Source organism: Acidovorax sp. FG60, from assembly GCF_057808995.1.
On record NZ_JBMDJC010000008.1, the window covers coordinates 55,611 to 110,565 of the forward strand.

The 54,955-nt window shown below is 64.7% G+C and carries 58 protein-coding genes and 1 tRNA gene (2 of these 59 only partly in view); 19 read left to right on the plus strand and 40 right to left on the minus strand.

Annotation, left to right across the window (positions count from 1 at the left end):
• The 3 genes from ACODS0_RS13420 to ACODS0_RS13430 all read right to left on the minus strand — a co-directional run.
• Positions 1-554, minus strand: the 5' portion of a protein-coding gene (locus ACODS0_RS13420; protein ID WP_488835494.1) for a hypothetical protein. Its footprint begins 1,330 nt before the window's first position; the window shows 554 of its 1,884 coding nt (coding positions 1-554); the start codon lies at positions 552-554; the stop codon falls past the left edge of the window.
• Between the two features lie 111 nt (positions 555-665).
• On the minus strand, positions 666-1,061 hold the full coding sequence (locus ACODS0_RS13425) for a GtrA family protein (RefSeq protein ID WP_055402691.1): 396 nt from the start codon (positions 1,059-1,061) through the stop codon (positions 666-668).
• Positions 1,062-1,167: 106 nt separating this feature from the next.
• On the minus strand, positions 1,168-2,121 hold the full coding sequence (locus ACODS0_RS13430) for a glycosyltransferase family 2 protein (RefSeq protein WP_082437676.1): 954 nt from the start codon (positions 2,119-2,121) through the stop codon (positions 1,168-1,170).
• Between the two features lie 565 nt (positions 2,122-2,686).
• On the opposite strand from ACODS0_RS13430, the gene thrS reads away from it, so the two are divergent.
• From thrS to ACODS0_RS13475, 9 genes are all read left to right on the plus strand, one after another.
• Positions 2,687-4,606 (plus strand): threonine--tRNA ligase, encoded by a 1,920-nt coding sequence (gene thrS, locus ACODS0_RS13435; protein ID WP_121506057.1) that lies wholly within the window; start codon positions 2,687-2,689, stop codon positions 4,604-4,606.
• A gap of 80 nt (positions 4,607-4,686) precedes the next feature.
• Positions 4,687-5,295 (plus strand): translation initiation factor IF-3, encoded by a 609-nt coding sequence (gene infC / locus ACODS0_RS13440; RefSeq protein ID WP_082437675.1) that lies wholly within the window; start codon positions 4,687-4,689, stop codon positions 5,293-5,295.
• A 182-nt stretch (positions 5,296-5,477) separates the two neighbouring features.
• On the plus strand, positions 5,478-5,681 hold the full coding sequence (gene rpmI, locus ACODS0_RS13445) for a 50S ribosomal protein L35 (protein ID WP_055402683.1): 204 nt from the start codon (positions 5,478-5,480) through the stop codon (positions 5,679-5,681).
• A 24-nt stretch (positions 5,682-5,705) separates the two neighbouring features.
• Complete coding sequence (gene rplT / locus ACODS0_RS13450) at positions 5,706-6,065, plus strand: 50S ribosomal protein L20 (RefSeq protein ID WP_121420463.1); 360 nt, start codon at positions 5,706-5,708, stop codon at positions 6,063-6,065.
• Between the two features lie 111 nt (positions 6,066-6,176).
• A complete protein-coding gene (pheS, locus tag ACODS0_RS13455) occupies positions 6,177-7,229 on the plus strand; it encodes a phenylalanine--tRNA ligase subunit alpha (RefSeq protein ID WP_228897934.1) in 1,053 nt (350 codons plus the stop codon).
• A 125-nt stretch (positions 7,230-7,354) separates the two neighbouring features.
• On the plus strand, positions 7,355-9,802 hold the full coding sequence (pheT, locus tag ACODS0_RS13460; protein WP_488835498.1) for a phenylalanine--tRNA ligase subunit beta: 2,448 nt from the start codon (positions 7,355-7,357) through the stop codon (positions 9,800-9,802).
• A 25-nt stretch (positions 9,803-9,827) separates the two neighbouring features.
• Complete coding sequence (locus ACODS0_RS13465) at positions 9,828-10,154, plus strand: integration host factor subunit alpha (RefSeq protein WP_035198379.1); 327 nt, start codon at positions 9,828-9,830, stop codon at positions 10,152-10,154.
• Positions 10,155-10,251: 97 nt separating this feature from the next.
• Positions 10,252-10,692, plus strand: coding sequence for a MerR family transcriptional regulator (locus tag ACODS0_RS13470; RefSeq protein ID WP_055402676.1), 441 nt, complete (start codon positions 10,252-10,254; stop codon positions 10,690-10,692).
• A gap of 30 nt (positions 10,693-10,722) precedes the next feature.
• Positions 10,723-10,799 (plus strand) — tRNA-Pro (locus ACODS0_RS13475).
• Positions 10,800-11,071: 272 nt separating this feature from the next.
• Here the strand turns inward: ACODS0_RS13475 and ACODS0_RS13480 are convergent.
• On the minus strand, positions 11,072-11,929 hold the full coding sequence (locus ACODS0_RS13480) for a serine protease (protein ID WP_060987586.1): 858 nt from the start codon (positions 11,927-11,929) through the stop codon (positions 11,072-11,074).
• On the minus strand, positions 11,898-13,007 hold the full coding sequence (locus ACODS0_RS13485; RefSeq protein WP_488835501.1) for a hypothetical protein: 1,110 nt from the start codon (positions 13,005-13,007) through the stop codon (positions 11,898-11,900). The genes ACODS0_RS13480 and ACODS0_RS13485 overlap by 32 nt, the downstream gene beginning before the upstream one ends.
• Before the next feature lie 485 nt (positions 13,008-13,492).
• Here ACODS0_RS13485 and ACODS0_RS13490 point away from each other — a divergent pair, with 485 nt between their 5' ends.
• A complete protein-coding gene (locus ACODS0_RS13490) occupies positions 13,493-13,828 on the plus strand; it encodes a hypothetical protein (protein ID WP_060987587.1) in 336 nt (111 codons plus the stop codon).
• 5 nt (positions 13,829-13,833) lie between these two features.
• On the opposite strand, the gene ACODS0_RS13495 is transcribed toward ACODS0_RS13490, so the two are convergent.
• The 23 genes from ACODS0_RS13495 to ACODS0_RS13605 all read right to left on the minus strand — a co-directional run bounded on the left by ACODS0_RS13495 (position 13,834) and on the right by ACODS0_RS13605 (position 35,776).
• On the minus strand, positions 13,834-16,608 hold the full coding sequence (locus ACODS0_RS13495) for a conjugal transfer protein TraG N-terminal domain-containing protein (protein ID WP_060987588.1): 2,775 nt from the start codon (positions 16,606-16,608) through the stop codon (positions 13,834-13,836).
• Between the two features lie 21 nt (positions 16,609-16,629).
• The gene (locus tag ACODS0_RS13500) at positions 16,630-18,078 is read right to left on the minus strand and encodes a conjugal transfer protein TraH (RefSeq protein WP_060987589.1); all 1,449 of its coding nucleotides are present in this window, start codon (positions 18,076-18,078) and stop codon (positions 16,630-16,632) included.
• A gap of 9 nt (positions 18,079-18,087) precedes the next feature.
• Positions 18,088-18,960 carry a conjugal transfer protein TraF gene (traF, locus tag ACODS0_RS13505; RefSeq protein WP_488835504.1) on the minus strand — a complete coding sequence of 291 codons (873 nt, stop codon included), beginning with the start codon at positions 18,958-18,960 and terminating at the stop codon, positions 18,088-18,090.
• A 7-nt stretch (positions 18,961-18,967) separates the two neighbouring features.
• On the minus strand, positions 18,968-19,360 hold the full coding sequence (locus ACODS0_RS13510; RefSeq protein WP_060987591.1) for a hypothetical protein: 393 nt from the start codon (positions 19,358-19,360) through the stop codon (positions 18,968-18,970).
• Positions 19,357-21,774: a type-F conjugative transfer system mating-pair stabilization protein TraN gene (gene traN / locus ACODS0_RS13515; RefSeq protein WP_060987592.1), complete on the minus strand. Its 2,418-nt coding sequence runs from the start codon at positions 21,772-21,774 to the stop codon at positions 19,357-19,359. The genes ACODS0_RS13510 and traN overlap by 4 nt, the downstream gene beginning before the upstream one ends.
• Before the next feature lie 9 nt (positions 21,775-21,783).
• On the minus strand, positions 21,784-22,500 hold the full coding sequence (gene trbC / locus ACODS0_RS13520) for a type-F conjugative transfer system pilin assembly protein TrbC (protein ID WP_273624849.1): 717 nt from the start codon (positions 22,498-22,500) through the stop codon (positions 21,784-21,786).
• A 31-nt stretch (positions 22,501-22,531) separates the two neighbouring features.
• Positions 22,532-23,551, minus strand: coding sequence for a TraU family protein (locus tag ACODS0_RS13525; protein ID WP_060987594.1), 1,020 nt, complete (start codon positions 23,549-23,551; stop codon positions 22,532-22,534).
• Complete coding sequence (gene traW, locus ACODS0_RS13530; RefSeq protein ID WP_488835507.1) at positions 23,548-24,177, minus strand: type-F conjugative transfer system protein TraW; 630 nt, start codon at positions 24,175-24,177, stop codon at positions 23,548-23,550. Before traW ends, ACODS0_RS13525 begins: the two co-directional genes overlap by 4 nt.
• The gene (locus tag ACODS0_RS13535) at positions 24,174-24,581 is read right to left on the minus strand and encodes a hypothetical protein (RefSeq protein ID WP_273624850.1); all 408 of its coding nucleotides are present in this window, start codon (positions 24,579-24,581) and stop codon (positions 24,174-24,176) included. Before ACODS0_RS13535 ends, traW begins: the two co-directional genes overlap by 4 nt.
• An 11-nt stretch (positions 24,582-24,592) precedes the next feature.
• The gene (gene traF / locus ACODS0_RS13540; RefSeq protein WP_273624851.1) at positions 24,593-25,180 is read right to left on the minus strand and encodes a conjugative transfer signal peptidase TraF; all 588 of its coding nucleotides are present in this window, start codon (positions 25,178-25,180) and stop codon (positions 24,593-24,595) included.
• Positions 25,177-25,530, minus strand: coding sequence for a hypothetical protein (locus ACODS0_RS13545; RefSeq protein WP_060987598.1), 354 nt, complete (start codon positions 25,528-25,530; stop codon positions 25,177-25,179). The genes traF (ACODS0_RS13540) and ACODS0_RS13545 overlap by 4 nt, the downstream gene beginning before the upstream one ends.
• A complete protein-coding gene (traC, locus tag ACODS0_RS13550) occupies positions 25,527-28,109 on the minus strand; it encodes a type IV secretion system protein TraC (protein WP_273624852.1) in 2,583 nt (860 codons plus the stop codon). Before traC ends, ACODS0_RS13545 begins: the two co-directional genes overlap by 4 nt.
• Positions 28,110-28,116: 7 nt before the next feature.
• A complete protein-coding gene (locus ACODS0_RS13555; RefSeq protein WP_488835510.1) occupies positions 28,117-28,767 on the minus strand; it encodes a TraV family lipoprotein in 651 nt (216 codons plus the stop codon).
• Positions 28,764-29,609 (minus strand): DsbC family protein, encoded by an 846-nt coding sequence (locus ACODS0_RS13560; protein WP_060984853.1) that lies wholly within the window; start codon positions 29,607-29,609, stop codon positions 28,764-28,766. The genes ACODS0_RS13555 and ACODS0_RS13560 overlap by 4 nt, the downstream gene beginning before the upstream one ends.
• Positions 29,593-30,999, minus strand: coding sequence for a TraB/VirB10 family protein (locus ACODS0_RS13565; RefSeq protein WP_016448299.1), 1,407 nt, complete (start codon positions 30,997-30,999; stop codon positions 29,593-29,595). Before ACODS0_RS13565 ends, ACODS0_RS13560 begins: the two co-directional genes overlap by 17 nt.
• On the minus strand, positions 30,996-31,889 hold the full coding sequence (locus ACODS0_RS13570; protein WP_227468466.1) for a type-F conjugative transfer system secretin TraK: 894 nt from the start codon (positions 31,887-31,889) through the stop codon (positions 30,996-30,998). The genes ACODS0_RS13565 and ACODS0_RS13570 overlap by 4 nt, the downstream gene beginning before the upstream one ends.
• An 85-nt stretch (positions 31,890-31,974) precedes the next feature.
• Positions 31,975-32,541 (minus strand): type IV conjugative transfer system protein TraE, encoded by a 567-nt coding sequence (traE, locus tag ACODS0_RS13575; RefSeq protein WP_013722349.1) that lies wholly within the window; start codon positions 32,539-32,541, stop codon positions 31,975-31,977.
• Between the two features lie 14 nt (positions 32,542-32,555).
• Positions 32,556-32,855 (minus strand): type IV conjugative transfer system protein TraL, encoded by a 300-nt coding sequence (traL, locus tag ACODS0_RS13580; RefSeq protein ID WP_013722348.1) that lies wholly within the window; start codon positions 32,853-32,855, stop codon positions 32,556-32,558.
• A gap of 31 nt (positions 32,856-32,886) precedes the next feature.
• Complete coding sequence (locus ACODS0_RS13585; protein ID WP_016448297.1) at positions 32,887-33,249, minus strand: hypothetical protein; 363 nt, start codon at positions 33,247-33,249, stop codon at positions 32,887-32,889.
• 114 nt (positions 33,250-33,363) lie between these two features.
• Positions 33,364-34,068: an OmpA family protein gene (locus tag ACODS0_RS13590; protein WP_016448296.1), complete on the minus strand. Its 705-nt coding sequence runs from the start codon at positions 34,066-34,068 to the stop codon at positions 33,364-33,366.
• Entirely contained in the window at positions 34,065-34,601 is a 537-nt protein-coding gene (locus ACODS0_RS13595; protein WP_488835516.1) for a lytic transglycosylase domain-containing protein, read from the minus strand. Before ACODS0_RS13595 ends, ACODS0_RS13590 begins: the two co-directional genes overlap by 4 nt.
• 174 nt (positions 34,602-34,775) lie before the next feature.
• Positions 34,776-35,273 carry a hypothetical protein gene (locus ACODS0_RS13600; protein WP_016448294.1) on the minus strand — a complete coding sequence of 166 codons (498 nt, stop codon included), beginning with the start codon at positions 35,271-35,273 and terminating at the stop codon, positions 34,776-34,778.
• A 194-nt stretch (positions 35,274-35,467) separates the two neighbouring features.
• Positions 35,468-35,776, minus strand: coding sequence for a DUF5983 family protein (locus ACODS0_RS13605; RefSeq protein ID WP_016448293.1), 309 nt, complete (start codon positions 35,774-35,776; stop codon positions 35,468-35,470).
• 122 nt (positions 35,777-35,898) lie between these two features.
• On the opposite strand from ACODS0_RS13605, the gene ACODS0_RS13610 reads away from it, so the two are divergent.
• Positions 35,899-36,144 (plus strand): helix-turn-helix domain-containing protein, encoded by a 246-nt coding sequence (locus tag ACODS0_RS13610; RefSeq protein WP_013722342.1) that lies wholly within the window; start codon positions 35,899-35,901, stop codon positions 36,142-36,144.
• A gap of 14 nt (positions 36,145-36,158) precedes the next feature.
• Here ACODS0_RS13610 and ACODS0_RS13615 read toward each other — a convergent pair whose 3' ends face one another.
• The 5 genes from ACODS0_RS13615 to ACODS0_RS13635 are packed head-to-tail and all read right to left on the minus strand — an operon-like array spanning position 36,159 to position 41,472.
• Positions 36,159-36,782 (minus strand): IncC plasmid conjugative DNA transfer DtrJ family protein, encoded by a 624-nt coding sequence (locus tag ACODS0_RS13615; RefSeq protein ID WP_060984927.1) that lies wholly within the window; start codon positions 36,780-36,782, stop codon positions 36,159-36,161.
• Entirely contained in the window at positions 36,779-38,686 is a 1,908-nt protein-coding gene (gene traD / locus ACODS0_RS13620; RefSeq protein WP_013722340.1) for a conjugative transfer system coupling protein TraD, read from the minus strand. The genes ACODS0_RS13615 and traD overlap by 4 nt, the downstream gene beginning before the upstream one ends.
• Before the next feature lies 1 nt (position 38,687).
• Positions 38,688-40,451 (minus strand): MobH family relaxase, encoded by a 1,764-nt coding sequence (gene mobH / locus ACODS0_RS13625; protein WP_060984929.1) that lies wholly within the window; start codon positions 40,449-40,451, stop codon positions 38,688-38,690.
• Between the two features lie 55 nt (positions 40,452-40,506).
• The gene (locus tag ACODS0_RS13630) at positions 40,507-41,157 is read right to left on the minus strand and encodes a FlhC family transcriptional regulator (RefSeq protein WP_060984930.1); all 651 of its coding nucleotides are present in this window, start codon (positions 41,155-41,157) and stop codon (positions 40,507-40,509) included.
• Complete coding sequence (locus ACODS0_RS13635; RefSeq protein WP_016448288.1) at positions 41,158-41,472, minus strand: hypothetical protein; 315 nt, start codon at positions 41,470-41,472, stop codon at positions 41,158-41,160. It abuts the gene before it with no gap.
• Positions 41,473-41,783: 311 nt separating this feature from the next.
• On the opposite strand from ACODS0_RS13635, the gene ACODS0_RS13640 reads away from it, so the two are divergent.
• Complete coding sequence (locus ACODS0_RS13640) at positions 41,784-42,470, plus strand: S24 family peptidase (RefSeq protein ID WP_227468464.1); 687 nt, start codon at positions 41,784-41,786, stop codon at positions 42,468-42,470.
• A 68-nt stretch (positions 42,471-42,538) separates the two neighbouring features.
• Here the strand turns inward: ACODS0_RS13640 and ACODS0_RS13645 are convergent, their stop codons facing one another.
• The 5 genes from ACODS0_RS13645 to ACODS0_RS13665 form a co-directional block, all read right to left on the minus strand.
• Positions 42,539-43,603: a DUF932 domain-containing protein gene (locus tag ACODS0_RS13645; protein ID WP_013722335.1), complete on the minus strand. Its 1,065-nt coding sequence runs from the start codon at positions 43,601-43,603 to the stop codon at positions 42,539-42,541.
• A 261-nt stretch (positions 43,604-43,864) separates the two neighbouring features.
• On the minus strand, positions 43,865-44,869 hold the full coding sequence (locus ACODS0_RS13650; protein WP_013722334.1) for a DUF7146 domain-containing protein: 1,005 nt from the start codon (positions 44,867-44,869) through the stop codon (positions 43,865-43,867).
• Positions 44,856-45,434, minus strand: coding sequence for a hypothetical protein (locus ACODS0_RS13655; protein WP_013722333.1), 579 nt, complete (start codon positions 45,432-45,434; stop codon positions 44,856-44,858). Before ACODS0_RS13655 ends, ACODS0_RS13650 begins: the two co-directional genes overlap by 14 nt.
• Before the next feature lie 11 nt (positions 45,435-45,445).
• Positions 45,446-45,694: a hypothetical protein gene (locus ACODS0_RS13660; RefSeq protein ID WP_013722332.1), complete on the minus strand. Its 249-nt coding sequence runs from the start codon at positions 45,692-45,694 to the stop codon at positions 45,446-45,448.
• Between the two features lie 70 nt (positions 45,695-45,764).
• Complete coding sequence (locus ACODS0_RS13665; protein ID WP_013722331.1) at positions 45,765-46,367, minus strand: hypothetical protein; 603 nt, start codon at positions 46,365-46,367, stop codon at positions 45,765-45,767.
• Between the two features lie 494 nt (positions 46,368-46,861).
• Here ACODS0_RS13665 and ACODS0_RS13670 point away from each other — a divergent pair, with 494 nt between their 5' ends.
• The 4 genes from ACODS0_RS13670 to ACODS0_RS13685 all read left to right on the plus strand — a co-directional run bounded on the left by ACODS0_RS13670 (position 46,862) and on the right by ACODS0_RS13685 (position 50,258).
• Positions 46,862-47,641, plus strand: a complete 780-nt coding sequence (locus ACODS0_RS13670; protein ID WP_488835524.1) for a DUF1845 domain-containing protein — start codon at positions 46,862-46,864, stop codon at positions 47,639-47,641.
• Between the two features lie 389 nt (positions 47,642-48,030).
• Positions 48,031-48,267: a helix-turn-helix transcriptional regulator gene (locus ACODS0_RS13675; RefSeq protein ID WP_142085767.1), complete on the plus strand. Its 237-nt coding sequence runs from the start codon at positions 48,031-48,033 to the stop codon at positions 48,265-48,267.
• A gap of 498 nt (positions 48,268-48,765) precedes the next feature.
• Positions 48,766-49,608, plus strand: a complete 843-nt coding sequence (gene panC / locus ACODS0_RS13680) for a pantoate--beta-alanine ligase (protein WP_063460686.1) — start codon at positions 48,766-48,768, stop codon at positions 49,606-49,608.
• Between the two features lie 128 nt (positions 49,609-49,736).
• The gene (locus ACODS0_RS13685) at positions 49,737-50,258 is read left to right on the plus strand and encodes a GNAT family N-acetyltransferase (RefSeq protein WP_488835527.1); all 522 of its coding nucleotides are present in this window, start codon (positions 49,737-49,739) and stop codon (positions 50,256-50,258) included.
• Between the two features lie 427 nt (positions 50,259-50,685).
• Here ACODS0_RS13685 and ACODS0_RS13690 read toward each other — a convergent pair whose 3' ends face one another.
• On the minus strand, positions 50,686-51,594 hold the full coding sequence (locus ACODS0_RS13690; protein ID WP_063460932.1) for a LysR substrate-binding domain-containing protein: 909 nt from the start codon (positions 51,592-51,594) through the stop codon (positions 50,686-50,688).
• A 119-nt stretch (positions 51,595-51,713) separates the two neighbouring features.
• On the opposite strand from ACODS0_RS13690, the gene ACODS0_RS13695 reads away from it, so the two are divergent.
• The 3 genes from ACODS0_RS13695 to ACODS0_RS13705 are packed head-to-tail and all read left to right on the plus strand — an operon-like array spanning position 51,714 to position 54,673.
• Complete coding sequence (locus ACODS0_RS13695; protein ID WP_063460685.1) at positions 51,714-52,523, plus strand: citryl-CoA lyase; 810 nt, start codon at positions 51,714-51,716, stop codon at positions 52,521-52,523.
• The gene (locus tag ACODS0_RS13700; RefSeq protein WP_488835530.1) at positions 52,520-53,656 is read left to right on the plus strand and encodes a CaiB/BaiF CoA transferase family protein; all 1,137 of its coding nucleotides are present in this window, start codon (positions 52,520-52,522) and stop codon (positions 53,654-53,656) included. The genes ACODS0_RS13695 and ACODS0_RS13700 overlap by 4 nt, the downstream gene beginning before the upstream one ends.
• A 21-nt stretch (positions 53,657-53,677) precedes the next feature.
• Positions 53,678-54,673: a Bug family tripartite tricarboxylate transporter substrate binding protein gene (locus tag ACODS0_RS13705; protein ID WP_121506338.1), complete on the plus strand. Its 996-nt coding sequence runs from the start codon at positions 53,678-53,680 to the stop codon at positions 54,671-54,673.
• 237 nt (positions 54,674-54,910) lie between these two features.
• Here the strand turns inward: ACODS0_RS13705 and ACODS0_RS13710 are convergent, their stop codons facing one another.
• A protein-coding gene (locus ACODS0_RS13710; RefSeq protein WP_199726992.1) for a TetR/AcrR family transcriptional regulator crosses the window boundary here: on the minus strand, positions 54,911-54,955 show its 3' end. It continues 495 nt past the right edge of the window; 45 of the gene's 540 nt are visible here — the last part of the coding sequence; its start codon lies off the right edge, out of view; it ends in the stop codon at positions 54,911-54,913.

Consider the following 54,955-nt stretch of genomic DNA (forward strand, 5'->3'; position numbering starts at 1 on the left):
GCAGAGGGGTGGATTTGTACAAGCAGGAATGCCGCCAGCGGAAGCAACAGCCCATCGTGGCGGTGCTGTTGCGCAAGGCTGATGAACAACCCCAGGACCACATTGCTCAATGTCATCACCAGAGCAGGATTCCAGGCGCTGTGGGTGTAGAAAGACGCAAAGACGGGGAATGCCAGCACTGCATAGGCAAGTGCACATCTGGAACCCAACTGTGCGTGGATGACGCGGAGCAGATACCAGACCGACAGCGCAAACAGAGCGCCGAATGTGATGAAGATCGCAGCCTCGGTGTCCCTGATCAGAAGGGGCAGGGCGAGCAGGTAGTAAAAACCTGGCGGCAGGTTGAAACGTTCCCCGAACAGCGGAGGACCGTTGAGCGGCCATTCCTGGTGATGGATCAGTCTGCGTGCAATTTCCACGTCACGGATCTGGTCAGGGCCGTGGAATGTAATGTCAAAGAAGTAGACCTGTATGGCCCCCAGGATGGCGACAAAGATCAGCGCTATCCAGTAGCTTGATGTTCGCTGGCGGGTCATCAAAGCGGCTGTCTGCATGTGTACCTTTTTGATCGTCTTGTTGCTGGGCGCTGCGCCCTGTTCCTCGAAGGGCAGGAGAGCCCAAGACCCCTGTTGCGCGGGGTGTGATGGGCCGTTGCCAGAGCTTGTTTAGGGCATGTCCGAGGTCTTGTGCGTGAAGGTCCAGGCGTTGTTGAGAAGGAAATTGTTCAGTGCCACGGCGCCCACAGCTACAAACGCCCCCCAGCCGTACCACAGGCCCAGAAAATCCGTGAACAGCTTGATGATGAGGATGTTCAGCCCCAGGCCGATCAGCGACACGATGCAGTACCTGATCAGCGAAGCCCAGTAGCTGCCAACGTATCCAAAGGTCCAGATCCTGTTCATTCCGTAGGAGATCAGCAGTGCAAATACAAACCCTGTGGTGGTGGCAACGACCGGCCCTGTTAAGCCAAGCTCCACCAGCAGGAACAGGGTGGACATGTGCACTACGGCACCGATAACACCCACAACGCCATAGCGAAGCAGTTTGGAAAAGGAGGGCATGAGGGCAATGGTGAATGTGAAATAGCGGTGCCGTGACCCCCGCGTGGTGGAGAAAGAAGGGTCAGTGCGACATGGAGCGCTCAGGCGTGCGGCCTGCGTTGCCGGATCAAGGGCTGGCGGGGTTGTCGGGTTGGTTCAGAGGCAGCTTCTGGGAGACGATGTAGCGGGGTCGTTGTTTGACCTCGTCATAGATGCGCGCGAGATACTCCCCGATGATTCCGAGGCCAATCATCAGTGAGCTGCCGATGATCAGTAGCAGCAAGATGACGGTGGTAAAGCCGTTGATCGCCGCTCCCGACAACTTCATGTACACCGTGTGCATCCCCAGCATGACGGAAAATGCGAAGAAGAGCACACCAAAGATTGTGATCAGGTGCAGTGGAAAAGTGCTGAAACTTGTGACGGCAACGGCCGCAAGGCGAATCAGGCCAAAGACAGACCATCCCGAATCTCCAGCGATGCGGGGCTCCACCTCGAAGGGGATCTGCGTAGACCGGAACCCCATCCAGCTGATCATGCCGCGAAAGAAGACGTTGCGTTCTTTCATCGTGCGATACGCCTCGATGACCCGTTGATCAAGCAGTTTGTAGTCGGACGCGCCGTTCAAGTCGTGGCCGGAGAACGCCCGCAAAATTAGATAAAACAGTTTTGCCCGTGCTGCAGAGAGGCTGGATTCGTCGCCCCGGCTGGATTTGACCGCTTCCACGATGTCGAACTCGCCAGTGCGCCAGGTTTCGATCATGGTCGGGAGCAGGGAAGGAGGGTGCTGCATGTCGCCGTCCATGATGATCACCGCCTTGCCTCGTGCCGCCTCCAGGCCTGCCGACACCGCCGCTTCCTTGCCAAAATTGCGACTCAGGCGCAGACCCCGCAACCGGGCCATGGTTTGAGAGATGGCGGTAATTTCATTCCATGTGTTGTCTTTGGACCCATCATCCACCACCACGATTTCCCAGGTGGAGGCTGACACAGCCAGAAATTTCTCGACCTCCCGCAAGGTGAAGCGGATGCCGGCTTCTTCACAATAGACAGGGATGACAACGGAAATCTCAGGGTGCATAAACATTCTCATAAAGCCGATCCTGGCCGAAGATCAGCTACGAGCCAGTGTGGGGGGGTGTACCGAAGTGCTGCCTTGGGGTGTGGCTGCGCAATCGGTGCTAGCGGGGTGCTGTTGCTTGACGCCCGTGTTACCGGGACGCCTGGCTTGGTGACGCCCTAGTGCAGGACTTTCTCACATTTCGACGCACCGACTGTAGTTGCCAGATTGACTACCGCCAAAAATCATCGCACAGTTTTGCTCATGGGGCGGGCGTGTTCATGGGTGCTCCAGTTGTGTAAGCGAAACGTCTTTGATGATGTGCGCAAGCGCGTTGTCTGGGCAATCGATCCCGGGGCGGGGGTAAAATGCCAAAAATTCCACTTACAAGAGCGAGAAAGGCAATCTGGTTATGACACCGCGAACTACATCGGAGATGTTGACTGGCCGTTAAGGCTGGCTGTTCGCGCCTGCACGAGATTGCACTCCTCATCCAGAAAGCGCGGACCCGTTCCGCGCTTTTTTGTTTCTGGGCCTGGCGCGTGCCCGCATCCATTGCACTGATTGAAAAGAAAGAGTTACTCCCATGATTCACATCACGCTTCCTGATGGCTCGCAGCGCGAATTCCAGGGTCCTGTCACGGTGGCCGAAGTGGCGGCCTCTATCGGCACCGGTCTGGCCAAGGCGGCTCTGGCCGGCAAGATTGACGGCAAGGTGGTGGACACCAGTTACCAGATCACGGCCGACAGCCCGCTGTCCATCATCACGGCCAAGGATGCCGATGGCCTGGAGGTCATTCGCCACTCCACAGCCCACTTGCTGGCCTATGCCGTCAAGGAGCTGTTCCCGGAAGCCCAGGTGACCATCGGCCCGGTGATCGAGAACGGTTTCTTCTACGACTTTGCGTACAAGCGCCCCTTCACGCCTGAGGACCTGGTGGCCATCGAAAAGCGCATGGCCGAACTCGCCGCCAAGGACGAGCCCGTGGTACGCCGCGTTCTGCCGCGCGACGAGGCCGTGGCCTATTTCAAGGGCCTGGGCGAGCACTACAAGGCTGAGATCATTGCGAGCATCCCCAGCAATGAAGACGTGAGCCTGTACCGCGAAGGCAATTTCGAAGACCTATGCCGTGGCCCCCACGTGCCCAGCACGGGCAAGCTGAAGTTCTTCAAGCTCATGAAGGTAGCGGGCGCCTACTGGCGTGGCGACCACCGCAACGAGATGCTGCAGCGTATTTATGGCACGGCCTGGACTTCCAAAGAAGAACTGCAGCAGTACCTCACCATGCTGGAAGAGGCCGAAAAGCGCGACCACCGCAAGCTGGGGCGTGAACTGGACCTGTTCCACATGGATGAGCATTCGCCCGGCACCGTGTTCTGGCACCCCAAGGGCTGGGCTTTGTGGCAAGAGGTGGAGCAGTACATGCGCCGCGTCTATCGCAATAACGGCTACCAGGAGGTCAAGGGTCCACAGATCCTGGACAAGAGCCTGTGGGAGAAAACGGGCCACTGGGACAAGTACCGCGACAACATGTTCACGACCGAGTCGGAAAAGCGCGAGTACGCGCTCAAGCCGATGAACTGCCCCGGCCACATCCTGATCTACAAGCAGGGGATCAAGAGCTACCGCGACCTGCCATTGCGCTACGGCGAGTTCGGTGCCTGCCACCGCAATGAGCCTACGGGCGGCCTGCACGGCATCATGCGCGTGCGCGGCTTCACACAGGATGACGGGCACATTTTCTGTACGGAAGAGCAGGTGCTGGAAGAGTGCGCCAACTACACGGCGCTGGTGCAGAAGGTCTACAAGGACTTTGGCTTTACCGACATCATCTACAAGGTGGCCACACGGCCCGAGGCACGCATTGGCACGGACGAGTCGTGGGACCGCGCGGAGAAGGCGCTGATGGATGGCCTGCGCCATTCGGGTTGCGAGTTCGAGATTGCCGAAGGCGAAGGTGCGTTCTATGGTCCGAAGATCGAGTACACGCTCAAGGACGCGCTGGGCCGTCAATGGCAGTGCGGCACGATGCAGATCGACCCCAACCTTCCCGAGCGCCTGGACGCCGAATACGTGGCCGAAGACGGCAGCCGCAAGCGCCCACTGATGCTGCACCGTGCAACCGTGGGCAGCATGGAACGGTTCATTGGCATGCTGATCGAACACTATGCCGGGGCGTTCCCGGTCTGGCTCGCTCCGGTGCAGGTTGCGGTGCTCAACATCACCGACGCACAGGCCGATTACTGTCGCGAAATTGCCGCAAAACTGCAAAAAGCACTTCCGAATCAAGACCTTAGGGTGGCGGTCGATCTGCGCAACGAAAAGATTACGTATAAAATACGCGAGCATTCGTTGCAAAAGCTGCCGTACATCCTTGTCGCGGGCGACAAGGAAAAGGCCGCAGGAGCCGTCGCAGTGCGCGGCCGGGGCAATCGTGACCTCGGCGTGATGTCTGTTGAAGCGTTCGCTGAGCTGATCGCCCAAGACATTGCCACCAAAGCCTGATTTTTAGTGAAAACATGCTTCGGCGCCTGCCATGTGTACGGTTGTAGCTACAAAGTTTGTAGTATTTTGATTGAAGGAAGATAGCCATCGCTACTGAATTTCGTGATCGTCGCCACCGTGAAGAGCGCAAGCACCGCCTGAACCGTGAAATCATGGCTCCGGAGGTCCGTCTTTCGGGTCCTGATAACGAGCCTTTGGGTGTTGTCAGTCTGATGGAAGCCCTGCGCATGGCGGGCGAGTTGGATGTGGATCTGGTGGAAATCGCCGCTACGGCGAACCCTCCAGTGTGCCGCCTCATGGACTACGGCAAGTTCAAGTACCAAGAGCAAAAGCGTGCGGCGGAAGCCAAAGCCAAGCAAACGGTCATTGAGATCAAGGAAGTCAAGTTCCGTCCGGGCACGGACGATGGCGACTACAACATCAAGATGCGCAACATCCGCCGTTTTCTGGCGGATGGCGACAAGTGCAAGATCACGCTGCGATTCCGGGGGCGCGAAATCACGCACCAAGAACTGGGCTTGGCTTTGCTGAACCGGATTCGTGACGAATTGGCAGACAGCATCATCATCGAGCAGTTTCCCAAGTTGGAAGGCCGCCAGATGATCATGATGATTGCCCCGGGCAAGAAAAAGCCTGCTGGTGCCAAGCCAGCAGCAGAGGTTGCTCCGGCAACGGGCACCGCAGCCTGAAGTTGTGCGGGTTGGTATGAGATTTTGAATGCTGCTCCGTCATCGGGGCAGGGTTCAAAAAGGCAGTGTTTCGGCACTGCTGAGCGAAGGGTGCGAACCCTTCGATAAAAGTGGCTCGGGGCCAACAAGTTTGCAGATCGGTTTGCAAACGCCTCACGAGCACAAACAAAAGGAGCATTCACATGCCCAAAATGAAGACCAAGAGCAGCGCGAAAAAACGTTTCCGCGTTCGTCCCGGTGGCACCGTCAAGCGCGGTCAAGCCTTCAAACGTCACATCTTGACCAAGAAGACCACCAAGAACAAGCGCCACCTGCGTGGTGCAGTTGCTGTGCATGAGACCAACATGGGCTCTATCGCACAAATGCTGCCCAGTGCTGGCCTTTAATAACGACGAACAAGGAGTACATACATGCCTCGCGTCAAACGTGGTGTAACGGCCCGTGCCCGTCACAAGAAAGTTCTCGCCCTTGCCAAGGGCTTCCGTGGTCGCCGCGGTAATGTCTACCGTATCGCCAAACAGGCGGTAATGAAGGCTGGGCAATATGCCTACCGTGACCGCCGCACCAAGAAGCGCGTGTTCCGCCAGTTGTGGATCGCCCGTATCAACGCCGCTGCCCGTGAACTGGGCCTGACCTACAGCCAGTTCGCCAACGGCCTGAAGAAGGCATCCATCGAGATCGACCGCAAGATGCTGGCCGACCTCGCCGTGCACGACAAGGCTGCCTTTGGCAGCATCGTGAACCAAGTCAAGGCCAAGCTGGCTGCTTGAGATCACGATGAGCGGCTATCGTTCTGATAGCTGCTTGCGCAATAACAGCAAGGGCTAGAGCTTGAAAAGGCGCTAGCCCTTGTTTATTTTTCACGAGCGATAAAGAGTCGTATGAACGAGTTGGATTCCCTGGTCGAGAGCGCGACGCAACTGTTTGCCCAAAGCGCCACCCCCGCTGATCTGGAAAACGCCAAGGCGCAGTTTCTGGGCAAGTCGGGCCGCGTGACCGAGCTGATGAAGGGCATGGCGCAGCTGTCCGTCGAGGAAAAAAAATCCCGTGGCGCAGCCATCAATGTGGCCAAGCAAGCCATTGAAGCCGCACTGACCGCACGCCGCCAGGCGCTGGCCGACGCAGAATTGCAGCTTCAGCTCAAGGCCGAGGCATTGGATGTGAGCCTGCCAGGCCGCCAGCGCGGGCAGGGTGGTCTTCACCCGGTGTCCCTCACGCTTGAACGCATCCAGGGCATCTTTGGCTCCATGGGTTTTGACGTCGCCGAAGGCCCCGAGATCGAAACCGACTGGTTCAACTTCACCGCATTGAATACGCCGGAAGACCACCCTGCGCGGTCCATGCATGACACGTTTTATGTCGAGGGCGGCACTGCCACTGCCCCCAACCTGCTGCGCACGCACACCAGCCCCATGCAGATCCGCCACGCGGTGCAGCATGTCAAAAAGCACCGTGCCGCGCTGGATGCCGGCCAAGCGATGCCCGAGATCCGCGTCATTGCGCCGGGCCGCACCTACCGGGTGGACAGTGACGCCACGCACTCGCCCATGTTCCACCAGTGCGAAGGCCTGTGGGTTGGCGAAAACGTGAGTTTCAAGGATCTTAAGGTCATCTTCACGGATTTTTGCCGCACGTTCTTCGAGAGTGACGACCTCGTGCTGCGCTTCCGTCCCAGCTTCTTCCCCTTCACGGAGCCCAGCGCTGAGATCGACATCCAGTTCCAGACGGGCCCATTGGCCGGCCGTTGGCTGGAGGTGGCAGGCTCGGGCCAGGTGCACCCCAACGTGGTGCGCAACATGGGCCTCGACCCCGAAAAGTACATCGGCTTTGCCTTTGGCATGGGACCGGACCGCCTGACCATGTTGCGCTATGGCGTGAACGACCTGCGCCTGTTCTTCGACGGCGACATTCGTTTCCTGTCGCAGTTCCAATAAGGCAAAAAAGTGAGCTGCTAGCGCTTGATTTCAATGGGCTCCATCGCCTTTTGACATGGAAATAAAGAACAGACAAGCGCAAGCAGCTATTTTTTTCAGAGCAAACGCCAAAGAATCTCTTCACTATGCAATTCCCTGAGTCCTGGTTGCGCGAATTTTGCAACCCACCGCTGACCACCCAAGAACTGGCCGACACGCTGACTATGGCGGGTCTGGAAGTTGAAGAATTGCGGCCCGTGGCGCCGCCTTTCACGAAAATTGTGGTCGGCGAAATCAAGGAAGCCGTTCAGCACCCGGACGCCGACCGCTTGCGCGTGTGCCAAGTGGACGTGGGGCAGGGGGCCTTGCTGAATATCGTGTGTGGTGCTCCCAACGCCCGTCTGGGCATCAAGGTGCCTTGTGCGCTGGTGGGGGCCGAACTGCCGCCGGGTGATGACGGCAAGCCGTTCCTCATCAAGGTGGGCAAGCTGCGCGGTGTGGAAAGCCAGGGCATGTTGTGCTCGGCGCGCGAACTCAAGCTGTCCGAGGACCATGGCGGTTTGCTCGAACTCGATGCTTCTGCGCCGGTGGGCCAGGACATCCGTGAACACTTGAACTTGGATGACACGCTGTTCACCCTCAAGCTCACGCCCAACCTGGCGCATTGCCTCAGCGTCTACGGGATTGCGCGCGAAGTGTCCGCACTGACCGGGGTGCCGCTGCAGCAACCCTCGTTCCCCGCCGTGGCTACCAAGCTTGCAGACCGGTTGCCGGTCAAGGTGAGCGCTCCTGACCTGTGTGGCCGCTTCTCCGGCCGCATCGTGCGCAACGTGAACACGCGGGCTGCCACGCCCCAATGGATGCTGGATCGCCTGGCCCGTTGTGGCCAGCGTGGTGTGTCGCCGTTGGTGGATATCTCCAACTACGTGATGTTTGAGCTGGGGCGCCCGTCTCACATTTTTGATCTGGACAAGATCCACGGCGGCCTGGATGTGCGCTGGGGCAAGCCCGGTGAACAGCTCAAGCTGCTCAACGGCAACACCATCACCGTGGACGACAAGGTGGGTGTGATCGCCGACGACAGCCAAGTCGAGTCGCTGGCCGGCATCATGGGCGGCGACGCCACGGCAGTTTCCGACGATACCCAGCACATTTACATTGAGGCCGCCTTCTGGTGGCCCAAGGCGGTGGCAGGGCGCTCGCGCCGCTTCAACTTCTCGACCGACGCAGGCCATCGCTTTGAGCGGGGTGTGGACCCGAGCCTGACCGTGGAGCACATCGAGCGCATCACACAGCTTGTGATTGATATCTGCGGTACGCCTGACACGGTATGTGGCCCCATGGATGATCAGGCGGTGAATCTGCCGGTACCCCGGCCGGTCGCACTGCGTGTCGCACGTGCGGCCAAGGTCATCGGTATGCCCCTCACCCAGGCGCAATGCGCTGATGCATTGCAGCGTCTGGGGCTGCCCGTGGTGCAGGACGAGGGTACGCTCACCGTCACGCCACCGTCGTTCCGGTTCGACATCACGATCGAGGAAGACCTGATCGAAGAAGTGGCGCGCATGGTGGGTTACAACAACCTCCCCACCACCCCACCGCTGGCGCCCATTACGCCCAAGTTGCCGGCCGAGGCCACGCGCAGCCCGTTTGCGGTGCGCCGTTCATTGGCAGGCCTGGGGTACCAGGAGACGATCAACTTCAGTTTTGTGGAAGAGCGTTGGGAGCACGAACTGGCCGCCAACACACAACCCATCAAGCTGCTGAACCCCATTGCAAGCCAGATGAGCGTGATGCGCTCTACCTTGCTGGGTTCTCTGCTACAAGTTTTGAAGTTCAACCTGGACCGCAAAGCACAGCGTGTGCGGATGTTCGAATTGGGCCGCGTGTTCCTGCGCGACGCGAGTGTGCGCAACACGGACACCACCGTGGAAGGCTTTCATCAGCCTATGCGAGTGTCAGGCCTGGCGTATGGCCCGAACGACACCTTGCAATGGGGCCGCAAAGAGCAGGCTATCGACTTCTTTGACGTGAAGGGCGATCTGGAGGCGCTCCTGGCGCCTGTGCAGGCCATGTTTGAGCCTGCGACCCATCCTGCCATGCACCCGGGCCGGTGTGCGCGCGTGCTGGTGAATGGGCGTGCCATTGGTTTTGTGGGCGAGTTGCATCCTCAGTGGCGCCAGTCGTGGGATTTGCCACAGGCGCCTGTGATGTTCGAGCTGGAGCTCGACGCCGTGCTGCAACGCGTAGTGCCCCAGTTCAAGCCAGTGGCCAAGCATCAGGCTGTTGAGCGTGATCTGGCCGTAGTGGTGGCCGAGCGCGTGACGCACGCCGACATCATGGGTGCGGTGGAGCAGGCCGTTCCCGATGGCATGCTGCGGTCTGCCGTGCTGTTTGACGTGTACCGGCCCAAGGCATTGCGTGCCGGTGAAGAGACCCCCGCAGGTGGCCTGGCTCCCGGCGAGAAGAGCCTGGCTGTGCGTCTCACTCTGGGGCGTGACGAGGCCACGCTCACAGAGGCCGAGATCGAGGCGGCGGTGCAAGCCGTGGTCGCACAGCTGACGCAGCGGGCGGGCGCACGGCTGCGGATGTGACGATGTCCAAAGGGAGTGATAAATCATGATCGAATTCGCAGTCGAAAGCCTGGAGACCCCAGCGCTGACCAAGGCGCAGCTGGCCGATCTGCTGTTCGACCAAATCGGCCTGAACAAGCGCGAGTCCAAGGACATGATCGATGCGTTCTTTGACCTGATCTCCCAGAGCCTTGTGGAGGGCAAGGATGTCAAGTTGTCGGGCTTCGGCAACTTTCAGATTCGGACCAAGGCTCCACGACCTGGTCGTAATCCGCGCACGGGCGAGGCCATTCCGATCAAAGCACGCCGGGTCGTGACGTTTCATGCCAGCAGCAAGCTCAAGGAGCAGATCCAGACGGCCGCCGCCTCGTGAATTTGTGCGCTTTTTGTGACCAGAATGTTGCCGATGGCTGGCGGTCTGTGCGCGTCTGCAGTACGCTAGTCGGCTGTTCGGTTTGAATCCACAACCCATGGGCACCCCGCTTCCTTCCATCCCTGCCAAGCGCTACTTCACGATTGGTGAGGTCGCGGAGTTGTGTGGCGTCAAGCCCCATGTTTTGCGCTATTGGGAGCAGGAGTTCACGCAGTTGCGTCCCATGAAGCGGCGCGGCAATCGGCGCTATTACCAGCACCATGAGGTGTTGATGATCCGCCGCATCCGCGATCTGCTGTACGACCAGGGGTTCACGATCAGTGGTGCACGCAATCGTCTGCAGGAGCTTGCGCATCCGGCCCGCGATGATTCCGGAACCGACGCTGCATTGAATGGTGATGGCCTGGATTCCCAGATGCCCAGCATGCTGGTGGATAGCGCGCGTGACCTTTCCATCGAGGCGATGGGGTTCACCCTGGACTCCAATGCGGTGCGCAAAGAATTATTTGAGATTCGTGCGCTGCTTTCTCTGAACTGAGGTTTTTTGTGCATATAATCTAAGTCTTGTCGGCGTGTAGCGCAGCCTGGTAGCGCACTTGCATGGGGTGCAAGGGGTCGCGAGTTCGAATCCCGCCACGCCGACCAATAACGATAAGGGCTCCTAGCTATCAAGTTAGGAGCCCTTTTTCTTTGTTCGGCGCCCAGGGGTCCACCCAGGGGTCCACCAGTTCTGGGACGGGATGGGCTTCCCTTGCGACATAGATGGGTGCAAGATGGGTGCAGAAACCCGAAGCGCACACGTATTCCCTGCATGCTGTAGAGGGTTTTGCGCTGGATGGGCTGGTGAACTGGTTACGTGCCCCGTGTCCGGTTTCGTTCTTGCGCGTTGCATTGGCCTGGTAAGAAGCGCCTCACCTTTAGCGCTGCTCGATTTCTCCGGGATCGGCGTGCTTGGCGCGCATTGTGGAGATCCAAGTGCTCAGGGCGCGAACTCGCGTGTAGATGCCGGCTCCCTGATGCTTCGCGCAGTCGACGCCGCGGCTGACGATGCCGATCACGAACTGTCGGCCGCCCAGCTCAGCCACGAGCGGTCCCCCGCTGTCGCCGCTGCATGCGTCCTCGACGTTCCCCCCTGCACAGATCATCAGCGTGTCCGCCAGCGGAGGTATCCCAGGACCCGATGCTTGGCATGTCGCGCCGGGATGGATGGTGACGTTCGCTGCCAGCAAGTCGGTGGAAAACACCCCCGATTCCGTGATACCCCAGCCGAAGACCTGGGCCTTCGCTCCTACGGCGTCCAGCGACGCTTCGGCCGCGGAGGCGAGTTCCAGCGGTTTTGCCGCGATGGGCTGGTCGAGCTTGAGCAGCGCGGCGTCGAAGCGCCGGGACGAGGCGCTGTATTCCAGTCCCTGGTGGTAGTAGGTCTCGAGTTCGTTGACCCGGCGCACGGTTCGCTCCGGATCATTGAGATTCCGCGTATTGGCGATGACGCGGACGTCGGAGGCGTCGATGCCATCAAAGCAGTGGGCGGCGGTGAGAACCCAGCGCGATGCAATGACCGCGCCTCCGCAGCGGATTGCATCGGGGGTCTTGCGCAGCACGATTGCCACTTGCCAGGATAGCTCCAGCGATGGATCGGGCTTGAAGCCCTTGTAGATATAGGGCTTGGTGCCTTCCTGCCAAGCGGCCGCGAGGGCGAGGCCGCCGCAGCCCGCCACAGCGAGGCCGAGGAACAGCCGCCTCCTATTGGTTGCGGGCCTTGTCGAAGGAGCCATACAAACTGTCCAATGCGCTCAGATCCTTGGTGGCAGCGAACAGCGCGTCAACCAACTCGCTGGGGCTTGACGGACCGGCCTCGATAGCCCGCGTGTAGGTCCAGTACCAAGTGCGCAAGCTGGCTAGAGTCCGGTCGGCGATCGTGAGAGCGCCCAGCACCTTGGCGTGCGCTGCTGCGGTCTCGGCGAACGCGTCTGCGGCCTGCAGGTTGAGAGTGCGGGGCAAGGCCGGGTTTCGTGCATCGCGTAGCAGTAGCAAGGCCTTGCGCTCAAGGTATTGAAGGTGCTCGCGCAGCATACGGGAGTAGGCGCTGCGCGCACCCGGTGGTACTTTGGACTTGCGCAGCTCCGGATCGTTGGCTATGGCGCCTTGGCTCGTGCTGGAATCGAGTTGGTCCAAGGCGACAGCCACCTCTGCCTTGTAGATGGCGACGTACTGGCGTAGCGCGGCAGCGCGAAGCTCGCGGTCCGTGATCTGCTCGATCTTGAGGATGAGCGCACCGACTGCTTGGATCACAGCTACCGAGCCCAACGCCTTGACATCCGTGCCGAAATCAGGCCCAGTGATCTCCGCAGCAAAGTTCTGTCGGATCACAGTGCCGCAGTCCAATTCGCGCTTCACGATATCGGCCTCCTGCTCGGCCGCGTCCTTCCGGCGTTGTATTTCCCGGGCCTGGTAGTCGCCCAGTGCAGTGAGGCTGTTGAGCGTCTTCTGTGTGGTGGCGATGCTCTGCTGATAGCCCGAAAAGCTGGCATCAGGTTCCTTGCTGAGCACGGTCAGCTGCCGCTGGAATGCGTCCAGCGCATCGAGCGCTTCTGCCGGAATCGGTGGAGGCGGCGCGCACAGCGCGCTGATCAGGCCATTTAGTTCAGTGGCGTCCACCTGGCTGTTGAGAATGGGCGCGGCTGCGTAGAACGCCATCCGGGCAGCGTCCGCCTCGGCCTGACGTTGTCGCAGTTGTGAAATGACGGGGCTCACTTTCTCCGTGAGCGCCTTCTGCTGGCTGAATGTGACACAGCCGCTCGCTAGCAGCGAGAGACCAGCCGCCGCCGCTGCCTTTGAGATCCGCTTCATCATCCGCCCCTCCGTTGGTTGCATTTCCGATACGAAGGGAATGTAAACGTCATTGCCAAAAGCGACAAAGAGGATTTGTCATCGGGAAATCCGCCCGTTCACGCTCGCGGCACCTGTGCCATTCGCGGCCCGCGCAAGTGCCTCAGTCGATTCAAGCGGTTCGGCAGCGCTCTCAAGCTGTGGGGCACGCGCGAGCCATCGCAGTGACACCGTGCTGGCGGTCATCTGCCTGGATAACGCCGAGGTGATCTCCATCAAAGAGCGCAAGCGTTAGCCGACCGTGTGCCGACGGTCGCTTTCGACGTGATCGAGGCTGCAGTCCGCGAGACGCAGACGGCAGTCTAGGATTCGCAGGGCTCCCAGGAAGATTGAGGAACTCGGACATTCGACGGCGCCAGCCGACCATATCGTGTGGTGAGAGGCTGGAAGGCCCTTGGAGGTCTTGACATGAAGGTCGCCGCTGATAGGGTAACTGTCAGGAGGTGCTCATGCGAAAAGCCATCTTCCTCTTCTTCCTGCTGCTGGGCATCGGTGCTGGGTACCTGTCGGCCCGCAACGATGACTGGGGCCTGTGTGTTGTCATGATGGCCGTGGGCGCGCTGTTCGGCGCAGCGATCGGCGGTGGGCTGTCACAGATCGGGAAACGGCAAGGTCGCCTTCCACTCCAAACCGAAGAAGAAATCGAGCCCATCCCTGGGGGACTTGGAACGTCAAGCCGTGATGTCGCGGCCAACTACTGGCGCGATGAAGGACACATGCCGTTCATGAAGCCACCGCGACCGGAGCTTGGAAACCACATGTTCGACGCCGACAAGAACATCTAACGGATCTACTTCTTCAAGGCGTCCTTAACGGCTTGAGTCGCATCGTTGATGATCGGGGCGGCGTCTTCTTTGATCTGCTTCCCAGTCTGCTTCATCAGGGAACGCTCGGAAGCTAGGGTGCCGTCTGGTGTCTGCGTGATCTGGGCTTTTCGGTCGAATCCTCCCTGATCGGCCGAAGTGCTTGCCCGGATGCGCTGACCCTCCTGATGAATCGTGCTGCGCACCGATGAAGGCGAACCCGCCATCGGCGCGGGGGGCGCTGCGCCGCCACCGAACCGGCGCACGTCACCTTGATTCGATTGGTGGCGCCCTGTGAGGTCGGGTGCAAGTGCCGGATCGCCGGAGTTCCGCAGGTGATGGGCCTGAAGGTCGCCAAAGGTCGTTGGCACCGCCGTGCCGTCCGAGAACACGCTATGCGGGCGCAGGGATTGTCGGGCCAGTTCCGCTTCCATCAGCACGTGCGCGGAGGCGCTGTTGCCGCCGTACTGCTCGGCGTAGCGGGTGAACATGGCGAGGTTGTGCGGGTCCTGGGCGATGTCGATAGAGATCGTCTCGCCCCGTTCGTACGCTGTCGAGACGCGCTCCGCGAAGGCGCTTCGCTCCGCGAGGCTTGCGTCGGCACGCTCCGAGCGTGTAGCGGTCGAAGACAGGCGTGAGGCGAGGTCCTGGGCTTCACGTGCATCGCTCGCTATGACGTTCATGAAGCTCCTGTCCTGCGATGCTCGGTCGCCGAACTGCTTGAACTCGGCAAGTTGTTCACTCGTCATGGAGGCAAGAGCCTGCTGCTCTGCCTTGGACAAACCCGATGCATAGGCCTTCTCAGCTGTTGCGTTGCCTTGTAGACCGAAGAGGGGGGTGTTGACGCCAAGTCGGCCAGAGGCCCCCAGCGCTATTCGCGCGACCTGCGCCTGTGTCAGGCCCGTGGTGTCCGAGACGCTCCTGCTAATCTGGTCCAGCCGATTGAGCGTCTCGCCGAACTGCTCGAAGCTGCTCGACGTGGAGCCGCTGCTGCTGCGCGACGACCGCAACTTGGCCACGCCCTTCGTGAAGGCCTCCGCCAGTACGGACGATCGCTCGCTGCTGGCCGCCACCGCCTCGCTGCGCGCGGCATCCACCTGCCGGCTGGCGTCCTGCACGTCCTGTTCGGACACCCGCATCGACACGACCCGCGATGCGTAGCCCTGGTTGCGCAGCAGGCTCACCGCCGTCCTGCCCGTGAGCGCGTTCGCCGAGAAGGTGTTGCCGCTCAGGTCGTGCTGCCAGCTCCCCATGAATGCCGAGGTACGGTTCGGCGCGAGCTGCATCTGGTCCATGGAGACGTTGCCCAGCGACGTATTGCCGACGGTGACCGCCGAAGTCGAGCCCGACAGCATGGCCTGCAAGCCTGACAGCCCGCCCACCAGCGCCGTGCCGAAGTTCTCCATCCTTTTCAGTGCGGCCCAGGCTACAAAGGGAATGCTAATGGCGAGATACCCCACGATCGCCTCACCCGAGAGCGCGCGGGAATAGATCACCGAGGCCGTCTGCAGCGCCAGCGCCTTCGTGCCGGTGCCCAGGTCCGCCGCGGCTGCCAGGTCGTAGGCCGCGTAGATCGAGGCCATGTAGTTGAGGATGGCGTACAGTGGAGGCCAGAGCTGGATCCAGATCAGGATCGACGCATACCCCTTGAACGCCATCATCGTCTCGCGGCCGCTGGTGAGCAGCAGCAGGAGCACGAACAGCGGGAACATCGCGTAGGTGACCGCTTCGATCACGTTGCGGAAGACGGGCAGTGCCTGCTCGGCGACCTTGCCGTAATTCAGCCACGAGGCGTTCATCTGGGCGACGGCCTGGGCCCGGCCCACGGCCAGCACCATGGCCGCCGGGTCATTGACCTTCTGCCCGACGATCTTGCCCGTGTCCTCCAGCGCGTTGAGCATGGCGTTCTGCCGGATGATGTCCGCGGCGGTGGCTGACGCATTGGCAATGCTGTTCTTGAGGTAGGCCTGCTGGATCTGGCCTGCGATCGCGGCCGCCGCCGCGGTGCCGGGTAGCGTTGGGTTGAGCTGGAAGGCCAGACGCCCCTGGATGCGTTGGAGTTGCGCCGGCAGCCGGCCATTGAGGCTCTGGTACACGTTCGGGCAGGTGTCCACGCCCACGGCGCCGCCTGCGCCCGTGAGCGTGCTGAACCGCGCAGGGTTGGGCGAGGCCATCAGCGGCCAGACATCGTCGGAGGCGGAGAAGGTGGCCGGATCGAGCGAGCTGTCGATCAGGTCATACATCGCGCAGTTGTGAATGAAGTTCACGAGGTCCGTGCGGAAGGCGGGGTCCTGGAACACCACGTTGCCGGTCTCCCTGACCAGGCGGTTCCCGAACATCAGGCCGTTCTGCTGGTAGGAGAGCTCGGCCGGCAAGGCCCCCGCGCCGGGGATCACCTGGAAGGCGGTCTCGAACAGCCCGGTGAGCGTGTGCCCGATGGTGCTGGTCAGGCTGCCCAGCAGCGCCACCCCGAAGGGCACGTTGTCCACGACCTTGACCGGCGAGCCGCCGGTCTTGTCGATGATGCCCACGGTGACCTTCGGGACGATCAGGATGCCGAAGACCAGCACCACCGAGGCCAGCCACTTCCAGCCTTGGAGCTTTTCAGGGGCGAACGCGTAGGCGATCAGGGCGGCGACGAAGCCGCAGAAGGCCACCGCCGCGACTGCCGATGCGTAGTCGCCGGAGGCGTGGATCGCGGCGGACGCATTGAACACCCCAAACAGGCTGTCCGCGTTCTGGTAGGCGTAGATCTCCCACATGGTCGTGCCCTACCATCGGCGTCAACGCGACAGGTGGGCCGCCTGCTGGCCCAGCATGTCCATCACATGCTGGGGCATGCTCGAGCGCAACTGGCGCTCCAACTGCTCCAGGTGGCTGGCGACGGCGCGGTAGGAACCGACCTTCGCATACAGGAGGTTCTTCTCCTGGGAGATCTGCAGCAGGATGGCCTGAGCGCGCTGGCGGATCTGGTTGGCCTGGTCGCGCTGCGCCTGCTGCAGCGTGTAGTCCTTCGCCAGGGCCGCCATGCCCAGGCGCAGGTTCCTTTCGAGAAAGACGTAGGCGTAGTCCGCCGCGATCACGTCGCGGTACTGGCCGATTAGGCTGTCGGCCAGGCCCGAGCCCGGGATGCTGGTGCCGACCGAAAGCATCTTGTAGACCGGCTCGGTGGTCTGGTTGACGAAGCCGACCTCGGCGGAGTTGTTGGGGATCGCCGTGCGGGTGGCGATGCGGTCGGCGATCGAGCGCATCATGGTCTCCACGCGCGCCGTGAAGGGCACGTGGTCGTAGGCGGTATTGGTCGAGACGACGTCGCAGGCCGAATAGTCGTTGCAGCGCAGCAGGTGCTGGATGACGTTGTTGCCCGAACCGGCTGCCTGGCCGTAGAGCAACTGGCTGATCGACGTGAGCGTCGGGGCGATCGGCTCCGGATCGCGCCCCGATTCCTCGGGGTAGTAGATGACGGTGCCGACCATGCTCATGATGAGCTCGCGCCCCGCGTCGTCGAGGTAGGAGCCGGTGTACTGCAGCGCCTTCCAGGTCAGGTTGCCCACGAACGGAGCCTTGTTGCGCACGTTGGCGTCACCCGAGGAGCGGGCGGAAGACAGGATGCTGGGCCGGTCGGTCGAGCAGCGCCGGCGGGCCGCGTCGCGGTCGCTCTCCAGGCCCATCTCCATCGCCAGGTCCGAGCAGGTTTCCTGCGAGCTGTAGCCCACCGCCTCGGCTGCGGAGCTGACGATCGCCTTCGCGGTCTCGCAGGAGTTGATCCGGGCGTTGTTGATCCAGGTCTCCAAGCCCTTGGCCCACTTTGTCAGGCCACCCAGCAGCGGGGAGACGGCCTCGAGCGCGAGCTGGAACGCTATGCCGGGCAGCGCGGCCGTGATGTTGCGCAAGAGGTTTTTGAACTCCTGCGCGGAGATGTGCGAGAACGAGCCGCCGAACACATCGATCCCACCGCAGCCCGCCTTCACGCTCGGGAACTGGATCGCCGCGAGCTGGTAGACCTTGTTGGGCGAGCGCATCATGAGCGAACCGCCTGTGTAGGTGTTGTAGGTCTGGCCGCGGAACGCGCCCGGTGCGGTGTAGTTCCCTATGGCGCCCAGGTTGTTGAACATGTCGTTGACCTCGCTGTTGAGGTCGGCGCGCGCCGGCAGCGTGGCGGACAGCATGGCCAGGGCCACCGCCAGCGCGACGGCCTTGCGGGCATGGACAGGACGGGAGGGATGGGACATGGAGACCTCCTAGGGCAGGGCCATGTGCTGGGTCGCGCTGGGCAGCGTGGCCTCGCCGGTGGGCGAGGAAACGATGGCGATGCGCTCGAGCAACTGCGACTCGGAGAGCACGCCGGAGCCGATCGGGGTGATCTTTCCGGTGGCGGGCTGGGCCAGGAACACGGCCGGCACCTGGGTCACCTGCAGGGCCGTGGCGATGCCGTTGTCGGGGCGGGAGCGCGGGAAGCCCGGCATCGCGCCGCCATCCACGCTCACGGCCACGACCTGGATGCCATGGCGTGCCTCGAACGCCTGCAAGGTGGGCGCGAAGGTGTGGCAGTACGGGCAATCGCTGCGGTAGAAGAAGATGAGCACGTGGTCGCGGCCCAGCGTGGCGACCGAGGCGGAGCGGTCGGTCCGTTGCTGGCGTTCGAAGACTTCCAGCGCCTGGGCGTTGACGGGCCGGCCCTGCAATGTCGGATCGAGCTCGGGCGTGGCCCAGGCCACGCGTTGCGCCACATCGGCGAAGTAGGATGCACGGTTCACCACCTGCATCTCCAGCTCCATGTAGCGCCGCACGTTGGACTCGGTCGGCCGCATGATCGCGATGTTGCGCAGGTCTTCGAGGGTCTTCTGCAGCCGCTCGAATTCCACCAGTTCGGGCGGACGGGGCGAGGCGACCGGCTGGGCCGGCTTGGCCGGGGCGGCCTGGGCGCGTGGCGGCGCGGGATCCTCCAGCGGAGGGTCTTCGTAGAAGTGCCAGCCGCGCCAGCGGTCGGACCAGTAGGCGCGGGTCTCGCCGTGCCCGGCGGCAGGGGCCGCTTCCTGAGCCGCAGCGGCGCTGGCGACCAGCGCCAGAACCGGCAGCAACCGCAGGCACGCAGGGGAGGGACGGATCGTCATGACGTCCTCACAGCAGCGACTTCGGCGGCAGGCCGTCGAGGCAATAGTTGATGCCGAACTCGATCGTCTGCTTGCGCGGCGCCGCCATGTTGGGCAGCTTCACGCCTTCCTGCCAGAAGAGCACCTTGAGCCGGCTGCAGCCCGCCTCCCGGTAGCGCTTCGCGGTGGACACATCGATGTAGATCGGAGAGGTGGCCTGGAAATGCCGGGTGATCGCATCCGCCACTTCGCCGGTGAGCACGCCGTGGGCCGTGCCGTCCGCTGACTGCAGGGCCGCCAGCAGGACGGGCCGCGCATCCGACACGGGCGTGCGGACTGGCTCGGCATGCACTCGCGTGGCGAGGAGGAGGATCAGGGCGATGCCTGCGAAGCAGCACCCGGCGCGGGTGGCGGTGTTCATTGGCATCTCCCTTTGCCGTAGTAGCAGTTGCTTGCGCGGCCGGCGGCGCCGCCCTGCATCGCGCCCACATCGGGCATGTTCGGCACGATCGACGCATAGAACTCGGTCAGGTCCATGCGAGCGAAGTCCAGGCTCTGCAGCTGTGCGATCGTGAAGCCCGAGCAGTCCGGCCCCTCGGCTGTGCCCCACCACTTCGCGACCTGAAGCCGACCCTGCTCGTTGATGATTCGGGCCAGAACCGAGTTGAAGCAGCACTTGGTCGTGGTGTGCGTGATGCAGGAGACGCACTTGCCCAGGACGCGGATGCACGATGAGCAGTAGGTGCCGACCGTGTGGCACAGCCGCGCACCTTCCTTCATCGCGAGCTTGCCTTCCTCTTCGTCGCAGGAGATCGCCGACATCACCACGTAGATGACGATCGCGATGACCAGGCTCCATGGGTCGAAGGCCACCACCACGCTCTCGCCGGCATAGAGCACCGCCGAGCCGGCAGGCAGGGCCGTGCCATTGATGGCCACCGTGACGCCGTAGGTGGTAAAGCTGCCTGAGAACCCGCCGCTCATCAGCAGCGCCTGCATACCGTGGTAGAGGAATTCGCGATTGCCGGAATTCATCAACACATCGAAAACCAGCCTCGACCCGACGCCGAACATGCTCTGGTTGCTCATTCCCCTGCCGGCCGAGTCCGAGGTGCAGCAGTTCTTGAGCAGCCGGTCGCGGCAGCGGTTGGCTTCGCCCTTGAAAACCTGCAGGTTGTCTGTGTCGAGGTAGACCCCGGCCTCGCGTCCCGCTTCCAGGAAGGACATCGACCGGGCGAAGTCGGCATCGTTGGTGTAGGTGGTGTTGAAGCAACTGCCCGCGATGCAGAAGACGTCGGTCGGGCAGTTACGCGCCGTCACCGCCGAGCTGGCGGCCACCGGGCAGTTGTAGGTGTTCTCGGCGACCTCGCAGGTGCCTGTGGCCGGGTTCATCTGGCGGCAGACCGTGCTGTTCGGGGTGCAGCCCGCCGCGGCCAGCGGCGCGCACTCGTCGGTGGGCGCCCCATACTGGCACGAGAGCGAGGTCTCGTAGCGCCAGCACGCGCGCGTCACCGACGCCCCGTCGATCACCTTGGTGGCCGGTCCTCCGACGCAGCGCGCCGCGCCGGTGATGGCGCAGCGCCCTTCGCTCTCCAGCGCGGGGCACTGATCGTCCCACTGGTCGGACTCGGTCACCGTGGTGTGCGGCCGCTCGAAGCTCAGCGCCATCTGCGGGATCGGGCCGTACAGCGGGTTCAACCGGAAGCCGACGATGGGACGGTTTCCGCCGGGACGCCAGTAGGAAGCCGGGTAGGTACCCGTCGTGTCCTGGCCCGGCGCGTCGCTGGGGTCGGTGCTGGGGGCATAGCAGCGGCCCTCTTCGAGGTAGGTGATCTGGGTGTCACCGGCGTCGCCGCCCGAGCCGGTCGTGTAGGCGATCCGGTCGCCGCTTTGCGTGCCGGCGGGGCAGGCGCCGTAGACCTCGAGGAATGGGCGCTCGTTGGTGCAGTTCGTGTCTCCGGAGTCCCCGCCGCCGCCCATGCAGACCTGGCGGTATTCCTGCGCGATGAAGCCGGTCAGTCGGCAGGCGTCGCCATTGCAGCGGTTGTTCACGACCCAGACGCCGTTCTGGCCCCCCGGCGGCCACGAGGGGATGGGCAGGGGCGCCACCATCTGCGGAAACACCAGCCCCGAGGCGGCGTCCACGTCGAAGAAGGCTACGGGCACGCCGCCGCTGGTCACCCGGAAGCGTTGCCCTGAGGCCGGCTGGTCCGGCTTGCACTGCACGGCCAACGCGACGCTGCCGGACGCGGCCTGGGCGAACCACTCGCCCGGCGGGCAACTGCTGGTGCGTGAGATCGACACGGACAGCGTGCGGCCGCAAGACTGGGCCGTCGCGCCGCTGTACTGTCGGCATACGCGGGTCTCCGCCGAAGGCGTGGCCACGGTGTATATCTGGCAGCCGCTGTAGTAGCTGGCGATGTCCTCCAGTGCCGTCGAAGGGTTGGCCGCCACGCGGCGCGCGCCAAGGACGGCAGGGTCGTAGGGCGAGACGGCCTCGCGCGGCGTGTTGGCCGAGGCCCGCGCGCCGAGCAGTGCCTGGCAGGTGGGATCGTTCGGGGTTGTCGCGCAGGCGGCGAGCCGGGCGCTGGTCTGGCCTGAGAGGTTGGGCTGGCCGTAGTAGCCGCGCTCGGGGGGCGTGGTGGTGTAGCCCGGAACCACCGCAGAGGCGTCGGGGGCGTTGATCGCGCCGCGGATCACAGGGTTGGCGGCCTGGCCCGCGGCCGTGCCCTCAGCATGCGGTCCGGTTTGGGCGGCCGTCTGCGTCGTGACGAAGCAGGTCAGCGTGAACCAGACGATGGTCCGGCGCAGCAGAAGGGAGAGGGCGAGGCGCATGGCGGGCTCCTACTTCTTGAGCCGCTGCAGGAATCCCGCGGCGTCGCCCTGGAACGCCGGGGCGGCGCGCACCATGTGCTCCAGCGCGTAGTCCAGGCTCACGTCGCCGGCCGCGCGCACGAAGGCCTCGGGCGGCGCGCAGGTGCCGCCGGCGCAGGAGACCGGCCGCGTGCCGTCACGCACCAGCACGAAGCTGGGCACACGGGCGATCGAGAAGCGGTCGAAGGCCTGCGGGTCGATCTGCACCGCGACCTGGCGCGTGCCGATGAGCGGCTGTACCTGGGCCACGGTCTCGCGCAACGAACCCTTGGCAAGGCCGCGCAGGATGACCGAGGCGCGGGCGCGCGCGGCCTGGTCTATCAGGCGCTGCAGCGCGGGCTGCGGCATCGACAGGCTCACGAACACGAAAAGACCCGGCCCGCGCGCCAGCCCTTCGGCGGCCTGCATCGCGTCGGACTGCGAGGCATAGCCGCGCGCCAGCGCCTCGAGGTCGATCGGCGCGCGCGTTGCCGGCTGGGGCAGGGTGTCGATGGCCGGTGCCGACGGCACCGGTGCGGCCTTCAGTTCGGCGTTGCCCGGCATGCGGTGCCTGCGCCGTGCCTGCTCGATGTCCTGCTCGGTGACGGCGGGCTGCTCGCGGCGCACGCGCTCGAGGTCGGCCTCGGAGATGTCGGGTGCAGCGGGCCCGGCGGCCGGCGACGTCGTCGCGTGCAACGCCAGGGCCAAGGCCAGGGTGATCCGGTGCCGTAGGAGAAGGTCAGTAGCCCACACAGCAGTTCCTTTTCCTGAACAAGATGAAACTGAAGTCTTCGCCGCGCACCGGGTACTCCTTGCCGGCACCCCAGGTGACGGTCTGGCGGCCGAAGGGTTGGCAGCACTTGCCGGCTTCCTTCGACGTGGACGGGATCGGGTGGGTGAGCTGCGTCTTGTAGGCGGCCTTGTCCATGACGGGCAGGAAGTACGGCCCGCACAGGCCCGGTGTGCCGTGCCAGCCCCAGGCGATCAGCTCGCGGTGCATCTTGGCCGTCAGCCGCTGCGCCATCAGCGCCGCGGTGCGCACGCCGCCCAGGTGGTACGGAACATGGCCGTTCATGGGATACAGGCCGCCCTGGCAACCGGCGCACCAGAACATCTCGCGGATGCCGAAGCCCAGCGAAGCGGCCACGCAGTCGGCCGCGCAGGCCGCGATCGCCACGGGGTTGGCGAAGAGCACGGCATCGGGATTGATGATCAGCGTGAGTTCGTCATCGGCCCACAGCGGATCGACCTCGGTCAGGTAGGCCAAATCGAATGAACCCTTCTCCAGGCAGGGGAAGTCGGTGACGACCTCCAGGTAGTAGAGGACGGGGTTCACGTAGAAGTGGGCCTGGTAGAAGCTGCCGCCGTCGCCATCGCCCTCGGACCGCGTGAAGCGCGCGGCCTCGGGCGCCGGGATACCGGGGTTCAGGTCGATGCCGCCGAGCGAGGTCAGGCAGAAGGGCTTGCGCACGGCTTCGACGTGCCGGGCCGGCTCCCAGAAGCCGATCGACAAGCCGATGACGGGGTTGACGCCGCAGGTGCACAGCGGGCTGCCCGGGTTCTCGATGTCCTCCTGCGAGCCGAAGTCGCCGATGCGGGCGCTGCCGATGCTCAGAGGCAGGATGCAGCTCCAGCAAATGTCGGTGATGGGATTGGGGAACTTGCCGGTGCAGGTGGTCGCGCCCGCGGCGGCGCAACCCACCGCCAGAACGAGCCCGGCCAGCCACCGGAGCGCATGGACGAAGCAGGAAGTGCTCATCGGGTCACCTCCATCTCGTCGATGCGCAGCCGCTTGCCGTCCTGCGAGACCAGGGCGGGCACTTGCGTGATGCCCAGGCGTCGGGTGAGCAGCCCTTGCTGGTCGTAGTAGACGGGTATGCGCCAGGACTTCATCAGGTCCAGGTAGGAGCCCCCGGTCAGGATCGGCTTGAGCCTTCCCTGGTAGTGCGCCATCAGCTCGAGCGCGCGGCGCACCTGGCGGGTGTCGCGGGCGTCGAAGAACAGCAGATGGCGCGACAGCGAAACGATGTCCAGCGGATTGGCTTGCGTGCCTGCGGCGAATAGCAGCTCGCCTTGAGCGCCCAGGACGTTGTGGTCCAGCGCGTACGTGGGGTCGAAGTAGAAGGTGCGTGGTGCTACCGTGGTCCGCACGCCGGCGACCGGCATGGGATTCCTGACGGTGTCGGTGCCGCGGGCGCGCGCCTCCTGCTCGATGCGGGCCAGTTCGCCCGAACGCTCCTTGTCCCGCAGGCGTTCCTCGATCATGCGGAGGAGGTGCGGCTCAGCGATCTCGTAGGTCGGCCCCAGGGTGCCAAGGTCGGTGGCGTGCGCGGGCAGGCCGGCCCCGGCCAGCAGGGCGACGGAGAGGCAGGCGGCGCGCTTCATCGCGCAGCTCCCCGCGGGCACGGGATCTGTGCGATCCACCGGTCCCGCGCCGCCTTGTCCTGCTGGTGGGCGGCGCGGATCAGCCCCATCAGCGCCGGGTGGCCGTCACCCTCGGACAAGGCCTGCCGCAGCTCGGCCGTGGTCGGCGCGCGGCCGCAGCGCAGTTGCGCGGCGGCAAGGTAGGTGCGGGCTCCCTGCTCGGCGGCCGGGGCGATCTGCCGCAGCAGACCGAGGTAGTCGGCCAGCGGCATATCGTCGGCGGGCGCGGCCGTGGAGGGCGTGCCCAGCGGACCGAAGGCCGGGCTGGTCTGGCCCCGCGCGGGATTCGAGGCAGCCGCCAGGATGGCCAGCAGGAGGCCGAGGCCAGCGCGGGCGCGCGGGGCGATGCAGGATTTGCGGCGCATGGTCCGGCTCCTCAGAAGATCGGCTGGACGATGCCCACCACCTGCCCGTCGCGTACCAGGCCGCTCTCGGCATAGCGCGAGTCGAAGCTGTGGGGTCCGATGCCCTGGACGTAGTAGTGCCCCGGCGGGATCACCACCGGCGCGATGGGCGCAAGCGGGTGGCCGTCGTAGGCGTGGGTCTTGGCCCGGCCGACGGCCTCGCCATTGACGAAGACCGTGCGGTCCGAGACCGTGACCACGTCGCCCGGCACGCCGCGCACCCGCTTGAAAAAGGGCTGTCCGCGCAGCCCGCGGTAGTGCGCCTGGGCTTCCCCGGCAAAGGCGAAGACGATCAGGTCGCCGCGCTGCACGGGCCGTTGTTGGAACTGCATCAGTGCCACGTGGTATGGCAGGCTCGGCGTCCAGTTGACGAGCAGCGGCACGCGCGGCGTCGGGTCGACGAACAGGCGCACGTAGGCGAAGCCCCAGATCGCGAACACCGGCAGGTACAGGTACCAGCGCCGCCGCATGTGGCGCAGGAACTCCGCGAAGGACCGGGCGTGGAGGCGCCACCAGCCAGACCGCCGGATGGCCGCATCGGTGGAGACAGGTTCGGTCATGGCTGGTCCACCTTTCTGCGCAACACCGGAGTCAGGTCGCGGCTGTTCGGCGCGCCGGCGATCGCGCTCTTGATCACCACCAGGCAGCCGCACTCCTGCGGCAGCTCCTCCAGCGCGGCGGGCAGGCGCTGCGAGAAACGGCGCGCGAGCGCGAGCGCCCGTTCGCGCTCGGCGTCGCTGCCGGTGTTCGTGAGCAGTTGCGTGAACTCCGCTTCCTTGGCGCGGTAGACCTCCGACAGGTCCACTACGCCGACGACGAGGGCAGGCCGCAGCACCCAGCGGTCGTAGGCCGCGATGCCGGCAGCGGCCAGGAGCACGGCGACGAGCGCATGCAGCAGGAGCGCCTTCATATCGCATGCCCCCGCTGCCGCAGCAGCTCGGTGATGGCCTCGTCGATCGACAGGCCCTGGGCGCGCAGTTCGTCAATCGGGGCGTTGTCCTCCAGCTTGTTGGAGAACAGCAAATGGGTTGCCGGGTCGAGGATGTTGCGGGCCACGCCCTCGCCGACGGGCGAGGAAATGTAGAGTTCGGAGAAGGCACCGGCCTCGGTGCGCAAGGAGTTCAGCAAGCGCTTCTTGGGTTCGTCCATCGAGAGCCGCCCTTTGCGGTCGAGCATCTCGATGGATTCGGGCTTCTGCCGCAGCAGGAACACCCAGTCCGAACAATTGAACGCCGCTTCCATCTGGGCGCTGCCGTAGTAGTCGTCCGCGCTTTGTGTCGCCGTGCCGAGCGCACCGCCATACTTGCGCGCACGGCGAGCTGCCTCCTCCACCACGGCCGCCTTGACGGGATCGTCTGCGCCGATGTCCCCCAACTGCTGTTTCAGCTCGTCGATGAAAAGCACCTTGCGCCGGTTGCGCGTGAGGTACATCTCCCCGGTGATCTGGTGCAACAGAAGGATGTTGACCACCGCGTGCAGGTCGGGCCGGCGCTTGAGTTCCTCATTCTCGACGACTATGAAATCGTTGCTGAAATCGATGTTGGACCGGCCCTCGAAGAAGCGCTCGTACTGCCCGCCCTTGGCGTAGGGATTGAGCATGATCGCCAGATCCCGGATGCGTTGGTCACCGTTGACGCCCAGTTCCTCGATGGTCCCGGTCTTGAAGGCGTCGCGCACGCCGGTGATCGTGAGGTCCGGGCCATGTTCGCGCCACAGCTTGAGCACCATGGCGGAGATGGCCTTGTACTGCACCTCCTCGAGCGTGTGCTGCATCGAGCACATCTTGGCGATGCCCGGCACGAGCATGTCGATGTCCTCGTTGATGTCGTGCACGATCGTGAACGGGTTCAGGCAGATCTTGGAATCCGCACGGAATTCGATGTAGGTGCCCTGCGCCTTCCTGCAGAGCTTCTCGAAGCTGCGGCCCAGGTCCAGCATCCAGACCTTCGCGCCGATCGCGCGGTAGGACCAGGCCAGCTCGTTCATCAGCACCGACTTGCCGCTGCCGGGGGCGCCGATGATGGCGAAGTTGTAGTTCCCGAGATCGTTGTCGTAGAGGTCGAGCGTCATGACCTGGCCGCGGCGGCCGCCGAAGACCAGCGCCGGTGTGCGCGTGCCGCGCCATTCCGCGATGAGCGGCGCCATGTGGATCGCGTTCGACATGGTCTTGCGCGTGACGCGGCGCATCTTGCCGAGGTCCTTGTGCATCCTCGGCGTCAGCGTCATGGGCAGGCTCGCGAGCAAGGCCTGCCTGTGCATGTAGGCGTCGGAATTGAGTTGAAACCCCCGCGCGCGCCAGATCGCGTTGGCGGCCTCGTGCGCCGAGGCGGACTTGTCCGGGTGGGTGAAGATCGCGAGCTGGTGGTACAGGCTCACGAGGCTGCCGCCGGTGTCGATGGCGTTGGCCGCGGCGGACCAGTCGTCAAGCTTCTTCCTCACGTCCGGCATCACGTCGGCCATCTTCGACTTGGCGTTCTGCGTCGCGCGCACGTGGTTCGCGGTGACGATGGACTTGGTGGCGTTGGGGTCCAGGATGTGCACGCCCAGCGTGATGAGGAAGGGCGCGCTGTACTGCAGCGCCGGCTGCATGAGGTCGCCGATCAGCGAGCCCATCTGCCATAACGCGAATTTCTCCGGGAAGCTCTTGATCGAATAGAAGCGCGCTTCCAGCACCTCGGCGCTGGTCTCCTTCCAGAGCGTGAGGCCGGAGGGGTGCGGATCCTGGATGGTGTCGAAGTCCACGATCTGGTCGCGGATCTCGCGGCCGTCGTCGTAGTGCAGCCAGCGGTCATCGTCGAAGTTCAGGTCCTCGGCGTCGGAGTGCGCAATGCGGTCGGGGTTGGTGAAGAGCGCACACCAGTTGATCAGGTCGGCCGCATCGCACACGCGGTTGGGCAGCATGGCCGCGCGCAGCGTGGCGGCCATCGAGTCGCGCAGCGTCAGCAGCGCCTCGCGGCTGTTCAGATCCGCCGCATCGCCGGGGAAGGACACGCTCAGCATCAGCCGGAAGTCCCGCAAGGTGTAGTGGAAGCCCGCGGTGAGCGAGGTCTGCGTGCCGCGCAGCAGGTGCTGCACGCGCTGGCGCGCGAGCTTGCGGAACAGGTTCTCGTTGGGCACAGGCCGCCCAAAGGGGCGGGCCTTCTCGGCCTGGTCCTCGTCCTCCACGCGCAGGTTGGTGTACTGGCGCAGTTGGTGGCGGATGTGCGGCGAGGCGAACAGGTGGAACTGCAGGCCGGTGTCCGGCGGGCAGTTGGCGTAGAGCGAAACCAGCACCTCAGCCATGCGCTCGTCGGCGCCCGACTGCGGCATCACTTCCAGAAGAAAGCCCATGCCGTCGCGGTTCACGAAGAGCTTCTCTTCGGCGAGGTAGGCCGAGTAGGGCAGCCAGCCGGCGAACTGTTCGGCCGGCGTGTCTGCTGGCAGCGCGAAGGGGAAGAGCAGTGCCGCGCGGAACTCGCCGGACGACGCTTCGGTGGAGGGTATGCGCATGGTGGCCTCACTGCGAACGGGCGCCCAGGCCCGCCGGAGGCCGGCTGAGCGAAGGGAAGGGGTTGAGGGACGTGGGCCGCTGCACCGCGCCCTCGGAGGGGGCGGGCGCGTCGGTCTCGGTGGGCGCCGGGCCGGACGAGGACGGGGCGGGGGAGGGGTTCGCGGGCGGTGGGCGCAGCGGCGCGTACTGGTTGCGGATGTGCTGGCGGACGTGGTCGATCTGCCAGCGCCCGGTCTCCACCTGGACGTAGACGTAGCCCTGGTCCCACAGGTCGCCGTCGGCGTCCTCCCAGGGCTTGGTCCACAGCCGCAGGACACGGGCCTGGGAGCGCAGCGCCAGGGCGGGCGCGTCGCCGGTGACGGCCAGCGCGTTCGCGGCTGTGGGAGCCGCGAGCGGCTGGCGGGCCGGAGCCGGTGCGACGGGCACCGCGCTCCTCGACGGCGCCGCTGCATCGCCCGCGGCGGTGCCCGACGTCCGCTGGCTGGGCAGGTTCTCGTGCAGCGCGTTGGCGTAGGTGCCCGACACCGAGTCGCAGGCCACGCCCTCGGGCGCCGTGCAGGCGTATTTGGACCCGCCGCTGAGCCCGGACATGTTGACGCAGGCGGCCAGCGGCAAGAGCAGGGCCATGGCGCACAGGCGAAGCGTTGTCGTGCTCATGGCCGTTTCCCCGTGCTGGCCGGCTTGGATGCGGACTTGGCGGCTTCGGCGAGCCGGGCTTCCAGCACCTGGCGGCCGACGTAGCCGTCGGTGCGCGTGCCGTCGGCCCAGATCAGCGTGGGTGTGCCCTGCACCCCGAGCCTGCGTGCCAGTTCGAGGTTGCGCGCGATCGGGTGCTCGCAGCTTGCAGTCGGCTGCTGCAGACTCGCGTCCGCTTGCAACATCCATTGCCGCCAGGCGCGCTCGCGGTCGGCGGAGCACCAGATCGCGACTGGCCGGGTCTCGCCCTGGAAGGGCACGAGGAAGGTGTAGACAGTGACGTTGTCGATGCCGGCGAGCTCGGGCTCCAGTTGCTTGCAGTAGATGCAGTTCGGATCGCTGAAGACCGCGACCTTGCGCTGACCATTGCCGCGCACGGTCTTGATCGCGTCGGCCAGGGGCAACTGGTCGATCGAGACGGGCGCCGCCGACGTCGACTCCGACTGGAGCTGCCCGCCTTGGGCAGTGCCGCGCTGCGCGATCCTGGGTCCCGTGATGTCGCGCATGTTGGCCGTATCGAAGAGGCGGCCGAAGACGAAGAAGCGCGGGTTGGCGGCCGAGACGTAGGCCACGTTGCCATTCATCCAGACCTCATAGAGGCCCTCGACCTCGGTGCGTGCCACCTCGGTGAACTGGGTGCCGGGATGGGCCTTGCGCAGCGCGCCGAGCAGGCGGGTTTCGTCGGGCGTCGTGGCTTGGCCGGGGGTGGCGGCGGCCAGCAGCACCGCGCACAGCGCCGCAGGGAGAAGCCTTGCGGCGAAACGAGGGCGCCGCGCGCGCACGGGGTCAGTAGTTGCCATCATCGGTGGCCTCCAGGTAGCGGGTTTCGGGGGAAGGGGAGCGGCGGGTGGCCTGCCCGGCCATGGCGGTCATCGGCACGTCGATGCGCACGCCCTTGGTGATCACCACGTCGATCTGCCGGCCGGCGTCGACCTCGATGACCGGAAAGGTGTTCTCGGCCAGCTTGATGTAGTACTGGGCCAGGCGGTCCAGGGCCTTGCCCACGCCTTGCCCGAGGCCCGCCCGGTAGGCGTCGGCATTGCCGTCCGCGCTCGCGATGGTCCCGAGGGCCGAGGTGCTGTAGGTGGTGTTGGCGGTAGACAGACCCTGCCCGATACCGCTGACCACCCCGGCCAGGAGCGCATTCGCCAGCATCTGCCCCTGTTTGGTCACCAGCCTGCCGCGCATCCCGACTTTGCCGTCCTCGCCGTAGACGCTGCCCTGGATGCGCACTTCGAGCGTCGCGCCGTCGGCGCGCACGCACGACAGGTTCTCGGTGCGCAGGTAGGCGCGCTCGGAGCTGATATCGCCGTAGCCGGCCGCGATGATGAAGCACTCGCGGTACTCGCCGCGGAACTGGTTGGGCAGGACGCTGTTGTCGGAGAGCCGGATCAGCACCGGGTGCGGATTCGATTGCGACTGCCCGCCAGTGGGGGCGTCCAGGCCGCCGAGCAGGATGCCGCGCGTGAAGCTGACGGGCAGGAAGGTCGAGACCGTCTTGGGCGTGGTGGCCGACGCAGGTGGGCCGTCCCGCGCGGCGGTGCCATCGCCACCGGCGGGCGGGCGGGCGCGCTCTGCCAGTGTTATCCGGGAGATCACGGGCGTCGGCGGTGCTGGCGGTGCGGGCGGCTGCAGGTGGGGCGGTCCGGCCGGTATCGCACCCAAGCCGCTGGCGGTGGGCGGCGGCGCTGGCGGCAGGCTGGCCGCGGGCGGCATGGCCGTGGGGCTCGGGTCCGGGGCTGTGGGGGTCGGTGGCGGCGGTGCGGCGGGCTTCGGCGCGGCTGCCTGCTGGCTCGCGGTCAGGCGTTGCTCCAGTTCGGCGAAACGCTGCATCGTTCTTCCCTCGAAGGCCTGCCGCTCCTTGTTGAGCCGGCTCTGTTCCTCGCGCTCGGTTTCGTACTGGGCCAGCTTTCGGCCCGCGGTACCGACCCACTGGTCCACCGGATTCACCTGGCCGCCGGGCGGCAGGACGCCGATGTTGGTGACGTCGCCGGGCTGCGTTGGGGCGGCCCGCCCGTGCGGCTGGTGGTTCGTGGCGGAGAAGCTGAAGATCAGCCACAGCAGGCCGATGCCGCCGCCCAGGATGGCGGCCAGCAGGGCGTACTGACGCTGGCGCGGCGAGAGGCGATCCAGCAGCCCGCGCACGGCATAGCCGGGCGGGCGCCCGCCCGGTGGCATGGAGGGCGTGCTCATCGCGTGCCTCCCCGCCGGATCACGTAGATGCTGGTGGTCTCGCCCGGACGCAGGTTGTGGTGCTCGATCGCGATACCGGCGACCGCGCCGCCGGCACGGCTGTCCGGACGGTCGAACTCCTGCTCGGCGAGCACCATCGGGGCCGTGCCGACGTTCTGCAGCGTGTATTTTTCGCCGGTGAGTCCGCGGCCCTCGTACAGGCGCAGCAGCGTGAAGCGCGCCTCGGCCCAAAGCTGGATGGAACGCGATGTTTCTTCGACCCGGACATCCGGCGGCACGCGATCCGAGGCCATCGCCACCAGCAGCGCCTTCATCGTGCGCACATGGCTGGGGGCCGGGCCGGAGGGCGCCGCGTCGGGCGTGGCCGGGCGTAGCGCGCGCGGCGTCTTGTCGCGGATGACGATGGTGTCGGCCGGCGTGTCGGAGCGCCGCAGCAGCAGCGTGTAGGTGGCGCTGGCCGAAGACACGAAAAGGTTGATCGGCCGCGTCGCATCGCCGACCGGGCGGATGTAGACCTCGCCCTTGTCGCGGTCGCACTCGACGATGACGTCGCCGGCCGGGTTGACCGCGGGGGACGTCAGGGCGGCCGGCGTGGCCGGGCCGGGCGTGGTGGAGGGCACCCCGGGGGATGCCGCAGCGGCCGGCAAGGGGGAGCCGCCGCAATGGCTCGAATAGATGTTGCCGAACACGTCCGTGATCGGCGTGCCCTCGATGCGGATGCGCGTGGGCTCTTTCAGGGAAGCGATGGCCTCGACGGCCACACCGTCACTGGCCTCCACGACCTGCAGCGCATGCGCCTGCAGGCCGAAGGACAGGGCCGTGACGGCGAGGATGCGGCGTGCCGCCGGGGACAGGCTATCCCAGCGCTGGCGCGACGGTGCGCTGTGCAAGGGAGGCAGTTTCGCGAGCCTGGTCGGGGCGGGCCGGGGTCCGGTGGGCGCGGGGCCGACCAGGCGTGGCGGCGTGCATGCGATGTCACTTGACCGCATAGGGCACCTCCTTGAATCCGATGACGTGCATGCGGGCTCCGGCGTGGCCGAAGTCGATGCGGTAGGCTTTGAGGTCGTTCGCGGTCTCGTAGCCGTTGACGAGGGTGCGCAGGCGTCCCCGCACGACCAGGGACTGCGTGTCCTCGCTGGACACGAGCTGCTGCGGCGCGAAGGCCGTGGTGGCGTTGATGCGCTTGAGGCGCTCGGCCTCTACTTCCTGGCGTGTCTTGAGCGCGCCGTACTGGGCCGGATCGACGTAGCCGAGCAGGATGTCCTTCTTCCAGTCGATCGTGCTGGGAGTGACATCCAGGATCAGCCAGGCAACGAAGCTGCCCATCTGCTCCAGGTACTCGCTCGATGCCTTGTCGCCGCTGACCCAGAAGGTCTTGTTGAGCGATGGCGGCACGATCACCGTGCGCACCGTGCCCAACAGGTTGAGGATGACGATGAGCGCGAGCACCACGCCCGTGGCCAGCGCCCCGACGGCCAGGGCAAGGCCGCGGTTGCGCCGGCGCAGGTCCTTGAGGTCGCCGCTGAGTCGGTCGAAGTCCATGGCGGTGCTCCGGCTCAGCCCACCATGCGGCGGATGTGCGACGGCGGCGTCGCGCGCATCGACGTCGCGGGGTTCGTCGGCAAATGCCAGTAGAGCCAGTGCAGCGCGAAGGCGGGGTGCTTGTCCGCCTTCAGGCGCGAGATCCAGCGCGAGACGGCGATGCCTGCGGCCATGCAGGCTGCGAATGCCGCCTTGCTCGAGGACAGGTAGCCGATGAAGAACGCCAGGACGATGGGCGCGGCGACGTCGACGTCCCAGAAGCCGATCTTCCATTGATCGTCCAGACGCCGCGGGATGTAGGTGTCCGCTTGCATGTGGGCCTCCGGGATTTCGACGCGCCGGGGCTCAGACGACCGCGCCCATGATCGCGCCGGCGATCACCAAGCCCACCGCCGCAAAAATGGCCAGGCCGACATAAAAAAGCACGGGCCCGAAATTGCGCAGCGCGGACAGCGAGATGAGCGCGACGACGAAGCCGACGAAGCCGACCAGGGCCTTGATGCCGGGCCCCAGATCGGCGATTTGCGTGAGTGCCGAGGTCAACGGACCGGTGATGCCCGTGAAGGCCACGAGGTCCAGTGCGTGGCTCGGGAAGGCGAGGGCCAGGCCAACGAAGGCGATGACCATCAGGCAGAGGAAGCCGGCGAGCTTGCGCGTGGGCGAGCGCAGAGCGGCCGGGATGGGAGTGGACAGGATGGCAGTGCTCATGAAAGTGCTCCAGCGAAAAGGACGAGACGACGGGTGGGATCGGGTGTCGGTACGGGTTGGCGCGTGGGCGGGGTGGCGGACCGGGGTCCAGTGCTGGTGAAGGCTGTCTGCCGCTCAGGGCGGGTCGTGTCCGTCGATGCGGTAGCGGATCTCGACGCGGCGGTTGTTCGCCCGGCCGGCCGGGCTGTCGTTGGATTCGGCGTAACAGCACGCGCCTTGCGCGTCGACGCTCACGCGCGGCGCGATGGCGGGCGACAGAGCCAGAAGTTGGCGCAGTACCGCCTGAGCGCGGGCCTTGGCGAGGCCGTCGTTCGTGGCCGCAGGGCCGGTGCTGTCGGTACGGCCGCTGAGCGTGATCTCGCTCGCCTGGGCCAGCCGCGGCGCTACCTCGCGCAGCGCCGCGCGGGCGCTCGGTCCCAGCTGCGCGCTTGCGAACGGGAAGTGCACGGAGACCTGCTCGAAGGCCGGCGGCTCTGGTGCCTTGGCGGGGACCGAAGCGATGGGCGGCGGAGTACTCTCTTCGAGCTCGACGTCGGCACTTCTCGGCAAGGCGGGCGTTGCCGACGCGGCCGGGGCTGTGGATTGCACAGCGGCCGGTGCCAGGGTCTTGGGCGTGCGCTGCGGGCAGGCGTCGCCGCGGCACAGTGCGAATGCCGCTCCGTCGCCATGTCCCCGCTGCGCCAGCTGTGCCCGTGCGATGGGCGTTGCCGGTGCGGGCGGAGCGACCGGCGCGGGCGGTGTCGCCGCGCACGCCGCGATGGCCAGGCATGACGCTGCGGCGCTGGGGCGCCACGCTGGCATGTGCGTCCTGCGCGTCATGGCGCGACCCTCACGTGCAGGTCGCGGCGCTGCGACGGAACCGTGGTGGCGGTCGGCCAGGCGGCCAGCGGCGTGCGGTTCTGACGTACCGCCGGCAGGTGCCGGTACACCTTCCAGGCGTAGGTGGCGCGCGCCTTGGTGCAGGCCTCGCCCTTGAGCTGGCTGCAAGCGGCGTTGTAGGCACCCACGGCATTCCAGGTGATGCCGTGGCGGGCGAAGCTGTCAGCCATGAGCCAGGCGCCCACCTGCAGGTTGATGCAGGGGTCGTAGAGATCGGCCTCGCGGATGCCGAAGCCGGCGAGCTTGGGCAGGTGCCGGCTGTTGATCTGCATCAGTCCGATGTCGTAGCTGCCGGTGCGTTGCGCATGTGCGCGGTTCACCGCCTTCGGGTTCAGGTTCGACTCGGTGCGTGCAATGGCATAGAGCAACTCCGGCGCCACGCCGTAGCGCTGGGCCGCGTTGTCCCAGCACGGTGTCGCCAGCACCGGCATGGCACACGTGATCGACCACACGAAAACGACAACCGGACGCATCGAAGCCCCCCGAAGGTGTTCAGGACCAATCCGCCACTGGACGAGCGCAGGGCGGGCGCGGGGTGGGGACCGGCAGTGCCGGTCAGGGTCTAGTGCGGGTGGGGCCGTGGAGGCGGCTGGCGGGAGCCGTGGCCCGTTCGGGTCGGTGCGGGTGGGCGGCGTGACGCCGCAGGGTCAGCGCCGCTGTTGCGGCGCGCGTTGGACCAGATGGCGCTCCACCATGTTGCGGCGCGCCTGGCCGAGTACGGCCGCGCCGGATGGATCGTCCTGCTGGCACAGGGCTACGCAGGCGGTGGTGATCTGGTCGAGTCCGAACTTGGGGTTCGGATGCCTGTTCACCGGGGAACATTGCAGGTCATGGAGCAACTCGTACTGGGATCGCCACAGTGATTCGCGTCGGCGCGGCGTGGTCGGCGAGCGCATGACCAGATCCGTTCCGAGAAATCCGAAAATGCGCTCGGCGGCGTCGCCGCGGGTGAAGACGATGGCCACGCAGGCACTGAGCAGATCCGGGATGCGGAACGTGGGCGATACGTTGTCGCCGCTGCGCAGCAGCGCATACAGCCAGTTGTGTTCTTCCGTCCACAGGCGGGTTTCGACCACGTCGGTGGCGTCAATCCCGCCCGCGGATGGCAGGTCTGGAAGGTGAATGTTCGGCATGGCAGTCAGCATGGCGTCGGTCCTCGTGTCCCGGAGTGCAATGAACACGCTCATGAGCGCATGGACGTAGGGTATGAGCGGGCGGCGCGAACGTCGCCTCGCAATGCCGCTCTTCTGAGGGGTGTTTCGCGATCAGCGTCCCAAGGCGCCCGGACAGGCCGGGGCGTGAAGGCGGATGGTGTCCGGCACGCGAGGCTCCGCGCGCGTCAGGCTTCGGGCAGTTGCGGCGCGTACAGCGGAAGCTCGTCGAGGGTTGGGGCCTCGGCATCGAAGAGCAGCCATTCGACTCCCGCCTGCGCCGCCAATTCGCTGATCAGGGCCAGGTCGTGCTCGACCGGCGCACGGTGCGGCGCAGTGCCTACATGGACCAGTCCGCCGAATTCGGTGGGATAGGCGTTCACGGAAAGCGCGTTGGTCTGCAGTTTCGCGCGTGTAGTGGGCAACAGGTGCGATAGCGAAACGACGGCAATGGTTTCGGCCAGTTCCCGTAGGCGGCCGATGCCGGCAGTGTTCATGCTTGGGCCTTCGCAAGGGTGGTGTGGTTCGAGGATGAAACCCATGCGCCAGGAAGATCTGCTGAAAATTCTGTGGGTGATCGTCCGTGGTGCGATTGCCATCATAAATCCACTATGCGGGAATGCCTATTTCCTCGCCACGGCACGCCCACGACCCTGTGCTCACTGCACTGGGCGATGCCATTCGCCGAAGCCGGCGCGCGCGAGGCATCTCCCAGGAGGATCTCGCGCACGTCAGCGCCGTGGACCGTTCCTACATGAGCAGCATCGAGCGCGGAGTCCAGAATCCCGGCCTCGTCTCCATCGTTCGCATTGCGCGCGCGATGGACATGACGGTCACCGAACTGATGGCAGAGGCGGAGTTGTAGCGGGTTCCCCCGGCTCAGGCGCGTCGGTGGAAATGAGCGATGGCGCGGCCGAGCAGCACGGCCATTGCGATGGGAAACCCGGCCAACGATGCCGGATGCAGGTGCACCGGCAACACGAAGGCGACGATGGTGGAGCAGGCGGTGATGATCAGCAGCGAGCACCACACGGCGAACATCTCGGGGTCGTGCTGCAGGAATTCCTTGGACCGGATGACGCGCACCAGCGCGCCGTCGGTGGCCGCGACCAGCACCAGGGGGAGCAGCCAGGGCAGCCATTCGAGCAGGCTCGACAGGCGATAGCTCGCGAGCATGAGCAGGGCGTCCACCGAACGGAAGTAAGGGTTGTCGAACAGGCGCTGGTTGACCGTGGCCATCTCGACCGCCACCGCGCCGTTGATGCCGGGCGTTCGGGGCATGTCGCGGGCCGCTGGCAGCGGACTGGCTTGCGCCGCATCCGACTGCAGGCGCATTGCGCGATCCAGCATCCGATGGGCCGGCTGCGGTCCCCAGAACGCGACGGCCGCTTCGTGCTCGCTGCGCAGCTGTCCCAGGAAGCGCACCGGCGGATGCGCCGAGGGTACGTAGAGCACCAGCACGAGCAGCATTTCCAGGGAGACGACTGCGACGGCACGGATCATGCCGCGACCTCTTCAGTATGAACGTCGGCGTCAAGATCGGGGTCGATGATCGGGAAGCGGCCCTTGATGATGCGTCCGCCCGATACCGATGCGAAGTACTGCAGATTGGGCAGCTTGCCCAGTACCTCGGCGGGCACCACCTCCTCGAAGCTCTCTGTGAGTTGCGTCGAATAGCTCGATGAGAAGTCTCCCAGGTGCGCGTCGGCGCCGTGGCTCAGGCCGACGCGCACCGTATGGATGGCGGTCTTGCCGAAGGTCTCGGTGACGAAATCCTGCGTCGGCCGATCCTTGGTGCGCAGGGCGATCAGGTTGTTCAGGTTTCCGACCGCCATGCGCGCAGCGTCCTCGCTGCCGAGGCGCTTGGCCAGGTCGGCCAGGGTCTGCATCGCGCAGGTCGTGAAGATGCCGCCTTCGGCGCCCTTATTGAGGATCTCGATCAGCGGCTGGTTGATGACGTTCGAGACTTCATCCACGAACAGCGAGATGCGCTGGTAGGTGCCGAGGTTGTAGCGCATGCCCGCGCGCGCGGCCTGGTCGGCCAGGGCCAGCGCGCCGATGGCGGAGGCCACCGAAGGATCCGGCAGCGAATCCAGACACATGTAGAGGACGTGGCCGCCGCGTTCGATCTTCTCGAAGTTCATGATCGGGCGTTCGTCGTCCGCATCGAACGGGTCGGGCGACAGGCTGCGGCCCAGGTCGCCCGAAGTGAGCATCGAGAGGATCGGCAGCAGATTGGCCGTGATCTTCTGGTAGTGTTCCCTGTTGTGCCGAAACGTGCGGACCTGGGCGTCGAGCGTCTTGTTGCGCTGGTTCTGGGCCACGTGATGCTCGTAGTAGGCGACGAAGGCCATCAGGTCGGCGCTGGCCGCTTCCGAGGGGCGGCGCATGTTGCCCTTGTGTGCGTCATGCAGCAGCTTGCGCATCTCGGGCTGGTCGCGCCAGCCGTTGCCGAGCAACTGCTCGTAGAAGCGCCGCAGCGAGGCCTCGAGGACCGGCTCGATGCCGCCTTCGATGTACTTGGTGAGCTTGATGAGGTTGGGGCGCTCTTCGAGTTCGACGAGGCCCTGCACCACGACGTTCACCGCATCCCAGCCGAAGGCCGAGAAGGCGCCCGCGGTGTCGGGCGGCATGATCGACTGGATGCGCGACGCGATCTCGGTCGGCTTCTGCCAGTTGAACGTGAAGTCCAGCCGGACGCCTCGGTCGGGGAAGGCGGGGTGGAACTCCATGAAGGTGTCCGGCTCGCGGTAGTCCGCGCAGGCGCGCTCGACGATGCGCTTGAGCCGACGGCTGTTCTTTGGGTCGATCACGATCACGACGTCGCCGCGGCGCACGGCCTGGGTGATCAGGTTGGCCAGCGCCACGCCCTTGCCGGATTGCGTGGTGCCCACCAGCAAGGTTCCGCCTTCGAAGTTCTGCAGTGGCCGATGCAGCGGGTGCTCGACGGGCTCCACTCCGTGGATGTACGGCAGGCCGATCTCGGCGTCGGGCTGGGCGGCATGCCCCTGGCCGAGCAGGCGCTGCAGCCAATGCGGGACGGTGAACTCCCGGTAGTCCACTTTCGAGAGTTCGTACAGACGCTGCGCATGCACCGGACGCCATTCGAAGCCGAAGCCGAGGAACACCTGGGCGGCGTCTTCGCTCAGGCGGGCGAGCTGCCGCGGGCCGATGACCTGGATGCGACGGCCGCTCAGCGAACCGCGCAGGCGCAGCACGCGCACGGCCTGGCCGAAGCGGTGCAACGCCATGGTCGAGCAGGCGCCAGCGATCGCCAGAGACGGAAGCAGCGGCAGCGTTCCCGCAGCGGCCACGCCCGTGAAGTAGCAGGCGGCGACCAGCCAGGACATGCCGGCGTGCGCCTCGAAGGCGGTGCGCCAGGGCATCTCGTAGCGACGGACAAGCATGTCATTGGCTCCCGCGCCCCGTGCGCAGGGCGGACGCCCCAGGGGCTTCGGATGCGCCCGAAAGGGCGAAGGCATGCGGGTCGAGGCCTTCAACGTGCGTGGACATGAGCACGATGCCATGCACCGTGGTATCGCGGATCTGGCGGGTTACCGCGGACGGGCCGCCCGAGGGCGGGCGAAGAATCATCCGGGCATCGTCGAGGGCGCGGATCGCGATGCCAGGCTGGACCCCGCGATGCTCGAATCGCGTCAGGGGAATGAAGAAGCCTTCGGCCTCGGTGATGATGTCCGGTGCTTCCGTGCCATCGTCGAGGGCTGCCAGGATGTCGACAAGCGCTGTGCGAACGGCGGGGTTCAGCCTGAGCGGCGCCAGCAACTTGACAGAGGGGCGGGGGGCCAAGGGTTGGGCCGGCGCCGTGGAAGTCGCTGTTTCGTTCAGACCTGCGATCGTTGGAGGGGAATCATGTGCCGTGCTTTCGGCGGGGGGATCGATCAGCGACAACTGCATTGCCGATCCGCCCGATGCTGAAGATGGTGCAACCGTGGGCGCGGCCGGGGCCGCTGGCAAGGCCTTTGCAGTCGGCGGTGCGTTGTGCTGCGCCTTTGAGTCAGATGGTGTTGGAAAAAGGCTGGCCTCCAGTGCACTAGGCGGCGGCTCAAGACCTGCCAGCAGGATGGCGGAGTTGGTGAGCTTGACGGCCTCCATGGGTGCCTTGGCACCTGGCGGCTGGATCGTCCAGGTTTGTCGCGCTGCTTCGGCTGCCACAAATACGCCTGCCTCCAGTAGCAGCTCCAGCAGGGTCTGCGGAGATTTTGGTATACCGACGAGTTGGTCGTTCTCGAGAAGAGCCAGCACATCTTCGGCCGCGCCGGGCCAGACCAGGAAGAGCCCTTCCGGCCCCAGCCAGACGCGGCTTTTGTCACGGTTGGCCGTCCAGCCCGAGTGGCCGGCCGCGAGGCGGCGCAGCGCATCCACCAGGTAGCGCTCGAGGTGCGAGCCGTACTGAGGCTTGCCGTAGCGGTCGGCGCTGGCCAGCAGGTTGCGGTCGATCACCAGCGCCAGCGAGCGGCGCACAAGCTCGTCGAGCACGTTGTGTTCGCGGTACTGCAGAATACCGCCGATGCTGGCCATGAGTTGCGGCACGATGACGGCGTTGCTGCTGCCCAGCATCTGGAGCACCGTGGCCGGAACGACATGCGGCAGCGCGAAGAGTCCCAGGCCACGCGACTCGCGCGCGTTTGCGCGCCAACGCACGAAGTAGCGGTCCACGCCCCGGGATTCGAGCCACGGTGCCAATCCTCCCAGGAATGCCGGCCATTCCTCGCCGTCGGCGGTGGTCACGATCAGGTGCGACAGTACCCGATGCAGTTCGCAGCACAGGCCGCCGATGAAGGTTGCTATCCGCCAGCGCGGTTCCAGCTCGCGGCGCTCGGAGATCGTCGAGCGGCCTGAGAAGATGTGCGCATCGGTTCCCTGCAGACTGAAAAAGGCGGTCTCCAGGCCCAGTTGCAGCAGGCCACCCGGCGTATGGAAGTAGTTGCCGGCGGTCGCGGGCAGCAGGTGCACAAAGCGCGCGTAGCCTTGGATCAGCGGCAGCAGGTCGCGCTCGAAGGTGGCGCGGTCCGCGCCGAAGCACAGCTTGATGCGCGCCAGCAGTCCTTGGTGGAGCGCGAGAACGGGGACCAGCGGCAGCGCCTCGAAGCCGGGATCCGAGGAAGAGAACGAATGTGCTGCGGTGCCTGGTGGCGAAGGGCTTGGAGCCATCGAAGAATCTCCCCGTGCCTGTGCGGGCGGATGGAGATCCATTGTTCAGGGATGGCTATGGCTTGGCCGTTGGCAATGGGGCCGGAGTGACGGGGGTTTCGCCCTCGGCACCCCGAATTGGAGCGAGGTGAACGATGATGTCCGCGGAGATTGGGGGTGGCACGACATAGGACGCGGTCAATCTCGGATCCCGGCCATGCCGGTCCAGCAATTGGCAGAACGGGCAGGAGCGCGATGCCGTATCCATGCCGCCCAGCGTGTCGAGGAACTCGCTGCCACAACGGGGGCACGATGCCAGTTGGAAGCTCGCCGACCTCGCGATCCATAGCCCTTCAGTATGGGCAGCAAGGTCGAAGGCGCGATCGAAGCTGATGCGCAAGGGCTGCCGGTGCATCGACTGGTAGTAGCGGTAGGCCTCCACCAGGGCTTCGGCCGCGGGGCACCCCAGTTGGCGCAGCCGGTGGAAGTTGGCGACGATGACGGATGCTTCGATCCGGTGCAGCAGGTTCGCACCGTGATACCACTCACGGGAATCCGGTGCGCGGCCGCGTGGCGGGAGTGCCTGGCCGCTGAAAAGCAAGTGCAACAGTTCCCGCGGACGCAGGCCGGTGAGGTGATGAATGGTTCGGATGCGTGCTCCCAGCGTGGCGCAGTCTCGGGCCAAAGCCAGCATCCGCATGCGATGGCCGATTTTTGTTCCCGGCATTCAGCGGGTCACCTGGATGGGATCCAGCGACGGAGGGAAGGGCGGGCGCACCGCAGCGAGCGTGCCGACCAATGAGGGCGGCGAGTCGACCAATGCGAGAAAGTCGTTCCTGGGCACGAACAGCGATGTGTCGCCGACGGCATGCACGAGAGACCAGATCTCGGACGGCTGCATCGTACGCAGGCGCTCGGCCTGGGTGGCGTGCAGATGGAATTTGCGGCAGGTCTCCACCAGGTCTCGCTGCGCACCCACGAGGATCACGTGGAGCAATTGCAGGTTGGTGGATTGCACATCGGACAGATGCAGGTGGCGCATGATCGGTTCCTCATATCCCGGTTGTGTGGTTCAACGATGTTTCACGACGTCCTCGGAGCGAGTTGATGGGGGCTTTTGGGGATACAGCATATGCTGCGCTTTGCGCGAAATCCCGCATCCCAAGCTGCGCGCGGAGAGTCCGCAGGACTTGCCACCGACAAATGGCAGCTTTGGAGATTGATTTCGCATTCGCGCACATCCGGTAACAAAAGTAGCAGTACAACACGCGATTTGCGATCGGCAAGGAGACAAGCGTGACACCCATAACCACTGCAGCGCGCTGCCCCACGAGGCGCGCGCCTACCCCGCGAATGAAAGGGCTTGAAGGTGGCCTGCGTGCCAGGGCTGGGCACATAGGCCGCGAAGCCGCAGAGGTCGATCTCGACCTCGTTCCTGGTGTGCGTGATCGTCTGCATGCCAGACTGGTCGCCATGGGCATACCCGCCACGAAGGAGGTGTCCTATGTGGCCGGCATCACGCAGCGAGCCGCGCAAAGCGTGCGCCGCTGGTTTGATGCACGCGAGCCCGGGTTACCGGACCTCGAATCCTTTGCTCGGCTGTGCATCGGCCTGGGGTGCAGCGCGGACGAGATCATTGGGGCCCTTCATCGCGAAGGGCACGATCCGGCTCGCTGCGCTCACATGGTCCAGATGGCCAACTGCATTCGCGCGATCACCGATTCGCTGGCCCGCAGGGGCGAACTGGGAATTCCGGTCCGTGTGCCTGGCGACGAAATGGCACCACGCCTGAAGGCCGGGGACATCGTGTTCGTGAAAACGGCCATCACTCGTATCGAAGGCAATGGCATCTACGCATTCACCCGCGACGACGAACTTCTTATCCGCCGCGTGGAGCAGCGAATTGACAAGAGCATCGTGCTTCAGTGCGACAACAAGGCCTATCGGGATCATGAATGGAAAGGGGCCGCAGCAGCTGCGCGTTCCGGCGTCAAGCTGCTTGGCAAAGTCCATGGCGGGATCAGCGTGCAGGTGTTCTGAAGGAAGCCATTCTGTGCCAATGGCGGGCTGCAGGAGGGATTGACCCTCCTGCAGCCGCGACACGTTTCTCAGGCGGCTTCGGCCAGCGGCTTCCACTCGGATGCCGACAACTCGATGAGCTTGCCGCCCAGGACCTCGAACTCTGTGGCCCGGTCGTAGTCCTCGACTTCCTGGCTGAAATGCGTGACCGCGTTCACCAGGCCGTAGCCCGACAGATCACCCCCAGCCACCAGGTGGCGCAGCACCCCTGACCGTTCCGCTTCGTTGAGCGTATAGCGCTGGGCCAGCACCTCCACGCTGTGCACCGGGTCGCCGACGAGCTTGATGCCCATGGTCCTTTGCATCTTGGCCGCAGCTTGACGGAACGTCACTTCCGACACCGCTGCCTGCACGACGTCGCGGACCTTGAGGAAGAACGCTTTGTCGTCGGCCTGCAGGGTGTCGTCCTGGTAGACCGTCACGCCTTCTTCGTCCTGTGCGAGCGAACGGCCGACGTGCGTCTTGCGCAGGGCGCGGTCGGCGACGATGAGGCCGTTGCGGCACACCAGGCGGTAAAGCAGCGGCTGCACAGACAGCGTGCCCTGGCCCACCTCGGAATTCGAGATAGCGATGCCTGCCTGCACGATGTCGCCGGGCGCCATCTCGAACTTCAGCTGCGGCGTGACGCACTTGATATACATGCGCGTCTCGGTCAGCTCCACGGACTCGAACCGGAGTTCGGGCAAGCCCTTGAGGATGGGCAGGACATGCACGGCCAGATCATAGTTGTCCAGGCGCCGGTAGCGGTCGGACAGCACGGCACGTACCTGTCCGTCGAGGGTGCGCAGCAAGCGCCGGTCGGGCTCGCTTTGCAGCCAGGTGTTGACGTTGCGGTCCAGCAGTGCCGGCTGGTTCTCGCGCATGCGCTCGAAATAGGCATACGGAATGTTCAGCTTGTCGGCGAGCTGCCGGCGCGCGAGCGGCGTCACGCCATAGGCTGCCGGTCCGCTTGCCTCCTCGACTACGAGGGTCGTTCCGCCGCCTTCGCTGGTGCTGTGGCGCACCAGTGGCGAGGACACTACCAGATCTTTCTTGGTGTCGAGCTGGCGCTCCAACTCCTGGGCCAGATTCAACAGGGTACGTCCGCTTCTCATGACAATCTCCTTCGGAGAGAAAGAAGCGGGGACGGCAGAGCCCCGGCGGGGATGCGCATCCCCGCATGGGCTGATGAAGGACCGGCGTGAGCCGGCCCGCGATCGCGCAATCTGGTTGCGCGCAGAACTCCCAGGCTGCCTTCGCCGCGTGAACGGCCTGGTCTGGCAGCGACCAGGGGAGACACCTTTTCAGCGCAGACGCGCGGGAGGCGAATCTGCGTTGAAAAGGCGGGATGGGCGAGATGCCCATCCCAGCAAGGGTCACGCGGCCTGCAACAGCAGGGCTTCCTGCCGCTGCCGCCAGACGTCGGCCCAGTCGGAGCCGATGCGCCGGGGCAGATGCGGGCGCACTTCGCGGCGACCGCGGTGACAGGGCTCCCTCATGAGTCGGCGGGCGAGCGCGTAGGTGCTGGCTTGGCCGGTGAAGTCGCCGTCGGCATCGTTGTCGCCGTAGATGCCCACGCTGACGACTGTCTCGGGGATCCAGATCTTTTCGAGGTTGCCTGCGCTGAGTGCGCACCACACGGGCCTGCCGGTCGCCAGGAACACCGCGATGCCGGTCTCGATGCCTTCGCAGACCGCGAGGTCGTCGGTCGCTTCGGCCAGCCGCACGGCGGCACCAGCAAAGCCACTGCTCAGCACCTTCTTTGCATCTGGCGCATCGAGCTTTCGGCCATCGCGCAGGTAGGTGCGGTGCAGCGTCACCGCGCCTTGCGCGTCCTGCACGCTGGCCAGCATGGCGGGGTATTCGGCGACCTTGCGGGACTTGGCAGCGCCCTCCTTCTGGTAGTAGCCCAGCGCGGGGTGGAAACGCAGCGAGGGCGGATAGGTACGGAGCGCGAGTCCTCGGCCACGCAGGTAGCGGTCCACCTCGTCGCCGAGGGTGATGGGGCGCGCCTCGTTCCAGATGCGCTGCGCAAGCTTCTTCATCCGGTCCGGCGTCGGCTCATCGGCCGGCCTGGCCGGAGGCAGAACCCCCAGCAGTTTCTCGACGGCGCACAGCGCAGTGTGGAAGTCCATTCCCTTGCAGGCCTGCAGCAGCTTGAAGCCGCCGCCTGGACCGCACTTGCGGCAGTGGTAGTTCCCTTCGCCGAATTTGTCGGTGTACTGGAACCGGTCCTCTCCGTCGCGGCACACGGGGCAGGCCATGGGCTTGCGTTTGAGCATGCGCTCGTGGATCCCCATGGCACCGAGAATCTCGGTCCAGCGCCCGTGCGCGCGACGTTTGACGGCGTCCACGCGAGCGGTGTATTCAGCGTTCAGCATGGCGGTCTCCCTCCTGCTTCCGCTTTTCGGCGTGGTGGCCGGCCGTGATGGGGCGCGCGCCTGCCTGCCGGGTGTTCTTCACCAGGTCGGTGACCGGCGTGGGCCGGTCGGCGAAGGCACCGCGCTCAGGGCGCAGGATGCCTTCTTGCTTGATGCGTATTTGGATCTTCATGGAGATCTCCTGTGAGGCCAGGGCTCCGTCCCCAGCGGGATGACCCGCTGGCGAGTAGCGAAAATCAGGCGCTGCCGTCGATGTCGAGGGACACCGATGCAGTGAACAGCTGGCCGCAGGCCAGTGCCTGGGCCAGGCCGTGCTGCTCGAAACTCGGGGAAGCAGGTGCCGACTGTCCAGGATGTCGCCGTGCACGTCCAGGCGCTCGACCTTGAATCCCAGCGGGTGCCAGTGCACGCGGTAGATCAGCCGGTCGGCACCGGCAATGACGAAGGCCCTGCCGGCCTGGCCGGTCACGACTTCGCTTTCCTTGACGAGGTATTCGATGTCGTCCAGCGCCCTGACGGGAAGCAAGGCCTCCGACGGGTTCGGGTGGCGTGCGGCATAGTGCATGGTTCGACCCTTCATTCGTTGTCCGGCCCACAGGCCGGGCGAGAAATCGCCGCCGTGGTGCCGAGGCGAACAGTCCGTGCGTCGGCCGCAAGCGGCGGTGTTCCTTCCGCTGCCACGCCCGCGGGCGCAGAGCAGTGAGACGGCGTGTCCTCGCGCATGGCTTCTTCCATCGCGATGGCATCCTGGTAGTCCAGATGGCCGGCGAACCCGTAGGCCACGAAGATCGCCAGGAGGCAGAAAACGTCCTTCCATTCGGTCATGGTGGACTCCTTTCAAGTTGCAGGGTGGGGCGGGGCGCGCCCCACGGATTGGGGTTTCAGGCCGGAGCAGTCAGGCGAAAAGATCGCCCTCGAGGGCAGTGCGCCGGATCGCTTCGTTGATCCACTGGGGGTTGCGGGCCAGACGGGACTCGATCCATTCGGGGTGGTCCACGATGGCCTCACGCACCCAGCTCGGGTAGCGCATCAGGGTTTGGCGCAGCCAGCTGCGCATGGCACAGCGGATGACGTCCCGGACTTCCTCGACGTCGACCAAGCCGCAATACGGCAGGGGCGACAAAGGGCTGCAGCCCACCACGCGAAGGCAGGAGACGAAACTGAATGGCTTGCGATCCTTCTCGCGCTCGGTGAACACCCAGCGCAGCGTGTCGAACTTATCTTCGAGCGGTGTCTCGGGATCTGCCAGTCGGCCGATCTCCTTGAGCAGCCGCCAGTGCAGCAGCACGATGTCTTCCTCGCTCCATTCGACGGGGGACCTGTCGTCGGGGTCATCGAGCATTGCCGCGGCAGTTGCGAGTGGAACGACGTGCGCATTTCCAGCCTGCAGCCGTTCGAGCAGGACCTGGAAGGCCGTCCGCTCGGCGTGCATGCCTTCGGACAGGATTCCCATCGGCGGGCAAGTACGGATCTCGGATGAGATGCTGGGGCTCAGCATGGTTGGCTCCTTGGGATGACGGCAGGAGCCAACGCACCGATCTAGGGGCTGTTAGCCCCCAGGGGGTGGATGAATGAACGGATCCGTGTGGCGGATCAGGGATTCCAAGGCTGGCTTGGACACGGCGCGATGCGCCGTGGGACCGGTGCGCCAGCGACCGGCAGGGAGAAAGCTTTCGGCGCCAGGCCGAGGGCGTGACTGCCCCCAGGCTGGCCTCGAAAGCCGCCGACCGGAAGCATTGGTTAGAGACAGCGATCCAGAGCGTGTCGCGCTCAGACCGTGCCGGCGGAACTCCAGGGCTTGCCAGGGGGTGCAGGGCCAGCTACTGCATGCCTCCCACGGTAGGGGCCGAACCCTTATGCGTCAATGCCCGAAGCGCCATCCGCCCACCCCGATGCCGAAAGCAGCCCGACTTCGTGGCCGTTTCGCGTGGCGATGCGCCAAGGTCTTGCCGATCATTTCTCCGAAGCTCGTTGCACCAGGAGAAGATGACTATGGCCGACCTCGATTTCGTCAAGCACGACCAGGGGGGTGTCAATGCCCGCATCCTTGCCCGAGAAACCAAGGCCGACTTCCGGCGAGTGGAGGCCGCGAGCCTGAAAATCAAGGCCAGCTTTGCGAGCGCCGAGGGGAAGCGCCTGTTCATCCGGTACTTCAATACCTTTCAACTGGGCATCCATTTCATCTCGGTGATCTCACGAACCCGGCTCAATCATGAAGACGTCGCGAAGATCGAGACGCTCATCCGAGAACAGGTGGACAAGGTTGCCGAGCAACTGAACCAAGCTATTGACGGGGCCGAGGCTCTGTTTAAAGCCAACGGCATCACGAGCGTCGCTACCTATGACACGGTTGCCCTGGAACTGGAGGTGGGCGTGCTGTCCTCCAGCAGTCGCAGGTATCTTGAGATCCTGGGCAAGTTGGATCAATTGATGCCTTTGCTGCAGACCCTGGAAATCCATGAGGTCATCACAGCGCAGGCAGTCGACATCGAGCGGGCTGCGCTCAAACGCAGGGTGCGCGACGTCGCGAACGGTGCCCGAAATCTGGCGTCGCGGTTGCGGCGCGAGATGAATGCACTAGATAGTCGTCGCCCAGCCAGCGACATGGAAATGATGGCAGATGCACAAGAGCCTAGCGGTGGAGCAGGACAGGGTGACGTCGGCAGCCTGACTGAGTTTCCAAGGGAACACGAGGGTCTTGCCGGGGCTGGCGCTGCTACTGGGAGGTTGGAAGACCCAAAGCGCGATGAGCTCACAGCGGATCCCCAGTAGAGAGAAGGCATCGCCATGCACAAACGGAAGCGCTTGCGAGGGTTTTTCTCCGCACTGCTCATACTAGGGCGCCAGCAAGCACGTGAAGCTTGTAGAGTAGACGGCAGCAATGGAGATGCTCATCGGGCCTTCCATTGCCCGCCCAGCAAGATGGGCACGTCGCAGTCGTCACCTGCCTGCTGACAGCCTTGGGAGGCTTCCTGAAGTGTGCTGGCGATTCGTGCATGCGCGCGCGTCGTCCCACGTCTCCCCCTCTTTGCCCGACCGGACCGTCGGCAAAGATGCGTAAGTCCTGCGTTCCTTGGCAGCGGAACCCTTTCGACCAACACCGCTGCGACAGAGCTGGTTATCCCTCAGATCTCGGACATAGATCCGGGAAAGGAATGATCATGCAAGACACTTCTTCGCTTAAGCCCGTGCGCTCCGGCCAGTACACCGATCTCATGACGCTACCCCACACTGGCTTTGTGCGCCAGAGCCTGCTGCTCAGATTCGTACCATTTTCCAAATCAACGCTCTGGAGGCGGGTGAAGGCGGGTCTGTTCCCTGCGCCTGTCCGGATTTCCGTCGGCATAACGGCATGGCGGGCAGAAGATGTCCGTCACTGGATCGCGGAGCAGAAATAGCCGCGTATTGATAGCTTGGTAGGCAAGAGGTACATCCCCATTCTCCTGCAAGGTAAGTAGGGGAGGCGGGGCGATACAGCCTCGAATCTATTGCATGAAGGGGCGGAGTAAGACTTGGATCGCTGGCGGTGCAGGGCGAGCGCGAGGTGGAGCCAATCCTGAGAGCCTGCGCAAGATTTTGTTTGCAGCGCGAAGTAGAGGGAGAGATCGCAGAGCACACAGTCGGTTGCGTGTCAGCGTGCAAGCGGTCTGTCCGCCTCTGAGAGGAAGTCGGATGATTTCCTTGAAGAATTCCGAGAAAATTCCATATTTGCCAAACTCACGTGCAGGCCCTGCACCCGATCGAAGGCCCCATCGGCGACGAAACGCATGATGTCCCAGCTGCCGCGCAGGGCCGTCCAGCCCCCCGCCGTCCTCGTCGAACGCTAGTCCGTTGACGCGGCCTGAGCCCTTGGCCACCTTCCCCGACAATTAGCTCCGCGCCTGATGAATCCACCCATGCAAATCGTCCACACCATCTCTGACCTGCGCGACGCCCTGGCGGGTCGCGGCCGTCCCGCCTTCGTGCCCACCATGGGCAACTTGCACGACGGCCACTTGGCCCTGGTGCGCCAAGCCAAGCCGTTGGGCAGCGTCATGGTGGTCAGCATTTTTGTCAACAGGCTGCAGTTCCTGCCGCACGAGGACTTCGACAGCTACCCGCGAACGCTGGAAATAGACGCTGGCAAGCTGCACGCCGAGGGCTGCGACGTGCTGTTCGCGCCTGCCGAAAAAGACTTATACCCGCAGCCGCAAACCTTCAAAGTGCAGCCCGATCCGCGACTGGCTGACATCCTGGAGGGACACTTCCGTCCAGGCTTCTTCACCGGCGTGTGCACGGTAGTGATGAAACTGCTGGCCTGCGTGTTCAGCGGCGGCCCGGGCACGGCCGTGTTTGGGCGCAAGGACTACCAGCAGGTCCTGGTGATCCGCCGCATGGTGGAGCAGTTCGCGCTGCCCATCGACATCGTGACCGGCGACACCTGCCGCGCCGGCGACGGTCTGGCGCTGAGTTCGCGCAACGGCTATCTGGACGAAGCAGAACGTGCCCAGGCCGTGCAACTGAGCCAGGCGCTACGCGCGCTGGCCGATGCGGCGCTGCAGCTAGGCGCCAGCCTGCCCGCGCTGGAGGCCCAGGCGGTGGAGCGCCTGCGCAAGCAGGGCTGGCAGCCCGACTACCTAACCGTGCGCCAGCGCGCTGACTTGCTGCCGCCTGCAGAGGCTCCGCAGCCGGGCCAACTCGTGGTTCTGGGCGCGGCGCGCCTGGGCGGCACGCGGCTGATCGACAACTTGGAATTCTGAGCACCGCACCCCGGCCCGTCCTACTCGCGGTTCATACCTTTCCAGTTTGGAAAAGGACAGTTTTATGGAGCCGCACAGGGGGCGGCTGTGCACACGAACATGAGCAATCAACATACGATGGATACGCCGTGACCCTCAAGATCCGCAACGAAACAGCATCCGATGTAGCGGCCATCGAGGCCGTCACGATAGCGGCGTTCCATGATGCCGAGCACACCAGCCACACTGAGCACTTCATTGTGAACGCGCTGCGTCATGCGGGGCAACTCACGCTGTCGCTGGTGGCTGACGACGATGGAGCGGTGGTCGGCCATGTGGCGATCTCGCCGATACGGCTCTCCATTGGCCCTGCGGATTGGTTCGGCCTGGGGCCGTTGTCGGTCTTGCCGCAGCGGCAGAGGCAGGGGATCGGCGTGCAACTCATAAACCATGCCATAGCGCAACTGCGTTCGATGGGCGCGTCGGGCTGCGTGCTCCTGGGAGATCCGCACTACTACCAACGCTTTGGTTTCAAGGCCGAGAGCGCACTGGTGCTGCCCGATGTGCCGCCTGAGTACTTTTTGGCCATTGCCTTCGAAGGGGCAATTCCGGCGGCTGTGGTGGCCTACCACGATGCATTCAACTTAAAAGCCGCAGAAATGTGCCGCTGAGTCAGCACGGGCGCGGCCTTGAGCTGATTCGGCACACTCACCCTACGGATGAAGCAAAACGTAAGGTGCTGACAACGCGCGGGTCAATGGCCGAGACCCCACAGATGTAGGCGGTGGATACGCTGGGTGGGCGCGTGCGCGTCCAACGGAAGGGAAGCGGGGAGGCCACGCCGCAGGAGCTGCCGCGCGCCATCCATTCAGGGGAGGGAATCGCGCGCGGGCGGCGCAGGCAGCTCACAACTTGTTAGCGTTTCATTGAATGGAGGCTTCGTTTCCCGCACTCTTGAGGCTTACCCAGAGTCAACAACGCCAACAAATGCTCGACGTTTGCGACTGATCAACGGTATTCAGAATGAATCTCCCGTGAGTGCCAGATGAGCCTTCCCGGTGATAGCAGAGTGCATTCATGGGACGGGTCGCCGTGCCTCTAGCGATTGCGCTGCAGGGGCTGAAAATCGGCAGCCGTCGTGACCTCCCGGATGATGGAAGCGAGCGTGGCCTGGGCGGGGTCCACGGGTGCCCCCTTCAGCCGTACGAGACCAGGCGTGCGCATCGGCGTGGGGCTTTCAAGAGCAATGATCTTGAACCCACTGTCTCCCTGGACTGCATGGCGCGACACAATAGTTGCCAGATGACTCTGGCGTACCGTGCCGAGCATGGCTGTGATGGAGTCAGACTCAGCGCGCACAATGGGCGTCGCCCCCGCTGCAGCAAATGCCTCTTCAATCATGCGCCGCGTGGTGTAGCGCGATGATGGGAGGATCATCTCGCGCCGGTGCAACTCCACCATCCTCATGCGCTTGCGGCTGGCCAGGGGATGTTTCGCGCCCACCAGCAGCACCAGTTCTTCGTTGCACAACGGCTCGAAGCTGAGCTTGGGCTCATCGCCGGGGTGGTAGGAGATGGCGATGTCGAACTCGCGTTGCAAGACCTTGCGCGAGATGCTGGCGGCCGTATCTTCTTCCACCGTCAGCCGCACGGCCGGGTGCCGTGCAGTGAATGCTGTGATGGCGCGTGGAATCACATGGATGTCGAACGTCGGCGTCGTGCCCACGCGCAGTTGGCCGGTGAGTTCGGGCGAGGCCGGGCTCAGCAACGCTATGGCGATGTCCAGTTCTCCCAGCGCGTGCACCGCACGCGGCAGGAACAGCTCGCCCGCTGCGGTGAGGGCCACGCTGCGCTTCGTTCGCTGGAAGAGAGCCTGGCCCAGCTCCTCCTCGAGCTGGCGTATCTGGTGCGACAGCGTCGACTGCGTCACGTGCACTTGCGCGGCAGCGTGGGTGAAGTTCAGCCGCTCTGCCAGGGCGATGAAGTACCGCAGGTGTCTCAGTTCCATGGCCATCCCCAAATAATCGACAGCATCAATCATAGTCAGCGAAATAAGTCATTTGCCCGATTGCTCCGTGCGACCAAGAATGCGGCACGCCCACCGTTGCGGCGTCTGGAGACATCGACATGAAGATTGGCAAGCAGGAGCCGTTCAGCACCATCGCGACATCGGACGCAGACTCCATCACCATCCGCGGCAAGGATCTGTGCAGCGAGCTCATCGGCAAATTGAACTTTGCCGATTTCTATTTTTTCCTGCTGACCGGCGAGATGCCTACGCCGCAGCAAAGCTTCTTCGTCAACGCGACCCTTGTCACCATTGCCGAGCATGGACTGACGCCCACGGTCCAGGCTGCGCGCATGACCTACGACGCCGATCCAGCCGCCCTCCAGGGTGCTGTGGCTGCAGGCATTCTTGGCGCCGGCTCCGTGGTCATGGGCACATCCGAACTGTGCGGGCGTTTCCTGCACGAGATCATCACATTGGCCGAGACTGACAGTCGGCCGCTGAAAGACGCGGCGCTCGAGAAGGTCACGCAGTTACGCGAGGCCAGAAAGACCGTGCCGGGCTACGGCCACCCACTGCACACGCAGGGCGACCCGCGCACGCACCGGCTGCTGGCCCTCGCCAGGGAGCAAGGTGTGACGGGCAGATACATCGAGGCTCTGTGCACCGTCGAGCAACTGCTGCCCCAAGTCTATGGCCGTCCGCTGTTGGCCAATGCTTCCGGGTCGATCCCTGCTGTGCTGCTGGATGTAGGGTTTCCCGTCGGAGCGTTGAAGGGCATTCCCATCCTGGCGCGCACTGCCGGTCTGTTGGGCCACTTGCACGAGGAAGCCACGCGGCCTATCGGGTTCTACATGTACAACGTGGCAGACGAAAGCATCACCTATGACGGGCCGCCGCCCAGATCCCTACGGAAGGATCTGGCATGAGCGGGGTGCTGCACGGCTTGCGCGTGATCGAGATGGGGACTTTCATCACTGGCCCGGCTGCCGGAGTGCTGCTGGCCGACCAGGGGGCCGACGTTGTGAAGGTCGAGAAACCCGGCACAGGAGACCCGTTTCGGATGTCGGCAGACGGAAGCTTGTACGACACCAACTTCCAGGCCTTTAACCGCAATAAACGCAGCCTCGCGCTCGACACTGTCGATCCACAGGATCTTGCCGTGTTCGACGCATTGATTGCCGATGCAGACGTGTTCATTCAGAACTTTCGTCCAGGTGCGGCAGAGAAACTCAATGTGGGTGCGGAACGGCTGCGATTCATCAATCCACGATTGGTGTATTGCGCCATCAGCGGCTTCGGGCCTGACGGTCCAGGCGCCAACCAGCCTTGCTATGACACAGTGGCGCAGGCCGCCAGCGGCTATTTGGACCTGACGCTCAATCCTGGCAACCCGCGCGTGTGCGGTCCTGCGGTGGCCGATTCGATCACGGGGATGTACGCGGCCTACGGAATTCTGGGCGCGCTGCATGAGCGGCAACGCACTGGCCGGGGACGGCTGGTGGAGGTAGCCATGGTGGGTGCGATGGCGCATTTCAACATCGACGCCTTCACGCACTACTACGGTGACGGCGAGCTGATGACTCCATACAGTCGGCCGGGTGCGTCGCAGGCACACGTGCTCACCTGCAAGGATGGCAAGCGCGTGGCGCTGCACATGTCCTCACCGCTCAAGTTCTGGGAGAACCTGGTGCGCGCCACCGGCCATATGGAGCTGCTGGACGATCCGCGCTTCAAGCAGCGCGGCGAGCGCATACGTAATCACGGCGAAGTAATTCGCGTGCTGGATGGCTACTTCAAGGAGTACGACCGATCCGAGTGGTGCATCCGTCTGAAGGAACAGGACGTGCCACATTCGCCGGTCTACGACGCGAGTGAGGCACTCAATGATCCGCAGGCGCTGCACATGCAGCTCCGACAGGCCGCAGAACGACCTGGACGCGGGATCTTTACAGCCGTGAGAAATCCGGTGATCTACGACCGCTCGCCGCCCGCGAGACTCGTACCGCCGCCGGAGCTGGACGAGCATCGCAGCGAGTTGCTCGCGGGGCTCAAGTACTAGTCAAACAACAAAGGAGACAACATGTTCACGTACACCCATCGACTTCTCGCACGGGCGGCCCTCGCGCTGGCCTGCGGCCTCGCAGCCGTCCTTTCCGCCACCCAGGCACTGGCACAAGACTATCCAAACAAGCCTCTAAAGCTCATCGTGCCTGCGGGTGCTGGTACGTCCACCGACATCGTGGCACGCCTGATGGGCGAAGGTCTCGCGCGTGAGCTTGGTCAGCCCGTGGTGGTGGAGAACAAGACTGGAGCTAGCGGCAACATCGCGCACGAGTTGGTCGCAAACTCACCTGCGGACGGCTACACCTTGATCCTGACCAACACTGGGCCGTTCTCCATCAACAAGGCCCTCTACAAGAAGATTAATTTCGATCCCATCAAGGACTTCACGCCGCTGACCATGATTGGCTACACGCCCACCTTGCTGCTGGTGCGGGCCAACGCGCCGTGGCACAGCGTGGCTGAACTCGTGCAATACGCCAAGGACAACCCCGACAAGGTGACCTACGCATCCGCAGGCAACGGCACCACCGGTCACTTGGCGGGAGAACTCGTCAAGGCCATGAGCAATGCGAAGATGGTCCATGTGCCATATAAGGAGGGAGCACAGGCCGTCACGTCAGTTATCGGGGGGCAGACCGATTTCATGTTCTACCACCCGGCCGTGGCGATGCCGCAGATTCAAGCTGGCAAGCTGCGCGCGCTGGGTTTGAGTAGCGTTGCCAAATCACCGGCGGCGCCAGGCGTGAAGCCGCTGGACGAGCAAGGCTTTCCAGGATTCGACTTGACCGGATGGTGGGCCGTTGCCTGTCCGGCCAGCCTGCCACCTGCGGTCATGCAAAAGCTGGTGCAAGCTGGCGACAAAGTCGTCAAGTCGGGAGATTTCCAGACCAGGCTTGCAGCGGTGGGCATTGACCCTCTGGTCATGACACAGCCGGAGTTCGCGCGCTTCGCGGCAAGCGAACTCGAGAAGTGGGGCGGTGTCGTCCGGCTTTCGGGTGCCCAGGTCGATTGACCGCGAGAGCGGCGCGGCCTGATGCGTGCGCGCTCTGATGCGGAGCAGTGCAAGGGCATCGCCCCCCCGGGGCAACGTTGCTGCCCTATGTTGCTGACCGCATTGCGCTGCTCATCTGCCCCGTGCCACCCAGTGGGCAGTTTGTGGGCTCGGGGTCACTGCGGCTTTTGGGTTCAGTACGACGCAGCAGTCATCTCTGAAAGAGATGACTGCTGAATGAACGAAGCGGCCCGATTGTCAGTTTTCAGGCAACCCTACGATCCTGAAAAAGAGCTGCTGCAG

Coding starts and splice junctions, on each gene's coding strand:
- rpmI (WP_055402683.1), top strand. CDS start 5,478: ATGCCCAAAATGAAGACCAAGAGCAGCGCGAAAAAACGTTTCCGCGTT.
- ACODS0_RS13635 (WP_016448288.1), bottom strand. CDS start 41,472: ATGCGCCACCTGCATCTGTCCGATGTGCAATCCACCAACCTGCAATTG.
- ACODS0_RS13695 (WP_063460685.1), top strand. CDS start 51,714: ATGAAGATTGGCAAGCAGGAGCCGTTCAGCACCATCGCGACATCGGAC.
- traF (WP_488835504.1), bottom strand. CDS start 18,960: ATGACGATCCGTCCCTCCCCTGCGTGCCTGCGGTTGCTGCCGGTTCTG.
- traC (WP_273624852.1), bottom strand. CDS start 28,109: ATGCGCATACCCTCCACCGAAGCGTCGTCCGGCGAGTTCCGCGCGGCA.
- ACODS0_RS13525 (WP_060987594.1), bottom strand. CDS start 23,551: ATGAGCACTTCCTGCTTCGTCCATGCGCTCCGGTGGCTGGCCGGGCTC.
- ACODS0_RS13535 (WP_273624850.1), bottom strand. CDS start 24,581: ATGCGCCGCAAATCCTGCATCGCCCCGCGCGCCCGCGCTGGCCTCGGC.
- ACODS0_RS13565 (WP_016448299.1), bottom strand. CDS start 30,999: ATGAGCACGCCCTCCATGCCACCGGGCGGGCGCCCGCCCGGCTATGCC.
- ACODS0_RS13465 (WP_035198379.1), top strand. CDS start 9,828: ATGATCGAATTCGCAGTCGAAAGCCTGGAGACCCCAGCGCTGACCAAG.
- ACODS0_RS13700 (WP_488835530.1), top strand. CDS start 52,520: ATGAGCGGGGTGCTGCACGGCTTGCGCGTGATCGAGATGGGGACTTTC.
- ACODS0_RS13605 (WP_016448293.1), bottom strand. CDS start 35,776: ATGAACACTGCCGGCATCGGCCGCCTACGGGAACTGGCCGAAACCATT.
- rplT (WP_121420463.1), top strand. CDS start 5,706: ATGCCTCGCGTCAAACGTGGTGTAACGGCCCGTGCCCGTCACAAGAAA.
- ACODS0_RS13640 (WP_227468464.1), top strand. CDS start 41,784: ATGAAAGGGCTTGAAGGTGGCCTGCGTGCCAGGGCTGGGCACATAGGC.
- ACODS0_RS13555 (WP_488835510.1), bottom strand. CDS start 28,767: ATGAGCACGACAACGCTTCGCCTGTGCGCCATGGCCCTGCTCTTGCCG.
- ACODS0_RS13670 (WP_488835524.1), top strand. CDS start 46,862: ATGGCCGACCTCGATTTCGTCAAGCACGACCAGGGGGGTGTCAATGCC.
- ACODS0_RS13470 (WP_055402676.1), top strand. CDS start 10,252: ATGGGCACCCCGCTTCCTTCCATCCCTGCCAAGCGCTACTTCACGATT.
- ACODS0_RS13610 (WP_013722342.1), top strand. CDS start 35,899: ATGCCTATTTCCTCGCCACGGCACGCCCACGACCCTGTGCTCACTGCA.
- ACODS0_RS13545 (WP_060987598.1), bottom strand. CDS start 25,530: ATGAAGGCGCTCCTGCTGCATGCGCTCGTCGCCGTGCTCCTGGCCGCT.
- traF (WP_273624851.1), bottom strand. CDS start 25,180: ATGACCGAACCTGTCTCCACCGATGCGGCCATCCGGCGGTCTGGCTGG.
- ACODS0_RS13510 (WP_060987591.1), bottom strand. CDS start 19,360: ATGAACACCGCCACCCGCGCCGGGTGCTGCTTCGCAGGCATCGCCCTG.
- thrS (WP_121506057.1), top strand. CDS start 2,687: ATGATTCACATCACGCTTCCTGATGGCTCGCAGCGCGAATTCCAGGGT.
- ACODS0_RS13595 (WP_488835516.1), bottom strand. CDS start 34,601: ATGCGTCCGGTTGTCGTTTTCGTGTGGTCGATCACGTGTGCCATGCCG.
- ACODS0_RS13430 (WP_082437676.1), bottom strand. CDS start 2,121: ATGCACCCTGAGATTTCCGTTGTCATCCCTGTCTATTGTGAAGAAGCC.
- ACODS0_RS13490 (WP_060987587.1), top strand. CDS start 13,493: ATGCGAAAAGCCATCTTCCTCTTCTTCCTGCTGCTGGGCATCGGTGCT.
- ACODS0_RS13425 (WP_055402691.1), bottom strand. CDS start 1,061: ATGCCCTCCTTTTCCAAACTGCTTCGCTATGGCGTTGTGGGTGTTATC.
- ACODS0_RS13675 (WP_142085767.1), top strand. CDS start 48,031: ATGCAAGACACTTCTTCGCTTAAGCCCGTGCGCTCCGGCCAGTACACC.
- panC (WP_063460686.1), top strand. CDS start 48,766: ATGCAAATCGTCCACACCATCTCTGACCTGCGCGACGCCCTGGCGGGT.
- ACODS0_RS13585 (WP_016448297.1), bottom strand. CDS start 33,249: ATGAGCACTGCCATCCTGTCCACTCCCATCCCGGCCGCTCTGCGCTCG.
- ACODS0_RS13480 (WP_060987586.1), bottom strand. CDS start 11,929: ATGGCTCCTTCGACAAGGCCCGCAACCAATAGGAGGCGGCTGTTCCTC.
- ACODS0_RS13500 (WP_060987589.1), bottom strand. CDS start 18,078: ATGTCCCATCCCTCCCGTCCTGTCCATGCCCGCAAGGCCGTCGCGCTG.
- ACODS0_RS13705 (WP_121506338.1), top strand. CDS start 53,678: ATGTTCACGTACACCCATCGACTTCTCGCACGGGCGGCCCTCGCGCTG.
- pheT (WP_488835498.1), top strand. CDS start 7,355: ATGCAATTCCCTGAGTCCTGGTTGCGCGAATTTTGCAACCCACCGCTG.
- ACODS0_RS13645 (WP_013722335.1), bottom strand. CDS start 43,603: ATGAGAAGCGGACGTACCCTGTTGAATCTGGCCCAGGAGTTGGAGCGC.
- traL (WP_013722348.1), bottom strand. CDS start 32,855: ATGCAAGCGGACACCTACATCCCGCGGCGTCTGGACGATCAATGGAAG.
- ACODS0_RS13655 (WP_013722333.1), bottom strand. CDS start 45,434: ATGCACTATGCCGCACGCCACCCGAACCCGTCGGAGGCCTTGCTTCCC.
- ACODS0_RS13630 (WP_060984930.1), bottom strand. CDS start 41,157: ATGCCGGGAACAAAAATCGGCCATCGCATGCGGATGCTGGCTTTGGCC.
- ACODS0_RS13615 (WP_060984927.1), bottom strand. CDS start 36,782: ATGATCCGTGCCGTCGCAGTCGTCTCCCTGGAAATGCTGCTCGTGCTG.
- ACODS0_RS13590 (WP_016448296.1), bottom strand. CDS start 34,068: ATGACGCGCAGGACGCACATGCCAGCGTGGCGCCCCAGCGCCGCAGCG.
- traD (WP_013722340.1), bottom strand. CDS start 38,686: ATGCTTGTCCGTCGCTACGAGATGCCCTGGCGCACCGCCTTCGAGGCG.
- traW (WP_488835507.1), bottom strand. CDS start 24,177: ATGAAGCGCGCCGCCTGCCTCTCCGTCGCCCTGCTGGCCGGGGCCGGC.
- mobH (WP_060984929.1), bottom strand. CDS start 40,451: ATGGCTCCAAGCCCTTCGCCACCAGGCACCGCAGCACATTCGTTCTCT.
- ACODS0_RS13650 (WP_013722334.1), bottom strand. CDS start 44,869: ATGCTGAACGCTGAATACACCGCTCGCGTGGACGCCGTCAAACGTCGC.
- pheS (WP_228897934.1), top strand. CDS start 6,177: ATGAACGAGTTGGATTCCCTGGTCGAGAGCGCGACGCAACTGTTTGCC.
- ACODS0_RS13485 (WP_488835501.1), bottom strand. CDS start 13,007: ATGATGAAGCGGATCTCAAAGGCAGCGGCGGCGGCTGGTCTCTCGCTG.
- ACODS0_RS13560 (WP_060984853.1), bottom strand. CDS start 29,609: ATGATGGCAACTACTGACCCCGTGCGCGCGCGGCGCCCTCGTTTCGCC.
- traN (WP_060987592.1), bottom strand. CDS start 21,774: ATGCGCCTCGCCCTCTCCCTTCTGCTGCGCCGGACCATCGTCTGGTTC.
- ACODS0_RS13690 (WP_063460932.1), bottom strand. CDS start 51,594: ATGGAACTGAGACACCTGCGGTACTTCATCGCCCTGGCAGAGCGGCTG.
- traE (WP_013722349.1), bottom strand. CDS start 32,541: ATGGACTTCGACCGACTCAGCGGCGACCTCAAGGACCTGCGCCGGCGC.
- ACODS0_RS13665 (WP_013722331.1), bottom strand. CDS start 46,367: ATGCTGAGCCCCAGCATCTCATCCGAGATCCGTACTTGCCCGCCGATG.
- ACODS0_RS13660 (WP_013722332.1), bottom strand. CDS start 45,694: ATGACCGAATGGAAGGACGTTTTCTGCCTCCTGGCGATCTTCGTGGCC.
- ACODS0_RS13495 (WP_060987588.1), bottom strand. CDS start 16,608: ATGTGGGAGATCTACGCCTACCAGAACGCGGACAGCCTGTTTGGGGTG.
- ACODS0_RS13600 (WP_016448294.1), bottom strand. CDS start 35,273: ATGCTGACTGCCATGCCGAACATTCACCTTCCAGACCTGCCATCCGCG.